The organism is Bradyrhizobium sp. CCBAU 11361 (genome assembly GCF_028128935.1).
GTDB classification, from domain to species: domain Bacteria; phylum Pseudomonadota; class Alphaproteobacteria; order Rhizobiales; family Xanthobacteraceae; genus Bradyrhizobium; species Bradyrhizobium niftali.
Map to the genome: position 1 here is coordinate 1 of NZ_LBJZ01000162.1, position 53,735 is coordinate 53,735.

Sequence of the window (53,735 nt, forward strand, 5' to 3'; positions counted from 1 at the left end):
TCCGCAAAACTTCCTCGGCTTCGTCCAGCTCGCTTGCCTGCTGATCCTGTTTCGACAATTTTGAGATAGGTTCTAGAACTATCGAGCGACACGTACCACTCGGCGTAGCGTGTGTTCTTCACCCATGCGCCGGTTGAGGTCTGGAGCGCCGTCGTTCCAACATAAGGTCCACGGTCGCCCAGCGCGCGCTTGGCATCGTCGACGGCTCGACGCGCGGCGGATTCCGCATTCGGATCCGACGACGGCCTCGCGTCTCGATCGCTCCGGATCTCGTTCCGCTGAATTGGCGGAGCCCGGTCCTACCCTTCCTTCAACGCCGACTTGACCTCACGCACCGGCCAGCTTTCGCCCCCGCGATCACGCGGACCTTTGCGTCTCCGCCGACCAGCATATGAGAACTCAGATCATCGTCGGCCGGCATGACGACGATTTCCGTCTCGGGCTTCGAGTTCAGCGCCAGATCGAGATCGCCGGGGAAATTCGCCAGCGCGAGCCATCCTCAAGCTCGACGAGGTGGCTCTCGGAGTGCGATCTGATCTTCATGGCGCGGCCCAGAGGTGCCCCGCGCTACTTCTGCCCCGATGGAGCCTGGGCGTTCGAATTATTCGGGTTTTGCTTATTGGCTTCGTGATGTCCGACCGCGCATCCCGCCGCAGCGCCAAGTTTGCCATGGCCCGCCATGTGGCCAGCGACGCCGCCAACGATGGCGCCCTTGATACATCCTTTGGCTTCCGCCGGTGAAGCCAGCGCGAGCACGGACAGGCAGGTGATGGCCAAGATTGTTCTCATGATCGTTCTCCGATTTGGCGACGTTCGGAGAATCAAGTCGCATGGGGGATCGTCGTTCCGCTCGGGCAGCCGATGGTCGCTGGTTGCACGGTTCGCAGCACCGGAACCTCCCATTCGTGCCTCGCTGGGGAAATTCCTGAATCCCGAGATCCGGTTTTCCTCAGGGCGGCGGACTCGGAAGTCGCCACGCGCGCGCGGCAAAAGGCCGGCACAGAGTCTGGGGCTTGGACGGTGGCGCTGCGATCCTCTCCGAGCCGAAGCGGCCCCGTGCGTGCTCCCGAGAAAAAGGGAACCTTAACCCACCGGTCGCAACGTCATCTCAACGCCGACGGGCGAACCACAGTCCCAACACGAAGGCCGTCAGCCCGGACGCTTTCGTCATCGCTGCGGTTTCGCTGGCGTCCATGCCGTCCTCCTACGTCTGACAAAGCAAGCGTCTTGGGACCCACCGGTTCCTGGTCGACTTGCGTTATCCCCGGCGCTTGGTTTCTTTACGGTCGCTTCCACTGCCTGCTTGCCCGGCCCTCGCAAGAGGAGGGGGGTGCGAGCAATCGACCGCGAATAAGAACTGTCGATTGCGGCTCTCGGACGTTGACGGAACGTGCGGCGGTCGAGGCAAGAGACTGGACCGGCCCGCTGCCGCGAGCGTCGGCTGTCATCGTTGTTGAGGAATTTTGAGCGCTCCGCGACTCCGATCGCTTAACGTGCCTAGCCTAGGCAGATAGCCGCACGACATTGGCCGCCACGATCTTGCGATAGTTGTCAATCACGTGACCCGAATGCCCGCCTTGAATGAGAATGTTGCGGGCTTCCGCCATCGCGTTGACCTTTTCGTTCACCATCAGGAACATCTCTTCAGATGTGCCTTTCCCGGCCGCGATAAGCTTCAGGCGCATGTCGATGACCTGCATGGCGTCCATCATCAGCGTCAGGGCGGGATACCAGAAAAGCATTTTAGAACTCCGGGCCCAGATGTTGAGCCGATTGGCCATATGTCCCTAACCAAGCATACGGCAAACCGGCTGTTCCTAAGTCAGGCCTGGCACTCCGGGACGGCATTCTTGGGCGCGAGCTCCGAGCGGCCATCCAGGCACGTGGCCATCATCAGGAACGACACGTGCCCGCTCTCCATTATCGGATGGAGGGAAACGTGGTGTCATCATCGAAAGCCGACCGATTCACGAGCAAGGCGGAGGAATGTCGTCACCTGGCGGCACGGGCCGGAAGCGAAGTGGACAAGAACGCCTGGCTTCGGCTCGCTGAGGAGTGGGAAAGGCTTGCCGAGCATGCGTCTGAGGGACGAGGTATCTTCGACAGGTACGAATAGCTCAGGAATGGTCTGTCAGACATGGAGCACCTTGGTCGCCTATCGTACACTGCTCGGGCTATCGACGATGGGAGGCATCATGTCGCGGCGCTCATCATGAGCGCCGTAGCCGTGCCAGGGAGTGGTGGGCGAGGTCGGGCCAAAGCAGCGCCCGCGCTGCGGATCGGTACGGCCGGGTGGAGCATCGATAAACGCTATGCCGACGGACTTCCAGCACCAGGAAGTAATCTCGAACGCTATGCGCGACGTCTAAACGCCGTCGAGATCAATTCCTCGTTCCGAAGAAGGCACAAACCAAGCACATACGAGCGCTGGGCGAGTTCGCTGCCTGAAGAGTTCAGGTTCTCTGTGAAGCTCCCGGAAGAAATCACTCACGATCGGGGCCTGGTCGGCTGCGATGAAATCCTGAAAATCTTTGCGGCTGAAACTGCGGGCTTGGGATCGAAACTCGGGACGTGGCTCATTCAGCTGCCGCCGAAGCTCGCATTCGACGCGAAGACATTCGACAGCTTCTTCGACTTGGTCAATGGATGCAGCGATGCCATGGTCGCGATCGAGCCGCGGAATGCCACTTGGTTCACTGAGGAAGTCGAAAGCAGATTGATTGAACGACGCATCGCGCGGGTGGCAGCGGATCCCGCTAGGGTGCCGGGCTCCGGAGAGCCTGGTGGTTGGCGCGGTCTGGCCTATTTCCGTTGGCATGGGTCCCCCCGCATGTACTATTCCGACTACGACCGCCAGGCCCTTTTCTCACTGGGGCGGCGTCTCGAAAGCGCTCGCCTTTGGGGAGCCGAGACGTGGTGCATCTTCGACAATACGGCGGCTGGGGCCGCATTGGGAAATGCTCTGGAGCTATCGTAGCTGTGGCGATGTTTCAGAGCCCGGGACCACGCAACCCGTTCCAGAACGACCAAAGAGCCAAATGAATCAACCGACGGGCAAGGAACAGGCTGTTTCGTAGGGACTTTCCCATGTCGGAGCTGCCGCGGCTTTCGCGAGCGCCTAGGGAGGTCGCATGAACAAGCTGGTCAGCTCCGTAGGCAGACGAGACATCGCAGATGGCGGCCTTGTTCGCGTTCGCGGAGCTCGAGAGCATAACCTCAAGGACGTCTCGGTCGAGATTCCTCGCAATGCGCTCGTGGTGTTTACCGGCGTCTCCGGATCCGGAAAGTCGTCCTTGGCTTTCGGGACGCTGTATGCAGAGGCCCAGCGTCGCTACCTCGAGTCAGTCTCCCCGTATGCCCGACGGCTTTTTCACCAGATGGCAGTGCCCGAGGTGGATTCAGTAGAGGGGTTACCACCCGCGGTGGCATTGCAGCAGCAGCGCGGCTCGCCGACCACGAGGTCGTCCGTCGGCAGTGTGACCACGTTGTCCAATCTGCTGCGTATGCTCTACTCGCGCGCCGGCGACTATCCGCGCAAGCAGCCCTTGCTTTATGCGGAGTCGTTCTCGCCGAACACGCCCGAGGGCGCCTGTCCCACCTGCCATGGCATCGGCCGGATCCATGAGGTCAGCGAACGCACGCTTGTGCCCGACGACTCCCTCACCATCCGGGAACGGGCCGTGGCGGCATGGCCGACCGCCTGGCAGGGCCAGAACCTCCGGGACATCCTGGTGACCCTTGGCTACGACGTGGACCGGCCATGGCGCGAGCTTCCGAAGCGGGATCGTGACTGGATCTTGTTCACTGATGAACAGCCGACCGTGCCGGTCTACGCCGGATACACCGCAGCCGAGACGAAGCGGGCTCTGAAGCGCAAGGAGGAGCCGAGCTACCAAGGCACCTTCACGGGAGCCCGAAAATATGTCCTGCAGACCTTCGCCACGACGCAGAGCGCAATGATGAAGCGACGGGTATCGCGGTTTCTTTCGAGCTCGGACTGCCCTGTCTGCAAGGGTAAGCGGTTGAAGCCGGAGGCTCTGTCGGTCACCTTCGCCGGGATGGACATTGCTGACATCTCGCGATTGCCGCTCAAAGGCTTTAACGAACTTCTGCGATCGCATGCGCTCAGTGGGGGCGCCGCCTCCGGCGACCATCCCGAAAAGGTTTTGGTGGTCCGGCGGATCGTCGAGGACATGCTCGCGCGCCTTGACGTATTGCTCGATCTCGGGCTCGGTTATCTGACGTCGGAACGTAGCACACCGACGCTGTCCCCGGGCGAATTGCAAAGGCTGCGCCTGGCGACGCAGGTTCGATCAAATCTGTTCGGTGTCGTGTACGTACTGGACGAGCCTTCGGCTGGTCTGCATCCGGCGGATACCGAGGCGCTGCTGCGCGCGTTGGACCGTCTCAAGGCTGCCGGCAATTCGCTGTTCGTCGTCGAACACGAGCTTGACGTTGTCAGGCGAGCGGACTGGATTGTCGACGTCGGGCCGGGCGCCGGAGAGCACGGCGGCCAGATCCTGTACAGCGGACCGCTGTCGGGCCTCGCCGACGTGAAGGCGTCGCGAACGCGATTATATTTGTTTGGTGAGGCCGAGAAGCGCATCAGAAAAACGCGTTCAGCAGCCAATTGGTTGAAATTGCGGGGAGTGGCCCGTAACAATCTTGATAGCGTCGACGTGGACATTCCCCTTGGCGTGTTCACATGCGTCACTGGAATATCAGGATCGGGAAAATCCAGTCTCATAAGCCAGTTCCTGGTGGACACGATCAGCGACGGCCTGGGCCAGCGCGTGGACGTCATCGACGATGACGACGGTCTCGAAGCCCCGATTGAGACCCTGGGTGGGGAGATCACCGAAGGGTTCGACCAGATCAAGCGTCTCGTCGTTGTCGATCAGAAGCCGATCGGGCGCACGCCCCGGTCGAACCTTGCAACCTACACAGGCCTGCTGGACCACGTCCGCAAGCTCTTTGCATCCACGAAGCAGGCGCGCCTCAGGCACTACGATGCCGGCAGGTTTTCGTTCAACGTCGCGAAAGGGCGATGCGAAACCTGCCAAGGTGAGGGCTTCGTCTGTGTCGAGTTGCTCTTCCTTCCCAGCGTTTATGCGCCTTGCCCGACCTGCAAGGGCGCTCGCTACAACGCCAAGACGCTGGAGATCAAGATTCGCGGCAATTCGATCGCCGACGTGCTTAGAATGACCGTCGACGGAGCGTTTGAGTTCTTCTCCGCCGACGAGTCGTTGCGGCGATCGCTGGGTGTCCTCAGCGAGGTCGGCTTGGGCTATATCCGGCTTGGCCAGTCTGCCACGGAGCTGTCGGGAGGGGAGGCGCAGCGTGTCAAGCTTGCCACCGAACTACAGCGGGCTCAGCGAGGGGGTACGATCTATGTTCTGGACGAGCCGACGACAGGGCTGCATCCGTCGGACGTGGCGAAGCTGATGAAGCAACTTGGCGGGCTCGTTGAGGCTGGAAACACCGTCGTCGTCGTCGAACACGACATGTCTGTCGCCGCGGCCAGTGACTGGATCATCGACATCGGCCCGGGGGCCGGCGACGAGGGCGGCAAGATTGTTGCGGTAGGTACGCCGGAGCAGGTTGCAGCCGAACCTCGAAGTCGAACGGCGCGGTATCTCGCTGATTGCATCGGCGGCTCGCTCGATCGCTCTTGAAAGGGTGTGGGTTCGGGCTTAGAGGTCTTACCTGCCTGCGGCTTCATTTGGTGGAAGAGAAAGCGTGGGCGTGTCCAGCGAACTCCCGCAAGAGCCAATGTGAGCGCGGTATATTGGGCTATCGCCGTGGACCGCGCGGCTTCGAGGTGCTGCTGGTTCACCCTGGCGGTCCATTCTGGCGCAACATGGACGAGGGCGCTTGGTCGATACCGAAAGGAGAGATCGACGGTTCGGCCGAAGAGAGGGCCCATCGCGAATTTGCCGAAGAGCTCGGCCCCGCAACCACGATCGGCTCGCTAGAAGGTCTGGGAGGGGTCCAGCAGCGCGGGGCAAGCGCGTAATCGCCTTTTACGGTGAGGTAGACTTCGATGCGACAACGCTATCGAGCAACACCTCGAGATCGAGTGGCCGCTCAGGAGCGGTCGGCGCCAGTCCTTTCCGGAGATGGACCGCGCTGAATGGCCCGATCTGGAAACTGCGAGGTCGAGGATTCTGTCCGGCCAGGCTGAACTCATTGATAGGCTCGCCGCAGCGTCATGGCGCTCTACTAACTATAGTGTCCGTTGCAGTCCGTTCGACTGGCGACGCCGAGGGCTTCAAGACCATCGCGACCATCCTGGCGCACGCGGCGCGGGTTGGGCCAAGCGCGGCGGCGCTCATCCTAATCTCGGCCACCGGCAGGAAGCTCAAGGATTCTTCTCAACAGCGTCGGATTCTCAAGGACCGCGCGCATTTCCAGCTTGTCGAACCAAGCGAGGACATCGTCCAAACTTTCACATCGCGCGACCTTGGCGGTTGCGGTTGCAAGGGGCACGTCGACGGGCCCAAACCGGCGAGAGCTTGCAGGTGATTGCGAGCCCAAATGCTCGGCCAGCAATTCCGGATCCCGGCTAAGCTGGCGTAGAGCCCCGGCCATTTCGGTGGGCTCAGCTGCGGCGAGCTCGTTCGCGCGGAGCACAACGGCAGGCGGCTCGTTGATCTCCGGCGTGGCAAATACTCCTGGCGCGCTCAATTGCAATGAAGTCATAATGCCCAAAGGGATCGAAAGCAGGAGCCCCAGCACGACCGGCGACATCCAGAGAAGCAGAGGCAAAGAGACGGAATAAGCGCAGACCGATAGGACGAGACCGCAGAGTGTCGGCCCGGCGAGCTTTCGATAGACTTCGCCGCGGGCGAGCTGTCCATCGCCTCGGCGCTGCACTTGCCAACCTGCGTCTCGGCCAGCGAGAATTTCCATGACGGCCTTGGTCTGGAGGATCATCATGCAGGGAGCAAGCAATGCCGCTACGAACGTCTCGCACACGACTCCCGCCAGGGCGCGAAAGCTTCCTGCAAATCCGCGCCGCTCGTCACGATTGCTGATCAGAACCAGATAGGCCAGCAGCTTCGGCAGGATCAGAAGCCCCATGGTCGCGGCAAAGACCCAGGCCGCGAGCACCGGGTCCTGTTGCGGCCAGGTGGGAAACAGACTGAAGCCCTTCGGAAAGTATTCCGGCCGGATGAAGTGTGCCTGCAGTGAAATGAGCAGACCGAGCAACAGGAACAGAAGCCAGAGCGGCGCGGTCACGTAGGAGCCGATGCCGGTGAGCAGATGCAGCCTCGAGACCCAGTGCAGCCCGCGCGCGGGCAGCACCGCGAGATGTTGAAGGTTACCCTGACACCAGCGGCGGTCTCTCCCCGCAAAGTCGAGCAGCGACGGCGGGACTTCTTCGAAGCTGCCGCGAACGGCCGGGGCCATATAGATCGCCCAGCCGGCGCGACGCATCAACGCGGCCTCGACAAAATCATGGCTGAGGATGTGTCCTCCGAAAGGTTTGCGACCGCGGAGTTCGGGCAGTCCGGCCTCCGCGGCGAAGGCCTTGAGCCGGATGATGGCGTTGTGGCCCCAATAGTTGCCGTCGCCATCGTGCCACCAGGCATTGCCCGCCGTGATGAGGGGGCCATACACACGCCCAGCAAATTGCTGCAGCCTGCTGAACAGGGTACGCGCGTTGACGATGACGGGCTGCGTCTGGATCAGCGCGCAAGAGGGGGTGCGTTCCATTGCGTGCACGAGGCGAACGATCGTATCACCCTCCATCAGGCTGTCCGCATCGAGGACGATCATGTGATCATAGGCCGCGCCAAACCTGGTGACCCAGTCGGCGATGTTGCCGGACTTCCGCGCGGTATTGTCGGAGCGGTGCCGGTAGTACAGCTGATCTCCACCGCAGGCGCGGCGTAGCTCGATGAAGGCCATCTCTTCGCTGATCCAGATGTCCGGGTCGGTCGTATCGCTCAGCAAGAACCAGTCGAATTGTTCGCCATATCCGGTCGCGTCGATGGATTCGTACATCGCGCGCAGCCGCGCCATGACATGATGCGGATCCTCGTTATAGGTCGGCAACAGCATCGCGGTGCGCGAGGTGACGTGAGGCAGCGGGCCTGTCGTGTCGATCGGCAGATTGGGCTGCCGGCGCGTCAGCAGCACGAAAAATCCGGCGAGGGCGGACATGAACGAGAATGCGACCCAGGCGAGCAGCACGAGGAACAGACCAAGCAGCAGCGCCTCGAGAAATGTCACACCGCCGACTTTCACCACGTCGTACATGCCGTAGCCGCCCGCAAGCGTCAGCAAGGCCGTCCCGACGAAGATGAAGAGACGGCGAACGATCAAAGTGGCCCCGCGATGGACCGACGATTGCCTGACTTCAGCCGCGCGGCCCAGCCGACACGGCAGCATCGAGAGCTGGCTTTCTTGCGGCAAGAACGGGCGGGTGGGGGCGCTTCGCAGCGGCGCCTGCGACTGCTTCAGGGCGTCCATCGATAGATCCATACTTCCGAGACCGGCGCATCATTCTGCGCCAGGAAGGCACGTAGCTCGATGGACGCCTGCCCCTTGACCGAACATTGGAAGCTCAGACGCCATCCGCCGGTCACGGGATTTGGTTGCGTGACGATGTTGCTGATGTCGGCTTTTTCAGCGGTCACCACCCCTTTGATGGCTTTGGGATCAACGCCTTTGAGGTGGTCGCCCATCAGTTCCAGGACGAACAGCTTGCTGTCGTCTCCCCGGCTGCCGATTCCCGTTCTGGTAAATCGTGCGAGCGCGTCGGCTTTCGGCGCGTCCGTGCCCCAGTGCAATCGATAGGTAAAGATGTGTTCGCTCTTTGCCGTCAGGGGCTGCTTCGGCTGCCAGAGTGCGGCGATATTGTCGTGGACTTCCTCCTTGGTCGGAATCTCGAACAGCTTGACCGCCCCTTCGCCCCAATCGCCGATCGGTTCGAACCAGAGGCTCGGGCGCGTTTCGAAACTGGATTCCAGATCCTGATAAGCGAGATAATTCCTTTCCCGCTGCATGAGGCCGAAGCCGCCCGGATTGACGTCGGCAAAGCTGCTGACCTGCAGATCGTGCGGATTGTTGAGCGGTCGCCAGAGTTGTTCACCTCTGCCGTTGAAGATCGAAAGTCCATCCGAATCGTGGACGGCGGGGCGGAAATCGTCGAAATCCTTTCGATCGTTCGGACCGAAGAAGAACATGCTGGTCATCGGCGCGAGCCCGGCGTGCTCGAGGTCGACCCGCGGATAGAGCGCCATCTCGACGTCGAAAACCGTGGTTTGGCCAGGCCGAATGGTGAAACGGTAGCTTGCGGCCGCGCTCTTGCTGTCGAGCAGCGCGTGGACCACCATCGAGGAGGCATTCGGCGCCGGCTTCTCCAGCCAGAAGGCCTTGAACACCGGGAACTCTTCGCCTTTGCTTTCGCCGGTATCGATCGCGAGCCCCCGCGCCGACAGACCATAGGTCTGTCCTTTCGCAACGGCCCGGAAGTAGCTTGCGCCGAGGAATACGCAAAGTTCGTCGTAATAATCCGGTTTGTTGATCGGGGCGTGCACGCGGAAGCCGGCGAATCCAAGGTCCTTATCCGGCCATTGTCCGAGGCCCTCGCCGAAGGAAAAGTCATCGCGCCGGTACGAGACCGGTGTGACGCTCCTGTCCACCACCTGAAAGATGTCGACCCTGTTCTTGTAAAAGAAGCCGCGGTGGAAAAATTGAACTTCGAATGGCAGCTTTTCTGCGCGCCACAGCGCCTTTTCGGGCGCGAAGCGAATAGACCGGTATTGGTCGTAGTCGAGATTTTTCAGTGCATCCGGCAGCTTCTCGTCCGGAGCCGCGAATGGCTTGGTCGCAAGCGCACGAGCAAGCTCGCGCACATAGGACGGGCTGAACGTGAGGGCGGTTCCGGACTGAGCGTCCGCTGCCCGCGGCAGTACAGCTGCAGCTGAAACAGCTACTGATCCACGAAGAAGTTGTCGGCGATTCACGTTTGCTCCTCCGGTTTCGAAGCGAGGGAGCAACTGCCGCTGTTCCCTGGAGTTCCGTGCGGAAGACCACGATTTGGCCGGCAGAATGGCTGAAATGGGGAATGCTGCGCAATTGCCGTCCTTATCAGCCGAAGAGCGCGCGCAGCCCCGACACGACAGCTGCGGAGGCCGCAAACACACAGCAAGCAACGTCCAACCCGAACGTGCGGTCTCGTTGGCTATCTGACGCACAAGCGTGTGTATCCGCCTCAGCATTCCTCGCCTGCAAGTCGCACGAAATAGGCTATGCCAACGCCCCGTCAACTCCTCGGCCCGGGCATCGAAACATCGTTCGACGCCAACTCGGATTGATCACGAAAGTTTCTACTTTTCCCGATTGACCGAAACGCCTGACGGCGACAGCTGCGACGTTTTGAAGACGCATCCAAAAATGTCTTCGGCGAGCCATTGGCCGGTCTAGGTTCGCCGCCCCGCCCCGGCTGAGCGCGATCCTGATGCAGTTTGCGGTCGTCCCGGTTCGACTTCGGGATGCGGGGCCGGGCATGCCTGCATGATCGAGCTTTGCTTCGGACTACCATCCGCCGAATAATTCGTGACGATCCATCGCCACCCTTGGTTCAGCCGGCTTTCGGAACGCACGATGCAGACGGGAAGCGCGGCGCTCGGCGACGCGACCCATTGGGGTCGTCGCAGGTTTCACGGCCTGACTATCTCGCGGCATCATCGCGAGTGCGTGCCGCGGATCTTCACGCTGCTCGACCTCGGCCGGACCGGAAGCCGTCGCCACGAGCGCGCTCGCCGTGTCGAAGACGATCTTTTCAGGGAGGTTTCGCGCTGAGCGGATCCGGATGATGCTTCGGTCTACGTCGATCGCGGACGAGCGCCCGGCGGGCGCGGGCAGATATCGGTCGGCTGCCAAGAGCAGACCGAAAAGCACGCTGCCGACGAAAACGAAATATCTGACGACCGGCATGACCCCCCGCTGATCGAGCCCGACTTCGAACTCCACGTCACAACGGGAAATTTCGGCAATCGTTCCTTCCATGCGGTGCCCTCGCGGGCAAAGTCCGTTTGACAATCCGGGAAACAGTGGCAATTTTCGCTCAGACCAGTAGCGATGCCGATGCTCGCCGAAGCAGCGCCGCGACAGCCCGTGCGCGGGAAGCCTATACGATGATCAACCCGGCGGCGAAGGATGACGATGTGCGCCACGCGGCACTAACGCGGTCCGGCTAAGAGCGATCGGCCGGGACGGCCGGAGCGCTGAGGCTTTGGCGGTGGAAGGTGTGAAGTTACTAAGCGCCTCGATGTAGGATAAAACGAGAGGAGCCGCCCGAGCGGCAGCCCCTCCGTCGAGGTCTCGTTTATTACCAGCCGCGGGTGCCGAAGCTGAAGCCGATGCTCGGCCCGCTGGAGTAGCCGTAGCCGCGGTCGTAGTAGCCCGGTCCACCGTAGTAGCCGTAGCTGCGGCGCGCGACGTAGGCGTCGTCGTCGTAGTAGCGCTGGACGTAGCGGGGACCGCGCGTCCGGAAGCAACGGCCGTATTCGTCGCAGACCAGGCGGACCTGTTCTACGTTTGCCTTCTCCACGGTGGCCAGCCCGCCGGGGTTGAGCGGCGCGGCCGAAGCAGCAGTCGCGAGCGATGCCACGGCGGCGGCTGCGAACAGAATGGTCTTCATCGTTCTCTCCTCCTATCGGTTGTCGTTAGTCGATTTCTTCGATGACGCGCCGCTCCTGCGGCTCGACGATATAGGTGCGGTTATCGCGGTGGATGTAGCGGTACTCGCGCAGCGTCGGGGCATCGCGATAGACCTCTTCCGGGAAGGCTTCGATCTCGACGCTGTCGGGCACGCGTTCGCCTCTGCGGATCTCAGTCCGCACCGTGCTTCCCGTCGTCGTCGTCCGCCGTTCGGCCGGCGCCGCCCGCACGTGCTTGCGTACGGTCTCACGATCGCGGTCGCTGAAGGTCACCTTGCGCTGCTCGCGTGGTGCCGGCGCGGCCGCCGTCGATCGTCCCGAGTAGGGCATGGTGGCGACGATCTGATAGCTCGAGGGATCGACGATCACGATCTCGTCGCGGACCAGGACGAAGTTGTAGCCCCTGTACTGCGGAACGATTTCGATGACGTCGGCGGGAAGTGGCTGAAGGCGCACGTCGCGCGGAATGGCCGTACCCACCGACACCGAGAAATTGACGTTGGTGAGAGGCTGCACGTTCAGGTGCGACACGGATTCGCTGACGCGGGTCCGCTGCGTGTCGTTGAGTTGGATCGAAACATTGGTCCGATCCGACCCGGTTCGCCCGGCCGCATTCTGCTGGGTGTCCTGCCGCTGCGCGGAGGGGTTCGACGAATTGCCCGGGGCCGGCGTCTGTTGGGCCTGGTTTGTGCCTGTGGACGGCGCCGGATTGGTCGACTGCTGCTGGTTGGCCGTCGGCTGGCCGGACTGGGTCTGGCTGGCCGTAGCCGGCTGCTGAGCGCCCGTCGACGTGTTGGTGCTGACGCCGTTCGTGCCCGTCGAGTTCTGATTGGTGCGGCTGCTGTCGGTGGCGGTGTTTTGCTGCGCCTGAGTAGTCGTCGACGCGGACGGGGTCTGGGTCGAGGCGGACGGAGGCGAGGCCTGCGACTGCGTCGACGTCGTGGTCGAGGGATTGGATGTCGGTGGTGTCGACGTGGATTTTTCGGTCTGCTGCGCCGAGGGGCTCGCGCTCGGGACGTCCTTCGAATTGTTCTGCGCGAAAGCTGCGGTCGAAATCAGAATGGCTGCGGTCGTGGTCATCAACTGGCGTTTGATCATGGTGTGTCTCCAACAAAAAAAGCGCACACCAACCGCACGTCCGGACAATCGTTCCTGAGATCGGGAAAAAGTGGCATTTATCAGGAGGGAACCCTTGGAGCTGTCGGCCGCGGTTGCGGGCGACGTCCCTACTGAGGCGGGATCTCGCCATTCCGGCTCGCTTCCTGCTGCTGAGAAGCCTTGCGATGATGTCGCCTCTCCCGCCCCTCCGCGCGGCGCTCCACTCGCAGTTTCCGGCGCTCCTCGCGCAACTCCCGCCTTGTCTTCGGACGTTCCTCCGTCTGCGCTTCCGATTGAGCCTGCGGCGGAAGCTGCGTCTGCTGCGCCTTCTCCTGAGAGAGGTCGACCGCGAGGACCGGCGTTGGAGCGACGGGCTCGGATGTTGCGGGAAGAGCGACGCGCACTGCGGGCGTGGGCGCGGTCGCCTGATGTTCGATGCGGGCCGGTCGTACCTGCTTCGATGCCGAACTTGCGAACAGCGCGCCGCCTCCGAAACCAACGGCGATGATGGCGATGGCCGTTGCCGCGCCGGCAAGAAAGAATCGCAGCTTGGCTGACATGGGCCCCTCCAGGTTTCGTCCAAGCGAACGCGCAAAGTCGAACAAGGTTGCGGCCCGGATCGGCTGGAAACGGGGCGAGATTGATCGGCTTATTGCGCCGAAGACGTTCGCTTCGCGGCCGCTGCGCGGCGCAACCTCGATGTGTAGCACTGCTTTGACGGTTGCTGACCTCGGGACGTTCTCGACGTGATTTGCCGACACGACTTCACTGTAGGTCGCAAGGGGGGCGGGTAGACCGCGGTGGTCGCCAGCGGCGACGAGCTCGCGAGACGGTCCGCGACCGAGCAGCGACTGTCTCTTCTTGTCCGGGAACTCGAGCATCGGATCAAGAACAGCCTCGCTACCGTTCAGGCGCTGGCGCAAGACCCGCACGGAAGCCGAAGCCGGGATGAAGACCATCAAGGTCTGCTCCTCCAACTAACCACAGCAATTGAAGGAGACGAACATGCCCGTCCTCATTCTGTGGGCCGTGCCGGCCGTCCTTTTCGTCGGCGGCGGCATCTACCTCATCGGTCACATGCACTGATCGCAGCCGTGACGGTGGAGAGGCTCGCCGAAATCGGCGACCTCTCCTCCGTAGCCTGCGTCCTAGACGTCTCGGCAGCTACGCTGCCCTGGAGCCAAGGCCGCCAAGGGGCATGCAGCGCGTCCTGCTGATCCGTCCGACATCGTCGAACCAGAATTTTGTCCGCACGCTGGTGCCGTCGTAATTCCCGTAGTCCAGGATGACGCAATCACCCTCGGGAAGCACCTCGTGGAGCTCGAAGGCCGAGGGCGTCGCGGCCTGCAGCTTGCCGGGCCAATAGCGAAGCAGGCCGCTTCGGCCAACGAAACGTCCGCCGTCGCAGCAATCGAGCGTCGCCCGATCGGCGTAGAGTTCCAAAAGATCCGCCAGGCGTCGCTGGCGGCATGGCATCAAGCCAATCGATTACGATCCCGATGGAATCGAACTCACCCGAACCAGACATGTTCCACCTCGCGCACTTGTCCCCGGTGGCGCGGTTTGCTTAGGCCGGGCGCGTTGAACGCTGCATGAACCGCCGGTTCTGCTCCCCTTTAGGATCTTTCGATCTGCTGGCTCGAGACGGAAGATAGCAACGCTCGTTCGTGCGTCCGTTATCGCGCGAAAGCTCGACTCCGCCACGACGGTCGCTCCCGGAAGGAAGAAATTCGGAGCTTGCAAGACGGTGTCGCTTCGATCTGGCGCCGTCCTTTTATCGGTCGATTTCGAACCATGTACGCCCACGCGACGTTCCTGTCGTACAAATCGAGGAAACTCAGGTGAAGAGTAAGGAAAATCGATCATGCGGGTGCTGATCGTCGACGACCATCCTGTGGTCGTATCGGGGTGCCGCGCCCTGTTCGCATCCGACCCCTCCGTCGAGATCGACGAGGCCTCGGATGCGAAGGCGGGCCATCGCGCTTACCTTCACAAGCACCCCGACGTGACCGTTGTGGACGTCAGGCTCCCCGACCTGACGGGTTTCGAACTGACGCGCCGGATCCGCAAGGACGACCCGGCCGCACGGATTGTTATGCTTAGCGTGAGCGACGATCCGGCCTTCGTGGCGCGCGCCGTCGAAATGGGCATCCAAGGATACGTGTCAAAGAGCGATGATCCCAGGATCCTGGCAAAGGCGATCCGGAAGGTCGCGGCGGGTGAGCGCTTCGTCTCGCCACGCCTCGCCGAAGCGACGACCTTCGCGGGCGCGGCGATCAAGGCCAGCCCCTTGACCCAGATGAGCGCACGCGAGCTCGAAATATTGCGGCTGTTGGGGCGGGGCGACCGGATATCGGAAGTCGCAGCCGAACTCGGGATCTCCTACAAGACGGTCGCAAACATCACCTCGGCGCTCAAGACCAAGCTGGGCGCCAAGAGCCACTCGGACCTCGTCCGGATTGCGGTCGAGATCGACCTGAGCTGACGAAGCCGCGACTCAACTCGTCCCTTCACGAAGCCGTCGGAACGACGAGGCGATCCATGCGCGCACAGCGAGGACCGTCGCCCAAAGCGTCGCGAACCACGGAATGGTCAGCAGCTTCGGCTTGACTATGACGAAGAGCCGTTCGACCAGAACGAGGCTGAGCAGATAGCACGCCGCGATCATGACCGTGCCCGCGATCCAGTGACTTTCGCCGGCAACCGCGACTGCGACCAGTTTCAATGGCTCTACCCGTCGCCGTCGGCACCGCCAACAAAAGCAGCGATTGGTAGGGTCCGAGATTTTCGATCCGTTGTCTGAGGCTCATCAGCAGCTCCCGGCCTACTTCAACGGCGCAACGAACGGCGACGTTCCATCGTCGGAACATTTGCCACTTTATCCCGTTGGATCGGATCATTATGGATCGAGGAGTTCGGGTATGAAGAAAGGTCTCGCAATCGGATGTCTGCTGGCTGCAACGATGGCAACCAGTGCAGTCGCCGCGACCGCTGTGCTGACCGCGGCGCCGACCGAAAGTTGGACGGTGACGAACTACTACAAGCAGGCCGTTTACGACCCTAAGGAGAGCAAAATCGGCGATATCGACGACGTCCTGGTCGACAAGGCGGGCAAGATCACCGGACTGGTGATTGGGGTTGGCGGATTTCTCGGCGCCGGCGAGAAGGATGTCATCGTGCCGTTCACCGCGGTCAAGACCGCCAAAAAGAACGACAAGTGGTGGCTGACCCTCGACGAAACCAAGGACGGCCTGAAGGGCGCCCCTGGTTTCAAGTACGATCGAGCCAGCACGACCTGGGTGCCGGAAAAGAAATAGTCAGTTGGTTCGTCACAGAGAGCGAGCCGGACTTTGAGGCTCGCTCTCCGATCTGGAGGGGTGCCTCGACGCATTGGCGCACTCTGCAACCCTCCGCTTCCACGCCATCTACCGACCCAGGTAATCCGATTCCGGCGAGGCGCTTTCCGCTTCTCGGCGCAACCAGTGATGTAGGGAAACGTGGGACGAGCAAATCCGAGCGTGAGTCGAAAGAAGCCGGACGAATCCGGATCGGTGGATTCCAAGGAGAAGGCCCGGGCGAAACCGGGGCATAAGCCGTTGCCGCTTGGATCGGACGCACGCAAGAATGCGCGCGTCGTGTTCGCTCTGGCGATCGTCGCACTCTCCCTTTGGACCCGGCGGGCTTCCTCTCCGCGTTGATATGGGCAACCATACTGGCCATTGCTCTGTGGCCCCTGTACGTAGCATTCGCAAATCGCGTGATGTCGGGCCCGTCCGGCTGGAGCGCGTTCGCATTCACCTGCTTCGTTGCCGTCATCCTGTTCACGCCGATGGCTCTTGCGATCTATCAGGTCGCACAGCAGAGCGGGGAGATCGCGGCTTGGCTAAAGAAGGCCCGCGAGAGCGGCATCGAGGTGCCGGATTGGATCGCCCGCCTGCCGATTGCGGCGGAGATCGCGCAGCAGTGGTGGCGCGCCAACCTTTCGGATCCGCAGGCGGCGACCGGCTGGTTGAAAGCGATCAGCGCCGATAACGCGTCGGATCTCTTCAATAGTTTGGGAGGCCAGTTGCTGCATCGCATGTTCATGCTGCTCTTTTCCCTGGTCGCGCTCTTCGTCCTGCTCAGCAACGGCCGATCCGTCGCGAGCCGATTCCTGGAAACGAGCGAAAGAATCCTTGGCCATCCCGGCGAAGGCGTGGTCGAGAAAATTGTCGATTCCATCCGCGGCACGGTGAACGGCACCGTCGTGGTCGCGGTCGGCGAAGGGCTGTTGATTGGCGTCGTTATCTCGTTGCGGGCGTGCCGAACGCCGTCATGTTCACCATATTCACCACCGCTTTCGCGATGCTCCCTTTCGGTGCCTGGGCGGCATTTTCTGCGGCGGCGCTGACCTTGATATCGAACGGAAACGAGGCCGCGGCGGCGGGCGTCTTCTGCTGGGGAGCGGTGATCATGCTCGCCGGTGATCATTTTGTATGGCCCGTGCTGGTAGGTGGTTCGGCTCGCTTGCCCTTTCTGTTCGCTTTCGTCGGCATCTTCGGCGGCCTGGCAGCCTTCGGACTCATCGGCCTATTCCTCGGGCCGGTCGTCATGGCGGCCCTGTTGACGGTGTGGCGTGAATGGGTCTTCCGACCCGTCGCGGCGACACAGTTCGACTAGTCGGAGCAGCGGTATCTCTGCGTGGCGACGGCATACGGCCGCGGCCCACGTCCGGCGCCAGCTTGGTAAGATTGCTTATGGGTTCTGAAGGCGAGGGGAATCGCTGCCGGGCAAAAGCCTATTCTCGGGCCGCCGACAGTCTAGCGGCCCTCGTCCTCCCCTCTTGACGTGCTCATCGCCGAAGGCCGGCTCGCCATCGGCGCGCGAAGAGGGATTCTTTCGCAGTCGAATCCCGGCCCTTCGTGACCTCGTTGTCGCGCGTACGGAACATTCCGGTCGGACGCTGGTTCGCCCAAGTTCCCAGCGGCGAACCTGGAGCTCCCAAGCAGCGTTTTGTTCGCGTAGGTTCTGCTGATGTCACCGTCCGATTACTCAGTCAGGAATGCTCACGATCGACGCCAACGAAGGCTATTGATCGTTCTGGCTTTGGGATTTGTTGTTTTCGGTGCCGCAGCGGCCGCCCTCTTCTACGTCTTGCAGCCCGAGACCCTCCGGATCGCCGTCGGACCCTCAGGCAGCGACGATCATCAGGTGGTCCAAGCGATGGCCGAGGCTTTCGAAGAGGAAAGCAGGATGGTCAAGCTTTCGCCCATCACGACGGAAGGAGCGGCCGAATCCTTGGCTTTGCTGGGCGTCGGCAAAGCCGACCTGGCAATCGGTCGCGGCGACCTTGGCATGCCTGCCGACGCGCAGACACTGGCCGTCCTGCGGAAGAACTACGTCGTACTTTGGTCGCCCTCCGGGAGACCGGGCAAAAACTCCAAAAAGGCCACCGGCAGAATCGGAGAAATCGCCGATCTGGCGGGTCGCAAAGTCGGCATTATAGGACGGACCGGAGCTAACCTTGCACTCCTGCGGACGATTCTGGTGGGCTCCGGAGTCGAGCCGGACAAGGTAGCGACGGTCCAATTCGGGACCGAAGATATCGAAAAACTTGCGCAAGACGCCACCCTCGACGCCTATCTCGCCGTCGGCCCGCTCGACAGCAAGATCACTGCCGCCGCGATCGCGGCGACTTCGCGATCGCGCGGAGCTCCGAAGTTCCTTCCGGTCGAAGCATCCGAGGCGATCGCTCTGAAGAACGCCCGCTACGAAGCCGAGGAAATTCCGGGCAGTGTCTTCAACGCGAAACCGGCCTGGCCCGAGGACAAGGTCGACACCATCAGCGTCAACCATCTCATCCTTGCCAGAAAAGAACTTTCAGAAGCAAAGGCGGCGGCCTTCTACCGGCAACTTTTCGCTGTTCGCGACTCGATCGCGCAACGTGCCGCCGGCGCCGCGCACATCACGAAGCCCGAGACGGAGAAGGAGGCGGAGCCCTCCGTGCATCGGGGCGCCGCGGCGGTCAAACGGGACCGAGCGGACCTTTCTGGACAAGTACAGCGACTACTTCTGGTTTGCCTTGCTTCTTCTTTCCGGGATCGGTTCGGCCGCCGCCTGGCTGCGTCGCTATCTGAATCGGGACGACCGGGACGACACCACCAGCCATCGCAACCGGATTCTCGCCGTGGTCTCGGAGCTTCGCAATGCCGGGTCGGAACAGGACATTCTAACATCGCAACAGGAAGTCGACGCGATTATCGGTGAAACCCTGAAGTGCTACGATGATGGAGCGATCGAACAAGATGACCTGACCGCATTCGGACTGGTTCTTGAACTGTTCGATCATGCCGTCGCCGAACGGCGAACGACGCTGCAGAGCGACCCCGCCGATCAGGCAAAATCTCCGGGTCCAACCCTTGCCTCTCGCCGGTAGGCGCCCCCGGCAGGACTCCTCGCGGAACGTCTTGGCTTCGTGCGCCTTGCCTTCTCAGGTCGGAGGATCAAATGGCGCGCTTCTGGACTATACCAATCTTCGGTATCGCTACCGTCTATTTCACCGTCGATGCGCTGTTCTCGGCCGTCACGGGACCGATCGCCGCTTGGCTCAGCAAAAAGAGGCTGCTGGAACGGGTTCGGCGTTGGGTAACGTCGTTGGGGCCCTATCAGTCCTTCGCCCTATTTGCGGTGCCCGTCGTCATATTGGAGCCAGCCAAGCCCCTCAGTGCCTATCTGCTCGGTACGGGCCATTTTCTCCCGGGAGCGATCGTCTTCATTGCCGCGGAAGTCCTGAAGTTGACCGTCGTCGAAAGACTTTTTCATCTGAACAAGAAGAAACTACTGTCGATCCCTCTCTTCGCTTGGGGGTACGGATATTGGCGACGAATGATGGATTATCTGGAGTCCTCCGCGGCATGGCGGACGTCTCGCCGAATGCTCTCTGAAGCTCTGGAGCTGATCGGGAATCTGAAGTCGAGACTGCAATCCCAATTCCGTTCTGCCGGGGCGAGGCGGCTCAAGTAGGCGGCGCCTCACCGCGACGAGCGGGGCTCGGTCGTCGGTTTGGGAGCAGTCGCTCAAGAAGCACCGGGCGGCCTTCCGCGAGCGTCGTCGTATGATCGGCTGCCCACTGGTTGATGAGCCGCCGGTCGCGCGGCGAGGAGGAAGGATCACCCATCCCGATCCTCCGCCCTCCACCTTGTTTCCGAGATGCCGCTGATCGAGTTCGGATCGAACGGCAACGGCCTGCTTTCGTAAAGAAACAGGCGGCTCCTTCGGTCGATCTTTGGCTTAACCCTTCGTGCTGGCAGTCTTGTCGAGGGCCGCGCGCAGACCCTCGGCAAGCTTCACGGCGTCGTCGTTCGCCCAGAAATGCATGAAGAACAACCTCGGCTGCTCATCGAGCATGTGACTGTGCAGCGCGGTCACCTCGATGCCGTGCGCCCGCAGCGCCAAAATGACCGGGTTGACCTCGTCGCCGGTCAACACGAAGTCGCCCGTGATGGCGGCCCTCCCGCCGCCGGTGGGCTGGAAATTGATGCCGATCGCCACACCCATAGGACCGACGGGAGTCAATGGCATGCCCTCTTGCGTGATCGGGTCCCGCCGCTTCACGTTGAACTGGTAGACGCCGCCGTTTGCCTGGCCTTTGACGCCGATGATCTGGTCGAGCTTCGCCGTGTCGAGATCGACGGCCGGCGGCGGGCTCGCCGGCGCCCCGACGGTCAACGGCGTCTTGCTCTCGGCCAACGCATCGTGGATCGCCGAGGACAGCTTGACGGGGTCGCCGTGGCCGGCGACGTGCATGTAGAACGTCGCCGGACTCGCCCGCAGCAGATGGTTGTGCACGGCGGTAATCTCGAGGCCGTTCGCGATCATCTTCGCCATCACCGGATTGATCTCGGTCTCGAGCAGAACAAGGTCGCCCATGACCATCGCGCCGCCGTGTCCGGGCTTAAACGCGACCCAGCCGCCCAGTGCCAGCGACGGCTTGATCGTCACGCCGTCCAAGCTCACCGATAGGTCGCTGCGCGGGAAGCCGTAGCGATGTACGTCGTCGGAGACCGCTGCCTTCCTGCCGAGGGTCTCGTCGACCTTTTGCCAATCGATAGCTTGCGCGCGTGCCATGTAGACGAAGGGCAGGTAGGCGAGAGCGATGCCGATCACGGCCAGGGGCCAGACTGTGCGTTTCATCGTGCTCCTCCACGTCAGTAACGTTCTTTGATCTGGCCGCTGCTGTCGATGATGAGCGTCACCGGCTTGCCGTCCTTCACTGCCTTGGCGGTGGTTCCTTCGGCCGTGGACTTGACGTCTTTCACCTGCGAGTAGCCGGCAGCCTGGATCTTGGCGACCAGCTCTTCTTGGGTCAACGGCGCCAGGGCGTGGGCGGGGGAGAGCCCTGCCGCAAGCGCAACGAAGAGCGCTGCCCGATGAATCGTCGATTTTCGCATGTCTCATCTCCCGGTTGTCCCCGCCCCAGAAGTCGTCCTGCCTCCGGCCTCACCTGACCTTGTTGATCGGCCAGTTGTGAGCCTCCTTGGTCCCGTCGCGGCACCATCGGTAGAACGCGTCGTAGAGCAGGAAACCGACGTTCAACTGCTCGAGGTCGTCGTCGAACATTCGCACCTTCGAGGATCTCGGCAGCGACCTTGCCGCACCGCAGCCAGGCCGGGGCGCCTTCGCTGAGCTTCTTGCCCTTGTGGCAGACCACGACGACGGACTTGGCCCATTAGGCGGGACGCCCAATCCTAGACGTCGAGATGCGAGCGCCGCACGGTGCCAGGAATCAGGCGCGGGTCGGCCGAAAAGCCCTCGTCGATGCGCACATCGACCGCCGTGCCTATCAATCGACAGTTTGTCGGGTGAAATGGAGGTGTACGATGCTGACATGCTGCGCCCTTGGTAGATCAGGACGCGATTCTTGGGCATGGCGCCTCTCGGGGAGATCGCACATCCCCGTAGCGCGAATAGAAGCCCGGATGGAGCGGCTGTCAACCTGGGTATGGCGAAGGATTCCAAGAAATCATCAGACGGACGTCACGGAGATTTCATCCGAAGTTAGGAACTAAGCCGACGCTTTGGCGCCACGTTGAGCTTCAATGGAACCGCCGACTGAGCTTCTTGATGATTTTCCGGAGATCGCTCGCATACTCTTCGATGATCTTGACGGCTTCCTCCAGACGCGAAGGCTTAGGCTCCGGAACTTCCCTGCCTCGTTATGGTCGGTCGGTATCTTTCAAAGCCCCCACGTTCGACGGGGGCGACAAGCGTTGTTGAGCCAGTCAAGGTTCCTCATTGGAATGGCTTCGAGTCCCGATGGACCGGGGGCCTGGTATGAGGTTGGTAGCTCTATTGCTACGATCTTGAAACGTCCGAAGGAGTTCACGTAGACTGCCCCGGGCGGGATCAAGCAGACTCCCGGCGAGACTTCGGTCCAAGTTCTGCGCAGCACGCAACACGTGGAGCTTGCGCATGGATACCGAACGACAACCCTCTCCTCGACGTACAGTCGCCATCCTTTCGCGAGGAGACGCCGTCGCACGTCGAGATGCCACCTCGAAAAACGGCCGCTTCGTCGACGTCTTCGAAGCACTTGCCGCCGTCGGCGTCGAAGGGCGCCCCGCGATCTACGACGAAAGCCTCGCTGACGCCGTCCGCGAACAACTTCTCGCAGTGGACGGCGTGCTCGTCTGGGTCAACCCGGTTCAAGACGGCCGAAATCGCGCCGGTCTCGATGCGCTGCTGCGCGACGTCGCCGCGCAGGGCGTGTGGGTGAGCGCTCATCCAGACGTCATTCTCAAGATGGGCACCAAGGAGGTTCTTTATCGCACCCGCTCGATGGGTTGGGGATCAGACACGGCGCTGTATCAAGCCGTTGCGGCGATGCGCGCCGAGCTGCCGATCCGGCTCGCTGCCGGTCCGCGCGTGATCAAACGCAACCGGGGCAACGGCGGCCAAGGCGTCTGGAAGGTCGAGAAGCTGCCGACATCCTCTATGATCAAGGTCCTGGACGCGACTAAGGACACGCCCGAGGAACTGACGCTGGATGACTTTCTCCGTCGCTGCGTGGAGTATTTCGAGAACGGCAGCGTGACCGACCAGGCGTTCCAGCCTCGCCTGAACGAGGGCGTGGTCCGCTGCTACATGGCCGGCGATCGCTGCGCGGGCTTCGGCCACCACAAAGTCAAAGCTTTGGTCGACTCGCCGGCCGCGCGTTCCGAGGCTGGCCCACGGCTCTATTCGTCCAACGCGGACCCGCGCTTCCAGCGGCTGCGTCGGTTGATGGAGGACGAGTGGACGCCCCAGCTAATCTCGTTGCTGGATATTGGGCGAGACGACCTGCCCATGATCTGGGACGCAGATTTTATGCTTGGCCCCGTCCAGGCTGATGGGAGCGACAGCTACGTGCTCGGTGAGATCAACGTTAGCTCGGTGCATCCTTACCCAAGCGAGGCGCCGGCGGAGATCGCGAGGCGAGTTGCCGACCGGTTGCGGCGCAAGCTTTGACGCCATGCTGACGGTCAACGGGCTCAAGCGCCTGCACATCTCCGTGTCATTCGACTTGCAGGACGGCGAATGCGTCGCCCTGCAAGGGCCTTCCGGGGTCGGGAAGACCTTGTTGCTTCGCTCCATCGCGGATCTCGATCCCAACGAGGGAACGGTCAAGCTGGACGGAACGCTGAGGGAAGCGATGCCCGCCCCCGCCTGGCGAAAGCGAGTGACCTACCTCGCCGCCGAGCCCGGCTGGTGGTCCGACATCGTGCAGGAACACTTCGCGGTCTGGGACGATGCTCTACCTCTGGTCACACGCTTGGGGCTACCGGACAACTGCGGACCTTGGCCGATTCAAAGACTTTCGACCGGCGAGAGACAGCGATTGGGGCTTGTGCGGGCGCTCATGCTGCGATCGCGCGTGCTTCTGCTGGACGAGCCAACCTCGGCGCTCGACTCCGCATCCGCCACGGCCGTGGAATCCTTGATAGCCGAACGCATTGCGGATGGAACGAGCGTCGTTTGGAGCACCCACGACAACGCTCAAGCCCGCCGCATCGGGTCAAGGATTTTTGCGATGAGGCCCGACGGCGGCATCGAGGAAAGCCAGCCGTGACCTACATCCAGCTTTCGTATGGCGATCTGGTCCTACCCGCGCTCCTTGTCGTCATGGACGGCGTCTTCTCGCTTGTTCTCCGCCTCAAGCTTGAGAAGCAACTGGCCATTGCGACCGTGCGCATGGTGGTCCAGCTCGTCCTCGTCGGATACGTGCTGACCTTCCTGTTTGCCGCAGTGTCGCCGCTCTGGACCGCTCTCGCCGCCCTGATCATGGTCCTCTTCGCCTCGCGGGAGATCGTCGCGCGGCAGAAGCGGCGCCTTCCGGGCGTTTGGAAGTACGGTCTGGGCACCGGATGCACGCTGCTCGCCGCCGGTACCGTCACAATGTTCGCGCTCCTGACGGAGCTACGCCCCGATCCCTGGTATCATCCGCGCTATGCGCTACCTTTGCTGGGCATGATGCTGGGCAACACCATGACCGGAATAAGCCTGGGCCTAGACGTGCTCACGAACAGCCTGGTGCGCGAACGAGCCGCGGTAGAAGCTTGTCTTGCGCTGGGCGGTACTCGACACCAAGCCCTGCTGCCTGTAGTACGGGACGCGTTGAGAAGCGGATTCATGCCGATCATGAACAGCATGGCGGCGATCGGCGTTGTTTCTTTGCCAGGGATGATGACCGGTCAAATCCTCGCGGGCGTCGAACCAGTAGACGCTGTTAAATATCAGCTCTTAATCATGTTCTTGATCGCCGGTGGAACAGGATTGGGAACCCTGGCTGCAGTGATGGGGGGCGCTCGCCTGCTCACCGATCACCGACATCGATTACGCCTCGATCGAATTCCCGCTGAAAAGTCCGCTTAAAAGCGCCGGTCATTCTCCCTGCCTATTGCGCTTCGCCGTAGGTGATTTGATCGAACAGCGTCACGCTATCGGCTTTAGTCCACAGTCCGATCCTGCCGGCACCGGCGAAGGTTGAATCCTCGACCTCGAACAGTTGTTTGCCATTGAAGGAGACGCGGAAGCGCGAGCCGCTGAAGTCGATACGCAGGCTGTGCCAGGTGTCGGCCGGAACCTTGACATTGGTTCCGTATCCTCCCTTGCGGCCGACGATGTCGAGCGGGCTTCGGACGCCGTTGACGGTCTTGTAGAGAACGACGTTGTCCTCGAGGGCATTGGCCCGGGTCACGTAGTAGTTGTTCGCGTCCTTTGCCCGCCAGACGATACCGGCGGCGCGGTCCTGCGATCCCGCGACGGCCTTGAATTTGATCTCGACAAAGCCGTCCTTGATGCTGCTGTCGTTCTTCAGCAGCAGCGGGTACGTCGCCCGGCCGGATTGCTTGAGCACCTTCGATCTAGACGGCGCCGTCTCGTCGCTTTCGACCGTCCATTTTGGGTCGCCCGATCCCGTGAGGGTCGAGGTCCAGCCCTCGGGGGCGGCGCCAGTCTGCGTGCTCTCGAAGCCGATCACATGATTCGACATTCACTCACTCCAACGAAGAAAAGCATGGTTGCGATGATGGCGCTGCAGCGTTGAAGGTGAGGCATTGGGCTGGTCCCCGCGCTATCGGGCCGACCGGGTCACTCGAAGAGTTTCACGGGGCCCTTGATTGCCTTCCAAGCGTAATGTCCGCCCGCCATATAGCGGGCATCAAATCCCGCCTTGCGTAGTGCCGAAGCCGTCTGACACCCGATGTGGAAGCCGTAGACGCAGAACGTGACGACGGGTTCGGTCTTCGACAGGGTACCAATCCAGTCGTCGAGCCGTTCGGGATCGCGCCATACGGCTCCGTCCATGATGTCCTGGGCTTTCGCGGTGTAGTGCTTCGGGCGCGTATCGATGATCTGAACCGGCGTCCCCGACTTCATCATCTCCCGGACTTCCTCAACGGAGATCGCTGGCACGTCGCCAAACTCCTTTTGCTCGAGCGGGCGCGGAGGCGCGACCTTGATGGCATCCTCATAACGCTGCTTCACGGCGGACCAATCGATGTTGCGCATGAAGGCCGCGATGTAGGCGCCGGCGTTCGCGCCGAATTCCAGGTGGAAAGCGTGCTCGTACATATCGAGGGCGAGGATCGGGACGCCGCCAGCGATGCTTTGACTGCGTTCCGACGCGATCTGATTGATGAGCCGTCCGTCGCGCGGAACGTAGGTCAGCAGCACCCAGCCCGAGCCGCCGGCCAGTGCGGACGCGATGCCGACGAACTCCTGGCGCCAGCGATCCACCGATCCGAAATCCTTTGCGATGGCGCTTGCGAGGTCGTCCGGCACCACGCGTCCGTCGCCGCCGAGGCTCGCAAAATACAATTCGTGCAGAAGCGTCGAGTTGAGCGCGACAATCTCGTCGCGCTTCAGCCGGGCGAGGGTCGGGTTGGGGGCGTCGCCGAGATCGAGGAGCTCGATCTCCTCAGAAATGATGTTCAAGCGATTGAGGGCCCCGCCGTAGTTGTTTTCGTAGTGGCTTTCAATGAGGCGAGCGGAGATCCCGTTCAACGTCCAGGGACGACAGTGAAGCGGTGCCAGTTGGTAGCGCATCGTAAACTCCTTTGGTCGTCTGGGTTTCCAGCTAATGGAGGGATGAGACTTGGAGGCTTTCGAACAGGGTCGTGCTGTCGGCCTGGGTCCAAAGGCCGACCTTGCCGGGGTGGGCCCGGAAACCTTCTGTCGGTCGCGACAAAAAGCTCCTTGCCGTCGAAAAATACCGTGAAGCGGTCCTCGCTCGCCGCGATACCAAGTGTATGCCGCGCCTCGCCCGACACCCCGATGTCCATGCTTCCGAGCACCTCGCGCCGTCCGGCGGCGATGCGGTACAGGGTGACGCTATTCTCGATCGCGTCAGCGCGTACGGCGTAGTGGTCGTCAGGCGATCTGAACCGAACGACCAGACCGGCCGCGGGGTCGTTCTTGCCGTTGGTCAGGAAGCGCGTCGACACGTAGACGTCACGTCCGGAGAAGTGCCGGTAAAAGGCGAACGCTAGGCGGCTTTCGCTTGGCTCGGATGCGGTCCGCGCCAATCCTCGACCGGCGTCGTCATCAATGATCGACCATTTCGGCGGACCCCCGTCGCCTGAGGCGCCAAAATCAAAATCGGCAAGCCGTTCTGACGTATCGAATGTGACCGTATCGGCCGAAGGATGCGATGCCGTCGGTCCACACGCAAACAAGAGCATGCAGATCGGGAGCAGGCAGGGGAAATAGCGCGTCCTCACGGCTTTGCGCTCCCTACGGGAAGCGTTACCGGTTCGGAATGTTGTTCGAAATCGGCAAGCTCCATTGCGCGCAGCGCGATCAGGAACCCGTCGCGTACTTCTGTCTTATTGCGGTAGTAGGCGGCTGAGCACTCGGCAGATTTCGTCAACGCCGTTTGCGGCGGATCGTCATCTGCAGACGTCCGCTCAGAAGCAGACGGCAGAAGAAAGTCATTGGTAGGAATGGGAGGCCAGTTTTCGTCCATGTGTGCAATTCCTCGACAAGTCGAGCGATGCACAGTTCTTGGACCGGAGCCTCAAGGGGAGACTGCATTTCCCCTAGGCACTTCATAATTCAGCGAGGTGAGAAATGCAATATGCGGCGATCGGCTCCGTGATCGCCTGCGGTCGGCTCGGGGATGAGCGCGAACCTCTTGAATATCCTTTCGCGGATTCGTCATGGGAAACCGTTATTCGGCGGCGGCCCAGCCGCGCCAACGCCGGCCTCGCCGGAGGCGCTCTCAGCGGCCCATCAGGGGCTGCCATCACGATAGTGACTGGCAGCGGCAGTCTGAAGCCTTCGACGGTAACGGAGACTGTCGTCATCCACGCCTGACGGGAGCTATCGCGGGCGGGATCATCGCGTTGGCCGTCGGCTTCCTTGCAGAAGCGTTCTCGAAGGCCCTCCGAGGGGTTGAGTGTGACCACGTAACCTCTAAAAAGTGTTCTAAGACGGCGACTTCGAACGCCTCGAAATCGACCGAGATTGAAGGCCGAATCGGCCGACCAGGTGGTACACAGCGGTGGTCACAAAACTCGGCCGGGCGTTATAGAAATCCTTATTTTTCGGCGGTTTTCGCGAATTCGGGGCATCGGGGAAGAGAGTCCCACTTTCTCCGCCAAGGTCCTCTCCCTGATGGCAACTATTTGCTTTGAACGCATGACCCGGGACGGCAGCGTGCGGAATGTTATACGGCTCCGAGCTCAAGCGCGGACGAGTGCGCTCAGTCCTCAAGTGGGTTTGAGTTTGTCGGTCAATGATGATCCACAGATCAGACCCGCTCGTTTACGCGGCGATCAGCCTCGGCAATGGCTGCATCGACATCTTTGATCCGAAACCGGATGCCTGGCGTCAAATGGATCCTGATCGGGTGGCCGGTGCGCGTGTAACCTCCTCCCGGGAAGACCTCGTAGGTGTTTCCGTAGACTCCGAGCCCGTGACTGTCAATCGGCGTTCAAATTTGGCTCTGACGCAATCTTGGTGCAGCTCCTTTCATTCTGCGCCGACTAACCGGGCTTGGAGCAGATCGATCTTCCCGCGGCCATACATTTGGCGCCTGACGAGCTTGAGGCGCGTAATCTGTCCTTCGGTTTGTCCGTTCGACCAGGGCGACGTGATTGCGGCTCGGACTGCCGCTTGGTCTCTCCCGACGCCGCTCGCGAACGAGGCGACGAGACTGGCGCGGGCACGCTCGATCCAAGGAGCGAGGCCCGCCTCGGTCTTACGCCGGATCATCAGGTGGAATTCGGCGATGATCTCGCGTGCCTCGACCAGAGTTGGCACGCCAGCTTCGATCGCCGCGACCGTGACGGTCTCCGCTTTGGTGAGCAGGTCCCGTCCGATTGTCATGAGGCGAGCGATCGTTCTGGCCGACGGAATCCTCTGAAGGTTTTGTGTGTCGGTCCTTTCCGCTCGTCGTCTGCGGGTTGCCCACTCGCTGATGACACGGAGCGAGCCTCGGAAGCCACGCCCTTTCAAACGGCGCCAAAGTTCAGCCCCGTTGCGGCAGCCAGACGCCCACTGCTCGTCCAGCCATGGCAAGTGCACATCCAACGAACTTTGCCGGGTTCGGAACACGTCGTGACGTTCGCCGCGGACCACCTGTCGCACCAGCTTCCTGCTGTGGCCGGTCTGACGCACGATCTGCTTGATAGGTATGCCATTCTTCGACAGAGCCAGGATGGCCGCGTTGGTCTCCTCGCGGCGCAGATAGCCCTCATACTGGAGGCGCTCAGCGGCGGTGAGTAGCTTGGGATCGATCGTGGTCGCACCGATGACGGTGCGTATCTGGCGCATCGATTTGCGGACCGCATCGAGGAAGGCCCGACTGGCGTTCTCCATCAGATGCCAACGGTCGGCGACCTGTACTGCGTGCGGCAGGGCCTTGGCCGCGGCTTCGCCATATCCGCCGCCGCGGTCACGGGCGACGATTGCGATCGTGGGATGAGCAGCGAGCCAGGCTTGGGCCGTCGCCGGCTCACGATCCGGCAACAAAGTGACGACCCTGCGCCTTTCCAGGTTGCAGACGATGCTGGCGTATCGGTGATTGCGCCGCCAGGCCCAGTCATCAATGCCGATGACCCTGAGCGGGTCAGCTGGGGGACGGCTACGGTGCCGAACCACCCGAAGAAGGGTATCTTTGCTCACCGGCAGCATCAGCCGCTTTGCGAAGACTGCTGCCGGTCTACCCCCAAGCGCCAAGCCAAGGTGGTGAACGATGGACTCCAGCCTCGCGGTGCGGCGCGCCGAAGGCGCCAGTACGCCTTCGCCGAAGCGCTCAGTGAAGATCCGACGCCCGCACAGAACCGCGTCGCAGCGAAAACGGCGGGCGATTACCAGGAGCTGGACGATCCGACCCGAGAGCGGCAGATCGGTCACGCGGCGCCGGTAGCGGCTATGGACACGCCGCGAAACCGTTCCGCACGATGGACACAGGCCGACGCTGCCGGACGCCCGAACCACAACGATCGCCTTATTACCCTCGTAGTAAGCACTCTCTACAACAAACCCACGCGGCACCAAACTGGAGCGGTGGAGTGCCTGCTGCATGGCGCTGATTCTCCTCCAATCAAAGCGCCAGACATCCTCCAAACTGCATCAAAAGTGAGTCAGAGCCAATTTTGGACGCCGATCCCCCGGCTTAGGGGGTCAATATTGCAGGCCGAATGACAAACAGGCTTGCTTGTCGGCGCTGCAGGCGATCGAAGACCAATCGCAGGAGCAGGAGGTTTGTCTGCGTCTCGCCGAATCCGTGACTAGCTTCCTCGAGCGCCTCCGCTCGTCCGTCGGCGCGCTCGATATAATCGAACGCCAACGCGTGCTGCGCCTTCTCGTGAAGGAAGTCCTCGTTGGCGACGACAAGATCGTCATCCGCCACTCCATCCCCCTCCCACCCACCCCTCCCGGTGGAAAGGCGCCGGGCGCCGCCAATAGCTCCGTGACCGCTCCCCCACCGCAAAGTTATCTTTTGCGTTCAGGGAGCCATCAGCCCGCTCCTTGCCAACATCTTCCTGCACTACATCCTTGATCTCTGGACCCATCAGTGGCGTCGTCGCCGCGCACGCGGTCGCATCGTGATCGTGCGCTATGCGGACGACTTCGTTATGGGCTTCGAGAGCAAGGCAGATGCGCAGGAAATGCTCTTGGCCCTCAAGGCGCGGTTGACCAGCTTCGGCCTGATGCTCCATGAGGACAAGACGCGGTTGATCGAGTTTGGCCGGTTCGCGGCCCTCTCGCGTCAGCGGCGGGGCGAGCGACGGCCCGAGACCTTCGCCTTCCTCGGCTTCACCCACTACTGCGGGCGGACCCGAGATGGCCGGTTCATCGTGAAGCACAAGACGGAAGGGAAACGCCTGACGCGCAAGCTGACGGCGTTGCGCCAGGAGGCCTGGCGGCTCATGCACGTGCCACTGGCCGCGCAGCACGAGCGGTTCGCCGCTGTGTTGCGTGGACACTATGGCTACTATGGCAGGCCGCACAATTATCCAGCGCTCAACGGCTTCTACCGCGAAGTGCGTCGGACCTGGCCGCGTTGTCTGAGACGGCGGAGCCAGAAAAGTCGGCGCATGGGCTGGCCGGAGTTCGAGACCCTGACGGCACGCTTCCGCCTGCCGACTCCACGCATCACTCGCACATGGGCGCAGGCGCGGATATGACGCGGGTTACCCTCGGGAAGAGCCGGGTGCGGGAAATCCGCCCGCCCGGATCTGTGAGGGCGAAAGCCAAATGGCTGAGCTACTCGACCACTGCTCCGGGATTGCATCTGTAGGAGCCGGCCCCGAGCAAGACGTTGTTGCCAAGCGCGCGCAAGCTGGAAAATGCAGCGATCACCCGGCTGGTCTTCGAAAGAGAGGCCTGTCCGTGGGCTGCGCCCATCGATCGCCAACGATCAACTCGGAACCTGGGCCTGAGCCATTACCCCGGTCGATCGAGAACCTCTTGCTTCTCATTCTGCTAGCCAACCTGTCCCTGGGCCCGACCAACTTCGCGGCTATAAAGGCCGCCTCCGTCCGATTACGGGCACAAAGCGCGCGCAGAAGCGCCGCTGTATGGATCTTGCTGGTTCCTTCCGCGATGCTTAGCTCCCGCGCAATCTCTTTGTTCGACATTCCTTGGGCCAGCAGCGGAAGAATTTCGTTCTGCCGGCGTGTCAATCGCAGAGCCTCCAAATTGAAGTTGACCGTCTGAGGGGGCTCTGGTCGGCCTACATCATCATCGGCCAACCACCGCGGAACATAGATGCGTCCAGACAGCAAATCGCCGACCGCGGACAGCAATTCCTCATCCGACTGAAGCTTGGGCAAGAATCCATGAAAGCCAGCCGAAAGACATTTCAGCACGTCGGCGCGGCTGCTCGAAGCCGACATCACTGCAATACGAGTAGCGGGCCTCAAGTCGACGACGTCCGAGAGAACCGCGAGCGAACGTTGATGGAGACAACCTAGATCGATCAGGATCAAATCGATGCCTGTCTCCAGCTCAAAATTCTCGAGCTGTGACGTGTCTATGACGCGGGACTTCTTAAACCTGGCCTCAACTACTTCTCGGAGACCACTACGATAAACACTGTGCTGATCAACTATTAAAATAACTGGCACTGCTCAATCTCCGAGCAATCCCGTACTCTTACCGGGACTCTCACATCGCTGGCAGCTTGAACTGATGAAACGACAAAACAACCTCACCCATTGAGACTTCTGCTCTCGGTGTCCCCTCCCTCTGGCTACACGCTGCCACCCTAATCAGGGTTGCTGCATTGCAAAAATATTATGATTAGTTGTGGGAAAGTCAACTGGTTATAGCAATGCGTTTCCCAACGCTGCCGCGCCGGCAGGCCTCGACTTGGCTCCATCGGCGTCGGCAGACAGCTTTACGCCAGTAGACGCACTAGCTTCGCCGGAACTGGAACAACGTCTAAGCGATCCGATTGAAGTTTGTTACGGCTTCGCTGGGATATGCGCGCGCTTCGTCGAACTCTGCCGTGAGATGGGTCTCCTCACGACGGCGAGCGTCGCCATCGATGGCAGCAAGTTCAAAGCCGTGAACAACCGGGACAGGAACTTCACACGGGCGAAGGTGGAGCGGCGGCGCGCCCAGCTGGAGGAGAGCGTCGCGCGCTATCTGAGCCAACTTGACGCGGCCGACCGGCAGGAGCCGGCGGAGGTGCTGGCAGCCAAGGTGACGAGGTTGACCGAGAAGCTGACGAAGCTGAAGGAAGAAATGGGCAAGCTTGCTGCCTACGAGAAGCAGATGCTTGCTTCGCCCGATCAGCAAATCTCCCTGACTGATCCCGACAGCCGTTCGATGGCCACGAGCGGCCGCGGCTCCGGGGTCGTCGGCTACAACGTGCAGGTCGCCGTCGACACCGAACATCATTTGATCGTGACGCACGAGGTGACGAACAGCGGTTCCGATCGGGCACAACTCGCCAATATGGCCAAGCAGGCGAAGGCTGTTCTAAAGACCGAAACGCTCGAAGCTGTCGCCGATCGCGGCTACTTCAACAGCCCGGAGATCCTCGCGTGCCACGAGGCCGGCATCACGGTAACGCTGCCTAAGCCGCAGACGTCGGGCGCCAAATCCGAGGGGCGCTTCGGTAAGCAGGACTTTGCGTATTTGCCAGGGGAGGACCTCTATCGCTGTCCGGCTGGGGAGCGATTGCCGTATCGCTACACAAACGAAGAAGACGGCAAGATGCTGCGGCGTTACTGGACCACAGCCTGTCAAAATTGTTCACTCAAATCGCAATGCACGACCGGGCCAGAGCGGCGGATTACGCGATGGGAGCATGAGCATCTGCTCGAGGCTGTGCAGCAGCGCCTTGATGCAAACCCACAGGCAATGCGCCAGCGTCGTGAGACCGTCGAGCATCCGTTCGGCACCATCAAGGCCCGCATGGGAGCGACACACTTCCTCACCAAAACCCTCCCAAAAGTAGCCGCCGAGATGGCTCTCTCGGTCCTGGCCTATAATCTGACGCGGGTCATGAACATCGTCGGGAGCAAGCAATTGATGGCTGCGATCGGCGCCTGAGACAGGGCGCGGTCCCTAGCTCCGGACCGACGCCCATTGGAGCCGTTTTTACACGGCCAAGACCCAAGGCAAACATGGCCGCGGCTCATCTCAGGGCTATCGCAGAGGCCTTTGTCGGCCTTCTGAAAGTTACGCGTAGAGGCTCGAGCTCTCACAGAGATACCCCGATTCCTTAACCACCGGTGAGCGCATCAGCATGTCTTTAATGAGCACGGCACTGTCCGATCTCGGCGCACCGGCGATTAGTTTCACCAACAGTCAAGCCGGAGGGATGACCGACGACTCGCACTCTTCCGCGCGCATTTTGGATGTACGGCCAATTCGCGTGCGCGAGGAGCTCGATCGCGGACGCATCGTGGTGTTTGCCGGCTTTCAGGACGTGAAAACGCGCATGACTTCCGATTCGGAGTCGCTCGACACGTTGCTGCGCACGCTGGAGAAGAGCAAAGACGCCAACAGCGTGACGCCTTGAGTTCGGTGAGCCTCACTTGCTTTGGCGGCGCTTCTTCAGACTTGCCATTTAAGGCGATTCAGGTTCTGCAACATCACGGGATTGTCGCCGACAGATGCGTTTTGTCACCACATTCTGTGAATTTGATCATTCCTGCGGAGAACCGCGAGGCCGCGATCAAGCCTTTGCATTCGCTGATCTAGTTGACCGTTTTGCCCTAAAATATAACGGCACTCCGCGTGAGAAACTCGGCGTGAGGCTGTCGCCCGAGCGGTCACATCGGCGCGGAGCGGAGGGCTCGATCTTCGTACAAGTCACATCTTGACAGCGTTCGCTCCATAGTGTTGGCAATACAGACTGGTCGCCACGCGTTCTACACCGGCCGGCTCTCGTCCATTCGCGAAGGCGACCCCCGACCGGTTTCGCCACAACATCAGAATGTCCCGCTGTTCCGGGCCGAAGAAACGACGAAAGTCCAATAGTTCGCAATCGGCACGATAGGGCGCGTCATCGCCACGAGTCATATAGGCGTCGAACAGCTGAACCCGCACGCCGTCGTAGTCGCTGGAATGAGTTCGTTCGATGTATCCGCGCAGATCTCCGGTAACACGCTCATCCGGATCGAAGCAAAACGTCCAGTCGAACTGCAGATGTTCGCGCGCCGTCTGCAGCAAAAGTCCGCGATGTCGACGCTCGGCAATCCGGCGCGCGTCGATGTCCGCTTCCCACGACCGATTTGTCACAATCAGAGCGACTTTTGGGTGCCCGCCAAGAATCTCCAGCGTTCGATCCGTACTCGCGTCATCATAGGCGACTATCGCATCCACGTGCTTGCCGACGTAGTCCAGTGCATCTCGGAGAATAAGTGCCTCATTGCGAACGCGGGTGATTCCGATCAAAAAGTGCCGATGACAGACGAGGCCTCTGTTGCAAACAATGATTTGCTCACGGTCCCGGAGCTGCCAACTGCTCGTGCCCGACATGGTCACCACCTGACTGCGACATAGAATTGGCACCAATGATGGTGGACGGGCGCAGTAACTGCAAGGGTCAAGAATTGTAGGGCTGATGTTGCCAGCGGTACGCCGCTAACGCGATATTGGGGACAACCAATCCTGCGGCCCGTTTGGGAGGCGCCCGAAATGGAACGTCGTCTGTTGGCCGATGCTGTTGAAAAGTAGCATCGCTGAGTATCCATTCTTCACTCGCGAGAGACATTGGTGCTGCTTTGGATGAATCTACAAGCATCGCGGCGAAACGGAATCAACCTCACACCGGAGAGGCCTGGGAGAGCAGACTAAGCCTGTCCAGTTCCAGAATTAACCCGCAGCACGGACATCAATGTTAATGTGAGGCTTTGATTGCGGCGGCGCATTGGAGCGTTAGGTTTGCGGACCGGACATTGCCCGTCCGGGTCCACCCCGGCGAGCCTTCGCGCCATCATACTCGGCGCGTCGGTTTCGTTCGCTGGCTACGCGCGAGTATCATTTTGAAGAGGCCGTCGAAACACGAGACTCTCGATCTCGGCGAGATGCGGCGGCAGATCACGGCCCTGCGATCCCGGCACTCGGAAAATCTACGCATCACCTATCTGTTGAACAGGCTGCTGATCAAGATTGCATATCTCAGTGAACCGGAGAGCGCAGCTCACGCGGAGGAGCTGCGCGAAGCGTTCGCCAGAACGATGGCGGATATCGAGAAACGCGTCACGAACAACGTCCGCAAGCCGTCCGGTAAGACTAACAAGTAGATCACATTGCGCAAGACGATCGCCGGGTTGAGGCTTACCTGTAGCCGCGGAGATGCCCATGTATCGCGCAAAGGCCGCCTTCGCGGCTACGGGCTGCCGCCGTCGCAAGCGGCGGCCCCGCCCATGAGAGGCCTAGTAAGCGCACCGCACTACTCGTGACAGGGATGGCGGTCTCGGAGAAAACTGGTGGGCAGCCTTGCATCTTCGATGTCGTTCTTCTTGATATCTTCAACATCTGGGCGGCGTTCTGCTGTCCTGAGAAGCCAGTCGTTAGTTCCGCGAAATCATTCTCAAACATACGCTTGCTGTTGTGGTGAGCGTCAGGCGCCGAAGGCCTATGCGAACGTCCGATTGACCGGCCCGCGTACTCGTTTGGAACGGCGACGCGGCGAGAAAGCTCGGGCAAGACTCTCAAAATCCCCCGGGGGTAAGGGACGTCCGAACAAATAGCCCTGGTAGTTGAGCTGTCCATGTTGCGCCAGGAAAGCATATTGCTCTTCCGTTTCGACGCCCTCGGCGATGACTGAAAGGCCAAGGCTCTTGCTAAGGGCAATGATCATCTGGGCTATGGCAGCGTCATTAGGGTCGACTAAGATGTCCTTGACGAAGCTGCGATCGATCTTGAGCTGATCAAGTGGCAAACGCTTGAGATATGAGAGCGACGAATACCCGGTTCCGAAGTCATCGAGGCTGAATCCGATGCCAATTGTCTTCAATTTGTCCATCTTGGCGATCAGATCATCGACGTTGCTGACCAATGTGCTTTCGGTGAGTTCGATTTTGAGACGATGGGGATTAGCGCCGGTTTGCTCGACGATCGCGCGGACCTCTTCGACAAAAGTCTTTTGACGCATCTGCAGGGCGCTGACATTGATGGCGATGGTTAGGCGTTCGGTCGCTGGATCGGTCGACCAGCGAGCCAGCTGATGGCAGGCGGTTTTCAGCATCAAGGCGCCGAGCGGGAGGATGAGACCGGTGCTTTCCGCCACCGGGATGAATTCGCTAGGAGAAATCATGCCTTTCTGCGCATGCGGCCAGCGCGCCAGCGCTTCTGCGCCCAGCAGCCTTCCTTGATGATCTACTTGCGGCTGGTAATGCAGTAAAAGCCTTCCTTTCTTAAGATCTTCTCGTAGGTCGCTCTCGAGCGCCGCGCGGGCTGTAATCATGGTCTGCATCGCCGGGTCAAAGAACCGGAGGCCATTTCGGCCCGCGGTTTTTGCATCGTACATCGCGAGATCGGCCCTTTTCAGCAATTCGTCAACATTGCGGTCCTCAGGCGAAAACAAGGTCACGCCAACGCTGGGTGTACAGGGATATTCATACGTATCGAGTTGAAAGGCATCGGTGAAGGCTGCGAGAATCTGTTCGCCTATGGCTTCGGCCTGCAAGGCAGCGGCCTTTGCTTTCTGTGTCCCGAGATTGGCGAGGAGAACCACAAATTCATCGCCGCCAAAGCGGGCAACGGTATCATCAGCCCTGACACAATGGGATATGCGCTGAGCCGCACTTTTCAGCAGCATATCGCCCATGTGGTGGCCTAGTGAGTCGTTCAGCGTCTTGAAATTGTCGAGATCGATGAAGAGCAGAGCGCCGTAGCACTTGCTGCGAATATTGGCGTTGAGAGCCTGACGCACGCGGTCGATCAGCAGGACACGGTTCGGCAGCCCTGTCAGCTGGTCAAAATAAGCAAGTTCCTGGATCTTTTCCTCGGCGTGCTTGAGTTTAGAAATATCATAATACGAACCGATGTAATTGGTGACTTCGCCCGTCTCGTCTTTCACCGCGGATATGGTCAGCCAGCGCGCGCAATTTTCTCCGCTCTTGGTCCTCAGACTCATATCCCCTTGCCAGCCGCCAGTAAGTTGTACGGAATTCCACATACCGCGGTAGAATTCGGTATCACGCCTTTGGGACCGGAACAGCCTCGCTGTTTGTCCCACCAATTCTTCCACCGCATAGCCGGTCAAGCTAACGAAGGCGCGGTTGGCACTGAGGATTACGCCTTTGGCGTCGGTGACGATCATGCCTTCCTGAGCATTGAAGGCGGCGGCGGCTATGCGCAGTTCAGAATTCGACTTGTCCAGCGCCTCGCTCTGCCGGTGCAGATCGGCCTCGATGGCTTCGCGACGTCTGATCTCTTGCGAGAGAGCCAGATTATTTTCGGCCAGCTCCGCTCGGTGGCGATTGGACTCGACGAACTTGATTTGTAGCCGCGCCGCATTTTGACGCATTCGCTCGAAGCCGATCGCCAGCATGAATAATACGATAGCGAAGAGCCCGAGGTAAAAAACGGAGGCGGATGAAAGCGTGCGGCCGTAAAGTTCATCCTCGCCGGCCAGCCGTAGGAGGGAAAGTCGCGTGCCGGCTACTGGCGAGCGAAGTGCGAGATATCCCTTCAGTTCGGGAGCGCTGAGATTTGACAGAGCGTGTATGCGGCCGGACGGAAGCGCGGCCAGCGAGGGGCCTTGGGTGGCAACGGTCGAGTGCTCCCGCTCGATCGGGAGCAGCACCTCGCCGTCGTCTCCCAGGAGGAATTCGCGCGGCTGTCCGAGGTCGTTGGTAGCCACTAGTGAGGAAAGTAGATTGAGGCTGCTTACGGTCTCGACCTTTCCCCTTATCTTGCCCTTTTGAAGTACCGGTGCGCTGGCCACAATCAGCCGGCGCTTGTCATCGATCTGAATGCTTGGTTCGGCCAGGTTATTACGCGCCGGAGAAGATGCCGCCGCGCTGGACGAGCCGACATCAACCTGCGCGACGCCGTTGCGATCAAAGAAACCCAATCGCAAATAAGTGGCTTGGCCCTGATATTTCTCCTGATCCAGTGTCGCCTGAAAGCGGCCCTCGATTGCGGCTAAATTGGCGAAGAGGCCATATTTGACGGACATTCCGAGATCGAGATTGCTGAAATAATTAGATATGTCCTCGCTGCCGGCGAGCCGCGCGGCGGCTTGCCGGCGCTCAGTCAAAAAATCGTTGATCTCGGTGGCGCGGGCTTCGCCGATCGACACCAGACGCGCATCCGCGTTTTGCCGCAATTCCACTTGGGACGTATAGAGATTGCCAATCAGAAAAAACATCGACAGCAGAAAGGCCGCTGCTGCTATCAAGAGCCAACGCGGAGCCAACGATCGACTGAAGCTGATCAGCGAAGATACCATCAATGCGTTTTCGCGAAATATTCCGGGAAGAATCGACGGATGCCGGGATAATATTTGTCCACCAGCCGGTCATAGAAGCCGGAGGCCTTGATCTCGCTCAAATATGCGTTGAATTCATTGCGCAACGCTGGCGCGTCCTTCGGAAAGGCGGTTGCCAGCATCTGCCTGTCGGAGATCGGCCCCAGAATCTTAATTTTGCCCGCCCATTTGCGCAAATCGAGAATGGCGTCCGGTACGTCAAGCAGCGTCAGTTCGGCTTCCTTGTTGAGCATAGCCGGAACCATCTCATTGAGGTTGGCGCTCTTGTTGTAAGTCTTCAAGTCAATCCCGACGTTGACCAAACCATAATTGGACGGATCCAGGCAGGTGCGCTCCATCACGAGCACGCTCTTGGATCCGATGGCCTTCCGGGTATTGAGGATATCGGCCGCGAGATCGGCGCCGTCCTCGATCGGCTGAAGATCAGAGTCGGCTGGTGCCACCAACAGAACCTGGGACGGAAGAGTCGGCTCGGAATATAGCAGGATCGCCTCACGCCACGGTAGAACAGTGAAGCCGCTCGATATCACGTCGCCTTTAATCGGATAGTCACCTGCCAGGGTAACTTCGCCGTTTTTGCGAACCACGTCCTTGCCGAGCAAGTCGCGGATCACCGAATAAAAATCCGAGTAGACAAGCTTGTAGGATACGCCAATTCGTTTGGCGAAACCCTGCATCAGCTCGACGTCTAGACCATCACCTGCGCCGGTCACAAAATTGGCGTAGCGGATGCCGATATGGCGAATTTCGCCACGCTGCTTGATCTCTGCAAGATCAGCTGCCCAGCTTGAGGTCATGAAAAGGAAGGCCATGGCGCCGCTCAGCGACCCAAGGACGAAGCGTTTCGGGAACATGGAAGGCGCACTTTATTTGTAGGTCCGTAGAAGCGCCTGCAATCTACACGTGCGAACTTAAGAAAGGATGGCGGAATACAATAATGTCGAATTCAATTTTCGGAAAAATCCAGTTTATGAGTAAAGGATTGATTACAGACCAGGTGCTGAGTGCAGCGAAAGATTATTTGATCCGGGCGAGCCTTTCAATTTCTTGAGGTCGTTCAGTATCGAGCGCCAGGGACCTATCGCACTCAACAGCGTGCTTAGGCTTAATAAGATCAAGTATCCGGAAAACTGCTGCCACTGCAGCGTTTCGCCGGACAATAGGTGGTGCCCTTGCTGTCCAATTTGCGCATAAAACAGGACCAGCGGCGCGCCGCCCAACAGGCTGGTCGTCAAGTACTGAAGAGGTGAGACGTCAAAGATCGCGGCAATAAAATTCACCAGTGGTGCGGGCGCGAGCGGCGAGAGGCGCAGTCCGAGCAAGGTCAACCAAACCCTGACAGCCGATTGTTGATTTGAAGGAGCTCTCGGACGTTGAATTTGCTTCCGGTAAAATAGAAACGCGCTCAAACCACCAAAGGCGCTGCCGAGCAGCACCGTGGCGCCTCCGACCAATCCATCCATGTAAAAGCCGCCCGCCAGGCAAATCATTGGCATGGAGGGAAAGGCCAAAAATGCAAGAACGGTGGATGTAACCAAGAACAAGAACGCGGTGGCGAGTGGATGCGCGTGGGCCATAGTTTCGAGTCCCGGAAACACCAGCCAAACGGCCTCTCTCGACATAGGTGATGCAAAATATCCCAGCGTCAGAAACATGACGGCTGCCATATAGATGATCAATGGTTGGTGACCACGCATCGGCTATCCCAAACTGGATAGAAGAGACGGCATGTAGTCAAAGCTGTTATAGGTATTCCAGAAAAGAACCTTCTTATTCTTCAGCGCCCCCGCTTTAGACATGGTGAGCAACGATCGCCAAGCTTTCAAAGTAAAAACTGGATCAAGGCTGAGTCCCGCTTCCTTCAACTTGTTCGCCCACGCCACGTCGGTGCCGTCGACCAAGCCGTAGCCTGGCTGCCAGCTGGCGGAATCCGGCACGAATATCTCGTCTTGCATCACGCGAAGAACATCGGGAGAGATGCCTGGAAAGCGGATTTTTTGGAGCCACTCGACCGTGCTGCGAGCGAGTTTGGCAACATTCCCCTCCACAAACGGCAAGGAGGGTTGCCGGTTGACAAGCCAACGCGTCAGATAGGATTTGTCCTGATCGGCCACTCCCACGACCTTGGTCTTCCATCCCATTAAATGGACGCCGAGGAGAAGGCCCAAAACCGTCGAGCCGCTGCCCATGGGGACGAACATCACATCAGGCGGTGCGCTCCAGGCCTGCGCGGCGTCAAGGAACTGCGCCAACTCGGCAACCGCGTTCATATGTCCCAACACGCTCACTTCGTTCGAGCCGCCTGGCGGAACGAGAATGTCCGTATCCGGATGCAGCCAGCTTCTCGCATATTCCTGGGAAGCCGCGCCCGCCAGTTCGACGTCGTTCTTGGCTATCGCAACGTGTTCAACGAGCCCCTGCAAAATCGTCAGTCGCGCCATGTCCGTGGCAGATCCTGGGACCTCGAAAAGCACCAAGTCCAGGGCACAATTCAACGGCTGACCGTCGCCCGTCAAATCGACGACACGATTGGCCAGGGCAAACTGCAGGGCATGATTGCTGGAGATCGCGCCAATTGTCCCTAAGCGCTTGGCGCCGGACCACTTCAGATTCGGAAGCAGGAACTCGTATTTGCGCGCCTTGTTGCCAAAGACCGGATAACGTGCACTGCTCTCATTCATCACCAAAAGATCAGAGCAGTCTATGTGTCGCGTCACAGACGACGGCAGCTGCAACAGGTGATTAGTTTCCCGTATAAATACGGGCGTCCAAGGAATGATGGCGCGGGCGTCAGGCCGTCTCAGGAAAACCGAGTTGCCGGGTTCGCCCTGACGAATGTGGCCGGCAAAAGAAGCGCTGGAAAGCGTCTTGGCGATGAAAGGACCCCCTTTGGCATCGGGGTCCAGCAAGACAGGAAAGAGTCTGCCAAGCGCCAAGGATTGCGATTTCAAGGCAGTGGAGGAAGGAGCCAAGCCAGCAAGGTCGGCGGCCGGCGCAAGCGTCAGCATCGAGGGGCGGCGTTGATACGTGCCGACGGCGCTTAGCGCGGCACCTCCGCTTAACGCGATACCTCCCAGGAGGGCCGCTTGCATGAAGTTCCGGCGAGAGAGGTCCATTGCAACGATCTGAAAGACACTGGATGCTTAAATCGGTAACTTCAGGTTAATCCTTTTTTAACCGTATTCCAATCCGCACGGGCGCTCGGGGGAGAAATAACTCTAAGGTTGATTAATGGAGACGCATTGAAGGCGTGCTCAGGATTAGTTCTAGCCCAACCGAACTAGGGTGCGATCGAGGTCGTCATATTGCTGTTTTGGCACAACGACTTCGCGGTTCTGTGCGATCGGTCGCAGGACCTGCAAGCGGGCTCCACAGCAAACGCGGCCCTCCGTCTTCGAATCGGGCGCAACTTCAGACTATCGGACGGCCCGTCTGGCGCAATTTTGAAAAGGTGATGCACGCGGTCGCCCGAAAACTGTCTAGAGAGCCAGGCGATCTTGGTCTAGTTGCCCGTATTCTACGTCGGCGTAGAAGGGCCCCGAAGAGTTCTCAGGAACGGTGCCCAGCCGCGCGGCTAACGAGCTGCAGCGCCAGCTCGTAGCCCGGCGAATGTCGGCTGTCCGATCCGGTGGTGCGGTGCCATCGATGGATTTGGCGGCCCCACAAGCGAGGGTCCTCGGGGCGAGCGAGCCATAGACATGGGACTCCGGCCAGTTACCGGTGACGTTTAGGACATCCTCACTCATCCAGGGCTTTCGCGCAGGCGGCAGGTAGGGCTGAGGGCAGGCGATATGAACGTAAATAGTTTACGGGCTACTTTGATTTTCATGGTTTGTGTTCGCCAACCACAAAGTGCTGGGAAACACGCGCCATGATGCGCGAGGTACGTCGCCTTAGGGAGAGGTGGGAAATTGCCAAATTGGCAAAGATTTGGACAGCGTCATACCCGATGGCTCCGGGCCGTTGCGAGCCCACAGCAGGCCGAAGCATGGGGACGAGGGGACATGGGAATGTCCCCCCTCGGGTCGAGGCTGTCAGTGTTAGTGGGTAGTTATTTGGTTGTGATAGGTGCGGGCGTCGGGTAAGGGCTGCGCGAGGCAGTCCCCACACCCCATGTGCCGTTATATCTCCGGCGGTGGGCTACCGATCGTGCTCACCCCATACCGTGTGCACAACAGCTCGATCTTGTATCTGTCGACTGTGGGGACAACGTAGACCCCGCGGCTCTTGTACGTCCCTATATTGAGGCGCTTTCGGAGCCATCGGTTCGTGATCGACCTCTCATACTCGAATCCGTAGCCTTCGATAAATACTGAGACGATCTCTGACACAGGCACTACTGACCGTTGGTCATGAGTTCGGCGAGGATCTCCAAGACCTGGGCTTCAACAGCAATCCTCGATCCGCGATGAGGCTGAGTTGGGTCTCTAGCCATGGACCGCAATTCGGTCCGCAGATGATCATCCGAGACCACGCTAGCCCGATCTATTCACGAGAGCACGGTCGTTCTTGACGTCTGACGGGGGCTGGCGGCTGGCGTGGGTGACCGTCCGGCCTTTTCTCACCGGCTTCTACATCAAGCTGTTCGATGGAGGAGTGGGGCGGGTGAGCGGGCGCGGCCCGGTCGGTTACGGACCGAGCGGGAGCAGCGCGCCGGGCAAGCAGCGGATCAGGTCGGCTTCGGGACATGCCGCGGCGAACGCAAGGCGAATGCGGCTCGTGGTCTCGACCACACGGGCGGCGATTTTCAAGAGCCGAAGAAGCAGCGTCGCGAGCTCGGCAGCGGCCAATTCCCGGGCTTTGGGAATCGCCTCGCGCACGGTCAGCATCAGCCAATAAGCGGCCGTATGGAGCACGAGACGGACCTGGTTGGCGAGCGCCGAACGGCAGCTGGTGCGGTCGGAGGCGAGCTGCGTCTTATGCAGCTTGCTCAGATTCTCGGCTTGGCCGCGCGCGCAATACAGGCTGTCGTAGATCCACTCGGATGAACCGATATCGAGGCTGGTGACGACGAAGCGGATGTCGAGGCCGAGCATCGTCGCCTCGATACGGGCGACCGTGCGCCGTTCGCGATCCCAGGACTTTGCCTTGTGGCGCGTCTCGGTATAGCCACGCAGAACCGGCAGGTTCTCGATGGCGCGTCGCGTGCGGATGTCCGCATTGGTCACACGATGGTGTTGCCGAAGATGCTCAAGCCAGGACGCGACCATGAAGGTCTCGAGGAAGCGTCCTTTGTCGGCGGCATCCTCGAAGACGTCCCAAGCATACGCGCCATCCCGCCGGCGCTGTTGGCCCAAATGCCTGACGGCCACGAGGAACGCGTCACGCTTCTCGGCGGCGACACGATACTCGACCGTTACCAATACCGGACCGCGATCGCCAAGACCGGCGCCGGCCAATGCATAGAAGGCGCGAGGTCCACTCCGGCATCTGACAGAAGCTTCTAGTGCCAAGTCACCGCGATTCCGACTAGAGCGCCGGCCGCGGCGATGAAGTGCGCCGCCGGCAAACCGAGCGCCGAGGCAAGCTGCCCCCAAAGTGCGCTGCCGGCCGTCATCGCGCCGAAGAACACGGTGACGAACATGGCCAGGCCGCGGCCACGCACCCAATCCGGCAGGGACATCTGAACCGAGACGTTGAGGCTGGCGAGCACTGCGATCCATGAAATGCCCGCGACCGCGCAAGCCGCAATGCCGATCGGTGAATGACGGGCGATGCCCAGCAGGACCAGACTGAGCACCGTGCCGAGCGTGCCGGCCGCAACAAGCCGACGGATCCGAGAGCCGCCTTCATCGAGGGCAGCGTGAAGGCGCCGACGACGGCGCCGATGCCGATCGCTCCCAGCAAAATGCCGTAGAGTTCGGGGCCGCCCGCGATCTGATTGCGTGCGACCAGCGGGAGCAGCGCCCAGTAAGCGCTTGCGAAGAAGAAGAACGCTACCGCTCTCACGAGCGTTGCGCGCAAATTCGCATTGTATCGCGCATGCCGGAAACCGATGACCAGGGCGCCGGTCAGGCGCTCCGGCGGAAGCCCGCTCCCTTGCGACGATGGCGGCCGCCACCACAGCAGGGCCCCGATCACGGCGAAATTGCTCAACGCGTTGATCCAGAACGGCGCCGCGATGCCCAAACCGCCGATGACCAAGCCGCCCAGCGCAGGTCCGATCGCCCTGCTGATGTTGACACCGACGCCGTTGCTCGCCACCGCCGCGGCCAAGTCGTGCTTCGGGACAAGCTGAGGCACTAAGGACTGCCATGCCGGGGCGGTGGATGCTGCGCCGGCGCCGAGCAGGAACGTGAACAGCAACAGCAAGGGCGGGTGACGAGGTCGAGCCAGACCAGCATCGCGCTTGCTGCCGCGACGACGGTGAGGACGATCTTCGCTCCGATCAAGAAGCGGCGCTTGTCGACGGTATCCGCCAGAGCCCCGGCGGGGAGCGCGAACAGGAACATCGGAAGACTGCCAGCAACCTGGACCAAAGAGACCGTCAGCGGATCGGGATTGAGGCTCGTCATCAGCTATCCGTAATCCCATAACCATCTGCAACTAAAGAAGTTTTTAACATCAGTTGTGACCGATGCCAACAAAAATACCAACAAACTGACAAGCGCTGTTGGTCGCCAAAATAAATCGAGAGGCTCCTCGGCGGCGGACTCCACAATCGCCGCGCGACCGGAATCGAACCCAGCATTGCTTCGAATTCTCGACGGGATCGACCTAACATGATTATCGCGAAGTCAATGGCGGGTCTTTGTCACGTGCACGCGAAGCCGACGCCGAGAGCGCTGATCCTCGACGCGCTGCACGTCCAATGCCGATGGCGGCAATGTCCGACAACACCTGAACAAGACGCTGCGGATCGTGGACTGCAGGACTGCCCCCGGCGGTGATCACTGCGCGCGCGGCTCCAGTTCGACCGCCTCGACCCAGCTCAAGCGATGAGGGCGCGTTCGACGACGATGTAGTGGAAGCCTAACTGGCCCACGACACGGAGCACAAAAGCGCCGCAGCGCAAGGTGTTGGTGCGGGGCCACCCCGGCAAGGGCGACAACAAGAACATCCCCGTCATCTATAACCGTGCTGCCTATTGGGTCGAGCGCGTGCGTTTAATGCAGTATTAGTCTGATCGCCTCGATAAGCCTGCGCGACAGTGCGCCCGCCGTCTCGCTGAACAGATCGGCGGCCTAGCCCGCTCTCGTTTCGACCCTCCGCAGCGAAGCGTGATATTCATCCACGCTGTCGAGGTCGATCATGGTCTTGCCTCCCATTTTGTAGGCCCTGATCCTCTCGAGGGCGATCAGCTCATAAGCCTTAGTCTTTCCGAATTTGCCATACCGGCAACCGTCCTTGAATTCGACGATTCGGCGCCGGTTGCTGTTATCATTGTCAACCATGAGTCCCTGCATGTGCTTCGATGATCTCCCCATAATCGGCTCAAGCCTTGCTGAGTGAGATGAGCATTTTCCTAGTGCGACTCTTTTGCCGATGCGGGCTTACAGAAAGGCGCCGCTTTGCGGTAGTTGACGAGTTCCCGCTGACTTTGTTCAACGCCTTCTGCGCGTAACCCTTTTGCCCAGGATGCGTGATCTATATCGCCTTCGGTGCCAAACAAAAGGCTTCTGATGCCGCGGCTAACTCCTGCGCGCGGTAGCGTACAAATCGGACGGATCGGAAGCGTCGTTGGCAAGCTGGTAGCCTGCCGTCCCGTGCTCGCTTGGCCCTGTTCGGCAACCTCAGAAGCGCCGGTGGAAGCGAAACTTCAAATCCTTAGAGACAGACGTTCCAATTAGTTCCTGTGCGACATTGCAACAGCTACAGCGAAATTTGCCGTCGTCCTCTTAAGGCTGAAGCAGGAGTTCGATCCCGCTAGGGAGCGTCCAAAATTTTAGTGACATAGATCTGTTTCGGCGAAGCCGTCGAATAGCCGGATATCCGTTCTCGCCATTGCGGCGAGCTTACCGAACATCGTTGGCGACAACTGTCGCGTCGAAGAACGCTATTGCCAAAGTGCTCTTTTCACTGAGGCAAAACTCCGCGGGACACATCATGTCGGCAAACAAATCATCTTTATTTGAGGATGGATATTGACTGGAAGGTCACGATGATGGCTCGATCACGGGCTTTCATGGAGTTTTCATGCACGCCCCATCGCCACGCAAGAGCACAGCAGACAGCGAGCCGTCGCCACGCTCCAGCCCCTCAAATGAACGTCCTTGGACCGCAGTAGAAAAGCATAAGCTGCGAGGCATGGTCGATCGAGGACTGCCGACGAGCAAGATTGCCCGCAATCTCAAACGACCACATGCCTCCGTTGTGGCGATGGCAACGAGCTTGAGGCTGCCGTCCGAAAACTGAGTCCATCCCGGCACATTGCCCAACCCGCCGGGGCCGAACGGATTGGCTCCGTCTGCCCATAGGGCACCGAAGAATATCTTTCTCACAAAGCGGACTGCGCAAACTATCCGAGATGCGGCACCAGGAGTTTTCGAGTCGCGTCCGCGAATTCGGCGACGACATGGCGATAGGCTGACGCTTCCTGAGTGGTCGCGGCGCGCGGCGGATAGCTCGCGCCTGCCGTCTGCAGCCGTTGCAGGCAGAATCGGTCCAACACCTGCACAAACCAGACCCAGCGATGGTCGCCGCCTGGGTCTTACCCTTCGCTTCGAATGCAAGGCTTCTGACGCCTACCGGGACGACATAGACTGTATGCGCCGTTTTGCGGCAGACAGACAATGACCCACTCGATGGGATCGAGGGGATAGCCATGCTTCACTTCCCGAGATGATTAGCGGAACAATCAAAGCTCGCTCTGACATCAAACCTGGATGGGCACGAAGTGGTTGATCGCCAATACGTTCCCAGGACCCGAAACTACGTCGACGGCGCGTACCCCATTCTTCAGAAGCGCGAGCTGTTCTGGACGGAATACACCGGCTCGCTGCTCCGCGACCACTTTGTTTAGTCGCTACGCGAAACAGGCGCCGGAAGTCGCGTCGACCCAGCCGCCGCAGAGATCTAGCCAAGGGACCGGGCCAGCCGCTCGGCGGCCCCGGTGGGTTGCTTCGCCCGCACGCGCGGGATCACCTCGAGCGCAAATCGGCGCATCTCGGCCTCGAACGGCTGGAATTGCAGCATGAAGAGCTCAATGCCGGCTGCATGGAAGGCCTCGATGCGCGCTGCTACCTCGTCATAGCTCCCGACCAGTCCCGCTGCCGTGCCGCCATTGCTGCCGACGCGCGGCGTCTTCTGCATCGTCTGCATCATCACGACCTTGGGGTCGGTATTCTGCTTCTGGATGGCCCTCATCGGTGCATCCTTTGCAGCCAGGCTAAGCAGCCGCTCATAGGCCGCCTGCGCCTGCTCCCGGGTTTCGCGCGCGACGACGAAGGCCGACAGACCGAAACGAAGCGGCGCCGCACCCCGCGGACGCGCGGCGACATTGGCGATCAGGCCGGCCACATCCTCCAGGGGCTGACCATTGATGAACCAGACGTCACCATGGCCAGCGACCAGGTCGCGCGCTGGCTCGGATTCTCCGCCGACATAGATGGCAGGGCGCTTGCGGTACAGGCTGGTCGGGCGCAGCGCATAGTTGGAGACGTTGAAGTGATCGCCTCTGTAGTTGAGGCGTTCACCCTCCATCAGGCGCGAGACTACCGAGATCCATTCCGTGCCATAAGCATACCGAGCGTCATGATCTGGAAAGCCAATCCCCGCCTTCTCCAATTCCGGGCGGTTCCAGGCATTGACGAGGTTGATCGCAAAGCGGCCGCGGCTGATGTTCTCGATGCCGAGTGCGAGCTTCGCCAGCACGACGGGATGATAGAGATAGGGCTTGATCGCGGCGATGATCTCGATTCGAGTGGTCAGCGCCGCAATTGCCGCCGCGGCGCTCCAGGCCTCAAGTTGATCGAGATCTTCCTGATGTGGATTGATCGTATGTTGCGCGATCAGCGTAGAGTCATAACCGAGCTCTTCGGCTGCGAGCACCAGATCCCGATTACGCTCCCATGACGCATCATAGGGCTCTTCCGGGTCATGGTGCGTAGCTCGCGGCCCATGCACCAGCGCCCAGATGCCGAAACGAATGGGTGCAATCGCCATCATGCTCTCCCGCAACTTTCTCTCGCTATGCCATCGCATCGGTACGCGTTCTCGCCGCGGGCTGACGAAAGATCAAGCACATCCACCTCAAAAGATTTTCTTTGTCGCGCACCGGTGCCGTGACGGCAGCAGATCACTCCTGAGCGAACGACAATTGAAATAGTGCTCTATTTCTGTCGAGCCCATTTCGTGGGACATTTTCCGCGGATGGCAAGTTGTTGGAATCGCACCTCCTGCATCAGATGCAGTGCGTGGAACGGGGTCTCACGTCTTGAGCAATATCGAACTGAGCCAAATCGACCACACGGTGATCGGTGCGGATGACGCGCCGTCATCGCAGGGCAGCGTTCAATCGCCGGCGCGAGGAAGCAAGCTTGGTGCTCGCGGCCTTCAGCTCCTGTCCTGGATCGCGCCCGTGCTACTCGTCATTGTCTGGGAGGCGCTTGCACAGGCGGGATGGCTTTCGCCACAGGTTCTGCCCGCGCCGAGCAAGGTCATCCGAACAGCATTCAGGCTTGCGACCACCGGGAGCCTGTTGAACGACCTCGGCGTCAGCCTGCTGCGTGCCGCAGCCGGCTTTGCGGTCGGTGCTGCGGTTGGCGCCACGCTGGGCGTTCTTGTCGGCTTCTCGCGAATCGCGGAGGCCGCGATCGACCGCAGCGTGCAGATGATCAGGGCCGTCCCTTTCCTCGCCGCGCTCCCCCTCGTCATCGTCTGGCTGGGCGTCGGCGAAGCGGAAAAGATCTTCCTTGTCGCGCTCGGCGTCACGTTCCCGATCTACATCAACACCGTGCTCGGCATCCGCCAGGTCGATCCCAAGTTGCTCGAACTTGGTCGGGTCCAGGGCCTGAGCTCGATCCAGCTGATCAGACGCATCATCCTTCCCGGCGCGTTGCCCTCGATCCTGACCGGCGTCCGCTATGCCCTGGCCACGGCCTGGCTCGCGCTGGTGGTGGCTGAAACCATCGGTGCCCAATCGGGGATCGGCTTCCTCGCGATGGATGCGCGCGAATTTCTGCGCACAGATGTGATCGTCCTGACGATCGTGATCTACGCGCTGATCGGCGTCGCGGCCGACGCCATTGCCCGCTTTCTCGAACGTCGCCTCCTCGCCTGGCATCCGAACTACGGAGCGGAGCGATGAACGTGCACGTCGCTCCGCAGTCTTCTACGCCATTCGAATCCGGACCGGCTGTCGTTGTCAGCAACCTCGTCCGCAGCTACGGCAGCCGCGTCGTGATCGAGAAATTGAACCTGCGCATCGATCGTGGGGAGTTCGTCGCCCTGCTCGGCGAGAGCGGGTGCGGCAAGACAACGCTGTTACGGGCGCTGGCTGGGCTCGATCCCATCCAGCGTGGTCGTATCGTGGCACCCCGCCGGCCGGCCGTGGTGTTTCAGGAGCATCGGCTCCTGCCGTGGGACAATCTTTGGCACAACGTGGCGCTTGGCTTGCAGGTTCCGGATCCTCGCGAGCGCGCCGCCGAAGCGCTTACCGAGGTCGGCCTCGGTGACAGGCTCGAAGACTGGCCCCGCCATCTCTCCGGCGGGCAAGCCCAGCGCGTCGCCCTCGCCCGCGCGCTGGTGCAGCAGCCCGAGCTTCTGCTGCTTGACGAGCCGTTTGCCGCGCTCGATGCGCTGACCCGTATCCGCATGCACCAGTTGGTCCGCGAACTGGTGGCCAATCATCAGCCGGGCGTCCTGCTCGTCACCCACGATGTCGACGAAGCGATCACCCTCGCCGATCGGATCCTCGTGATGCGCAACGGCGCGATCGCTTTCGAGCATCGCGCCGTGCGTGACGGCTCGACACCTATCTCGCGCGCCGATCTCCTCGGCGAGCTTGGCGTGGTCCCCCATTCTCACAGCTAGTCATCCGGAAGGCCGACATGTCCGACTTTTCATCCGCCAAACCATCCCGGCGCAGCTTCCTCGGCTCCGCAGCTTTTGGCATTGGCGCGCTCGCTGGCATGAATATCAGCGAATTCGCCCAAGCCGCACCTGGCCGGACCACCGACACAGTTCGCCTGACCTGGGGCTTGAGCGGCCTCAACCTGATCGCCAAGGAGCGTGGCGAGTTCGAGAAAGTGCTGGCCAAGGACGGCATCAAGGTCGAATGGCTCGGCCCCTTCCCGAACCATGCGCCGACCCTGCAGGCGGTCACGGGCGGAAGCGCCGACTTCAGCTTCGGCGGCAGCACGACCCCGGCGCTCGCCGCGATCATTGCAGGCTCGCCGCTGGTGTTCACACAGTTCGTGGTCTACGAGCCCCGCACCACGGCGATCATTGCCAAGGACGGCTCCGGCATCGACAAGGTCGAAGACCTCGTCGGCAAGTCAGTTGCGGTCAACCGCTCCGGCCTTGGAGAATTCCTGCTGGTCGCCGCGCTGGAGAAGCACAAGGTTGACCGTTCCGCGGTGAAGTTCGTCTATCTCAATCCGCCTGATGCCGCGCCGGCACTTGCCTCCGGCAAGGTCGACGCCTGGTCGATGTGGAGCCCCGGCGTCGATATCGCGCGGCTTGAATACAAGGCGCACGACATCTTCCTGGAAGGCCGCGATCTCGAATTCCAGATCGACTACACGTCCTACCTGACCACTCGCAAATTCGCGACGGACAATCCCGCGCTGGTGCGGGCCGTGAACGATGCGTTCCGCGCCGAAGGGAAATGGGCCTCGGAGAACGCCAAGGACGCCGAGTACATCGCGCAGAAGACCGGCAAGTACAGCGATGAGCTCCGCGACCAGTTCATCGCGCTGAAGCGCCAGTATCGCTATTTCGCGGTCAATGACGAGCAGTTCGTCAGCGAGCTGCAAAAGGCCGCCGACTGGCTCGTCGCCCGCAAGGTTCTGCCCGAGCCGGTCAGGGTGGCCAATCATCTCGCCCAGCTTTGAGAGCCCTCCAGCCGGTCAAGGCAATGAACAAGACCTATCGACGCTCTCCCTGACGCCGTCGGAGCCGCTCAAGGCCGGCTCTCCGGAACTCAAGGCTCTACTCAACCAGATCGCCAAGGGGGCCAGTGACCGCGTGGCGCGGGCAGAGTTGTTCTTGGACTTCCTTACTTCTGAGCAGCGCGGATCGCCCGCCGCTCGTTCAAAATCAACTGGAGTGTTTGGGCAATCGGCTTGCGTTGCCGATAACATTCTCGGAAAATGAAGACGCCGCTCAACCCGATAAGGGGAGCGGCGCTTAGCTTAGTACGCGTGACAGGCGAAATGCTCCCTTCGGATCGCGTGTTTGTAGTGAGACTTTCACGCTTAATGATTTTCGGTCCATCGACCCAACGCGCAATGGCCACCGGAAATAGTAGAGGCCGTGGCGCGACACGGCCAGATAGGAGCAAATGCCTCACCAAAGTGTCCCACCCGCGGACATCCCGGAGCCAAGGCTTTGATCTTCTTCTCTTCTTCTTCTTTCGAGAAATGGTGGGCCCGGCAGGACTCGAACCTGCAACCAGACCGTTATGAGCGGCCGGCTCTAACCATTGAGCTACAGGCCCCGCTGCGGGCGACCGCTGAAAGGTGGTCGGCAACGGTGCGCGGCTCGTCTACAGGATGGCCGGCAATCCGGCAATGCCAAATTGGTCCGATTGAGCCGCGCCTTCGGGAGCCCTTCCGAGCCGCCGATCGACGGGGCACCAATCTATCAGGAGCGCCCGGATACAAGGACTCTGTGCGACGAAGACGGTCACGTCAGCTTGGGTGAGACGTTGCAGCAGCAAGTAGTACGAACCTGGCTCGATCATCCATCGATCGCAATTAGCGCATTTGCCGTCTTGGCTATGCAATCTCCTCGATCCAGGGCTGGTGCAGCTCTACGAACGCCGAACCCAGATTTTTGACGACGAAGATCGAATGAAAGTGACGATGGAATTTCTTGAGAAAGAGAATCGCTCGCGGAAAGACCTTGTGGTCCAACTTTCCCATCATTTTCCTCGACCAAGCACTCCTTCGAATGGTGGATTTGCTCGGTTAGGCTGCGATGCTCGGCTTGGCAAGAACGGTGATGATCCAGCGTGTGGGGTTGCTGGGGGACTTAACTTCCATGACCGACCGGACCAACCCTGTGACGAGCGAGCCCCCTATCCTCAAGGTTGTTTTTTGCCCGCGATGTTGGTCATAGCGGCAGCGCCTTGCCACCTTTGGATTAGTCGTCTCGACTGTTTGCATGCGGGTATCACCTCATAGTCACTCAACAGAACTCGACGCCGATCAGGAGACCTTTTTGCCATGAAACCTTGCAACGCCTACCCTGGTCCGCGCGAAAGAGTTTAAGTTGAAACACGGGCCTGACGAACGTTAGATCCTCGACCCTGATTGTCGCGCCGCCTTTGGAGATGTCCAACACCGAACATCTCCTCGTCGCGAAAGCCCCGTCGATTGCCATCCACGCTTCTTGATTGGTCCTTCTGCGGGGAGAACGTGGTTTTCTTCCGAATATTGTCATTAGCCCAAACTCCATGCTTGGGAACGGGCAAGGGAAGGGATAGTTGCAGGTCCAAACAATTCGACCTTGTTGGTCGAGGCTGCCGAAACTGCGCGTTCTAAAATTCGCATCCCATGCTACAGCGCATAAAATGCCAGAGAGCGTATCGGAACCTGTCGTGCTCCCGGAACGATTGCCATTACTCGGGGTTCACGCAGCGCCGCATTCAGGGGCAAGGAGATATTCCTGAAGAAGCTGCTGCTGCCCGGCTGCCGCGCTGATCTCGACGGGCGCAATGGCCCAGTCCACGGTCGCCACGACCACGGGCGCCGGCGATGCCGCCGTGCAGATCGAGCCGGAATACCGCACCAAGACCCGTACTTACGTGACCGAGCACAAGATCCGCCCGGTCGAGATGCGCGAGAAGATCGTCGTCGGCCAGCCAGTGCCGCGCAACGTCGCACTCGAGGCGGTCCCTGCCGACTGGAGTCCCTCGCTCACGAAATATC

General features: G+C 60.6%; 43 protein-coding genes, 1 tRNA gene and 8 pseudogenes. 20 read left to right on the forward strand and 32 right to left on the reverse strand.

What is annotated here, in order from left to right; translation table 11 throughout:
- Positions 1–567 precede the first annotated feature (567 nt).
- Positions 568–789: a hypothetical protein gene (locus tag XI08_RS15560; RefSeq protein WP_080677640.1), complete on the reverse strand. Its 222-nt coding sequence runs from the start codon at positions 787–789 to the stop codon at positions 568–570.
- 713 nt (positions 790–1,502) lie between these two features.
- Positions 1,503–1,742 (reverse strand): hypothetical protein, encoded by a 240-nt coding sequence (locus tag XI08_RS15565; protein WP_164935701.1) that lies wholly within the window; start codon positions 1,740–1,742, stop codon positions 1,503–1,505.
- A 470-nt stretch (positions 1,743–2,212) separates the two neighbouring features.
- On the opposite strand from XI08_RS15565, the gene XI08_RS15570 reads away from it, so the two are divergent.
- The 3 genes from XI08_RS15570 (at position 2,213) to XI08_RS46305 (ending at position 6,016) form a co-directional block, all read left to right on the forward strand.
- Positions 2,213–2,977, forward strand: a complete 765-nt coding sequence (locus XI08_RS15570; protein WP_271575057.1) for a DUF72 domain-containing protein — start codon at positions 2,213–2,215, stop codon at positions 2,975–2,977.
- 154 nt (positions 2,978–3,131) lie between these two features.
- Positions 3,132–5,675, forward strand: a complete 2,544-nt coding sequence (uvrA, locus tag XI08_RS15575; protein WP_271575058.1) for an excinuclease ABC subunit UvrA — start codon at positions 3,132–3,134, stop codon at positions 5,673–5,675.
- A 185-nt stretch (positions 5,676–5,860) separates the two neighbouring features.
- Positions 5,861–6,016 (forward strand): hypothetical protein, encoded by a 156-nt coding sequence (locus XI08_RS46305; protein ID WP_442869827.1) that lies wholly within the window; start codon positions 5,861–5,863, stop codon positions 6,014–6,016.
- A 320-nt stretch (positions 6,017–6,336) separates the two neighbouring features.
- Here the strand turns inward: XI08_RS46305 and mdoH are convergent, their stop codons facing one another.
- The 6 genes from mdoH to XI08_RS15610 form a co-directional block, all read right to left on the reverse strand.
- Complete coding sequence (gene mdoH, locus XI08_RS15585) at positions 6,337–8,478, reverse strand: glucans biosynthesis glucosyltransferase MdoH (protein ID WP_271575059.1); 2,142 nt, start codon at positions 8,476–8,478, stop codon at positions 6,337–6,339.
- Positions 8,466–9,977, reverse strand: a complete 1,512-nt coding sequence (locus tag XI08_RS15590; RefSeq protein ID WP_028150858.1) for a glucan biosynthesis protein G — start codon at positions 9,975–9,977, stop codon at positions 8,466–8,468. The genes mdoH and XI08_RS15590 overlap by 13 nt, the downstream gene beginning before the upstream one ends.
- 571 nt (positions 9,978–10,548) lie before the next feature.
- Positions 10,549–11,022 (reverse strand): hypothetical protein, encoded by a 474-nt coding sequence (locus tag XI08_RS15595; RefSeq protein ID WP_211387266.1) that lies wholly within the window; start codon positions 11,020–11,022, stop codon positions 10,549–10,551.
- A 322-nt stretch (positions 11,023–11,344) separates the two neighbouring features.
- Entirely contained in the window at positions 11,345–11,656 is a 312-nt protein-coding gene (locus tag XI08_RS15600) for a hypothetical protein (RefSeq protein WP_271575060.1), read from the reverse strand.
- 25 nt (positions 11,657–11,681) lie between these two features.
- On the reverse strand, positions 11,682–12,773 hold the full coding sequence (locus XI08_RS15605; protein WP_271575061.1) for a DUF1236 domain-containing protein: 1,092 nt from the start codon (positions 12,771–12,773) through the stop codon (positions 11,682–11,684).
- A gap of 128 nt (positions 12,774–12,901) precedes the next feature.
- Positions 12,902–13,735 (reverse strand): hypothetical protein, encoded by an 834-nt coding sequence (locus XI08_RS15610; protein WP_271575088.1) that lies wholly within the window; start codon positions 13,733–13,735, stop codon positions 12,902–12,904.
- Between XI08_RS15610 and XI08_RS15615 the strand changes: the two genes are divergently transcribed.
- The gene (locus XI08_RS15615; RefSeq protein WP_271575086.1) at positions 13,658–13,990 is read left to right on the forward strand and encodes a hypothetical protein; all 333 of its coding nucleotides are present in this window, start codon (positions 13,658–13,660) and stop codon (positions 13,988–13,990) included. The genes XI08_RS15610 and XI08_RS15615 overlap by 78 nt on opposite strands.
- Here the strand turns inward: XI08_RS15615 and XI08_RS15620 are convergent.
- On the reverse strand, positions 13,938–14,249 hold the full coding sequence (locus tag XI08_RS15620) for a nuclear transport factor 2 family protein (RefSeq protein ID WP_442869826.1): 312 nt from the start codon (positions 14,247–14,249) through the stop codon (positions 13,938–13,940). The two genes, XI08_RS15615 and XI08_RS15620, sit on opposite strands and share 53 nt — an antisense overlap.
- Before the next feature lie 388 nt (positions 14,250–14,637).
- Here XI08_RS15620 and XI08_RS15625 point away from each other — a divergent pair, with 388 nt between their 5' ends.
- Positions 14,638–15,258, forward strand: coding sequence for a response regulator transcription factor (locus XI08_RS15625; protein ID WP_271575062.1), 621 nt, complete (start codon positions 14,638–14,640; stop codon positions 15,256–15,258).
- Positions 15,259–15,270: 12 nt separating this feature from the next.
- Here the strand turns inward: XI08_RS15625 and XI08_RS15630 are convergent, their stop codons facing one another.
- A complete protein-coding gene (locus tag XI08_RS15630) occupies positions 15,271–15,498 on the reverse strand; it encodes a hypothetical protein (RefSeq protein WP_271575063.1) in 228 nt (75 codons plus the stop codon).
- A 196-nt stretch (positions 15,499–15,694) separates the two neighbouring features.
- Between XI08_RS15630 and XI08_RS15635 the strand changes: the two genes are divergently transcribed.
- The 4 genes and pseudogenes from XI08_RS15635 to XI08_RS15650 all read left to right on the forward strand — a co-directional run bounded on the left by XI08_RS15635 (position 15,695) and on the right by XI08_RS15650 (position 19,775).
- A complete protein-coding gene (locus tag XI08_RS15635) occupies positions 15,695–16,090 on the forward strand; it encodes a PRC-barrel domain-containing protein (protein WP_028150850.1) in 396 nt (131 codons plus the stop codon).
- A gap of 377 nt (positions 16,091–16,467) precedes the next feature.
- Positions 16,468–17,432 (forward strand): annotated as a pseudogene (locus tag XI08_RS15640) (AI-2E family transporter).
- 354 nt (positions 17,433–17,786) lie between these two features.
- Positions 17,787–19,188 (forward strand): annotated as a pseudogene (locus XI08_RS15645) (TAXI family TRAP transporter solute-binding subunit).
- A gap of 71 nt (positions 19,189–19,259) precedes the next feature.
- Positions 19,260–19,775 carry a hypothetical protein gene (locus XI08_RS15650; protein WP_271575064.1) on the forward strand — a complete coding sequence of 172 codons (516 nt, stop codon included), beginning with the start codon at positions 19,260–19,262 and terminating at the stop codon, positions 19,773–19,775.
- Positions 19,776–19,830: 55 nt separating this feature from the next.
- On the opposite strand, the pseudogene XI08_RS15655 reads toward XI08_RS15650, so the two are convergent.
- From XI08_RS15655 to XI08_RS46310, 4 genes and pseudogenes are all read right to left on the reverse strand, one after another.
- Positions 19,831–19,952, reverse strand: a pseudogene (locus tag XI08_RS15655) (superoxide dismutase); the annotation flags it as partial.
- A 90-nt stretch (positions 19,953–20,042) separates the two neighbouring features.
- A complete protein-coding gene (locus XI08_RS15660) occupies positions 20,043–20,945 on the reverse strand; it encodes a DUF1259 domain-containing protein (protein ID WP_271575065.1) in 903 nt (300 codons plus the stop codon).
- A 14-nt stretch (positions 20,946–20,959) separates the two neighbouring features.
- Positions 20,960–21,202 carry a hypothetical protein gene (locus XI08_RS15665; RefSeq protein ID WP_271575066.1) on the reverse strand — a complete coding sequence of 81 codons (243 nt, stop codon included), beginning with the start codon at positions 21,200–21,202 and terminating at the stop codon, positions 20,960–20,962.
- A 49-nt stretch (positions 21,203–21,251) separates the two neighbouring features.
- Positions 21,252–21,458 (reverse strand): annotated as a pseudogene (locus XI08_RS46310) (sulfurtransferase); the annotation flags it as partial.
- Positions 21,459–22,223: 765 nt separating this feature from the next.
- On the opposite strand from XI08_RS46310, the gene XI08_RS15675 reads away from it, so the two are divergent.
- The 3 genes from XI08_RS15675 to XI08_RS15685 are packed head-to-tail and all read left to right on the forward strand — an operon-like array spanning position 22,224 to position 24,662.
- Positions 22,224–23,258 carry a Cj0069 family protein gene (locus XI08_RS15675; RefSeq protein ID WP_271575067.1) on the forward strand — a complete coding sequence of 345 codons (1,035 nt, stop codon included), beginning with the start codon at positions 22,224–22,226 and terminating at the stop codon, positions 23,256–23,258.
- Between the two features lie 4 nt (positions 23,259–23,262).
- Positions 23,263–23,859, forward strand: coding sequence for an ABC transporter ATP-binding protein (locus XI08_RS15680; RefSeq protein ID WP_028150843.1), 597 nt, complete (start codon positions 23,263–23,265; stop codon positions 23,857–23,859).
- Positions 23,856–24,662, forward strand: a complete 807-nt coding sequence (locus tag XI08_RS15685) for an ABC transporter permease (protein WP_271575068.1) — start codon at positions 23,856–23,858, stop codon at positions 24,660–24,662. Before XI08_RS15680 ends, XI08_RS15685 begins: the two co-directional genes overlap by 4 nt.
- A 22-nt stretch (positions 24,663–24,684) precedes the next feature.
- On the opposite strand, the gene XI08_RS15690 is transcribed toward XI08_RS15685, so the two are convergent.
- The 6 genes from XI08_RS15690 to XI08_RS15715 all read right to left on the reverse strand — a co-directional run bounded on the left by XI08_RS15690 (position 24,685) and on the right by XI08_RS15715 (position 30,147).
- Positions 24,685–25,269: a family 16 glycoside hydrolase gene (locus XI08_RS15690; protein WP_271575069.1), complete on the reverse strand. Its 585-nt coding sequence runs from the start codon at positions 25,267–25,269 to the stop codon at positions 24,685–24,687.
- Between the two features lie 110 nt (positions 25,270–25,379).
- Positions 25,380–26,336, reverse strand: coding sequence for a Fe-Mn family superoxide dismutase (locus tag XI08_RS15695; RefSeq protein ID WP_271575070.1), 957 nt, complete (start codon positions 26,334–26,336; stop codon positions 25,380–25,382).
- Entirely contained in the window at positions 26,291–27,010 is a 720-nt protein-coding gene (locus XI08_RS15700; protein WP_271575071.1) for a hypothetical protein, read from the reverse strand. Before XI08_RS15700 ends, XI08_RS15695 begins: the two co-directional genes overlap by 46 nt.
- Positions 27,007–27,255: a hypothetical protein gene (locus tag XI08_RS15705; protein ID WP_049831783.1), complete on the reverse strand. Its 249-nt coding sequence runs from the start codon at positions 27,253–27,255 to the stop codon at positions 27,007–27,009. The genes XI08_RS15700 and XI08_RS15705 overlap by 4 nt, the downstream gene beginning before the upstream one ends.
- Positions 27,256–28,262: 1,007 nt before the next feature.
- Positions 28,263–29,819: an ISL3 family transposase gene (locus XI08_RS15710; RefSeq protein ID WP_271575072.1), complete on the reverse strand. Its 1,557-nt coding sequence runs from the start codon at positions 29,817–29,819 to the stop codon at positions 28,263–28,265.
- A gap of 91 nt (positions 29,820–29,910) precedes the next feature.
- Complete coding sequence (locus tag XI08_RS15715) at positions 29,911–30,147, reverse strand: hypothetical protein (protein ID WP_271575073.1); 237 nt, start codon at positions 30,145–30,147, stop codon at positions 29,911–29,913.
- 142 nt (positions 30,148–30,289) lie between these two features.
- On the opposite strand from XI08_RS15715, the gene XI08_RS15720 reads away from it, so the two are divergent.
- A complete protein-coding gene (locus XI08_RS15720) occupies positions 30,290–30,925 on the forward strand; it encodes a reverse transcriptase domain-containing protein (RefSeq protein ID WP_271575087.1) in 636 nt (211 codons plus the stop codon).
- A 171-nt stretch (positions 30,926–31,096) separates the two neighbouring features.
- On the opposite strand, the gene XI08_RS15725 is transcribed toward XI08_RS15720, so the two are convergent.
- Entirely contained in the window at positions 31,097–31,867 is a 771-nt protein-coding gene (locus XI08_RS15725; RefSeq protein WP_271575074.1) for a LuxR C-terminal-related transcriptional regulator, read from the reverse strand.
- A 358-nt stretch (positions 31,868–32,225) separates the two neighbouring features.
- Here XI08_RS15725 and XI08_RS15730 point away from each other — a divergent pair.
- Positions 32,226–33,302 (forward strand): annotated as a pseudogene (locus tag XI08_RS15730) (IS1182 family transposase); the annotation flags it as partial.
- A gap of 205 nt (positions 33,303–33,507) precedes the next feature.
- A complete protein-coding gene (locus tag XI08_RS15735) occupies positions 33,508–33,774 on the forward strand; it encodes a hypothetical protein (protein WP_271575075.1) in 267 nt (88 codons plus the stop codon).
- Between the two features lie 293 nt (positions 33,775–34,067).
- Here the strand turns inward: XI08_RS15735 and XI08_RS15740 are convergent, their stop codons facing one another.
- A complete protein-coding gene (locus XI08_RS15740) occupies positions 34,068–34,736 on the reverse strand; it encodes a glycosyltransferase family 2 protein (RefSeq protein WP_271575076.1) in 669 nt (222 codons plus the stop codon).
- 548 nt (positions 34,737–35,284) lie between these two features.
- On the opposite strand from XI08_RS15740, the gene XI08_RS15745 reads away from it, so the two are divergent.
- A complete protein-coding gene (locus XI08_RS15745) occupies positions 35,285–35,503 on the forward strand; it encodes a hypothetical protein (protein WP_271575077.1) in 219 nt (72 codons plus the stop codon).
- Between the two features lie 335 nt (positions 35,504–35,838).
- Here XI08_RS15745 and XI08_RS15750 read toward each other — a convergent pair whose 3' ends face one another.
- The 9 genes and pseudogenes from XI08_RS15750 to XI08_RS15795 form a co-directional block, all read right to left on the reverse strand.
- Positions 35,839–38,661 carry a putative bifunctional diguanylate cyclase/phosphodiesterase gene (locus XI08_RS15750; protein WP_271575078.1) on the reverse strand — a complete coding sequence of 941 codons (2,823 nt, stop codon included), beginning with the start codon at positions 38,659–38,661 and terminating at the stop codon, positions 35,839–35,841.
- Entirely contained in the window at positions 38,661–39,554 is an 894-nt protein-coding gene (locus tag XI08_RS15755) for a transporter substrate-binding domain-containing protein (protein WP_271575079.1), read from the reverse strand. The genes XI08_RS15750 and XI08_RS15755 overlap by 1 nt, the downstream gene beginning before the upstream one ends.
- Positions 39,555–39,686: 132 nt before the next feature.
- Complete coding sequence (locus tag XI08_RS15760) at positions 39,687–40,397, reverse strand: TVP38/TMEM64 family protein (RefSeq protein ID WP_271575080.1); 711 nt, start codon at positions 40,395–40,397, stop codon at positions 39,687–39,689.
- A 3-nt stretch (positions 40,398–40,400) separates the two neighbouring features.
- Positions 40,401–41,816: a pyridoxal-phosphate dependent enzyme gene (locus XI08_RS15765; protein WP_271575081.1), complete on the reverse strand. Its 1,416-nt coding sequence runs from the start codon at positions 41,814–41,816 to the stop codon at positions 40,401–40,403.
- Positions 41,817–43,328: 1,512 nt separating this feature from the next.
- Positions 43,329–43,856: pseudogene (locus tag XI08_RS15770) on the reverse strand (transposase); the annotation flags it as partial.
- Positions 43,857–43,883: 27 nt separating this feature from the next.
- Positions 43,884–44,237 (reverse strand): annotated as a pseudogene (locus tag XI08_RS15775) (MFS transporter); the annotation flags it as partial.
- A pseudogene (locus XI08_RS15785) lies at positions 44,144–45,215 on the reverse strand (MFS transporter). The pseudogenes XI08_RS15775 and XI08_RS15785, both read right to left, overlap by 94 nt.
- Before the next feature lie 669 nt (positions 45,216–45,884).
- Positions 45,885–46,094 carry a hypothetical protein gene (locus tag XI08_RS15790; protein WP_271567540.1) on the reverse strand — a complete coding sequence of 70 codons (210 nt, stop codon included), beginning with the start codon at positions 46,092–46,094 and terminating at the stop codon, positions 45,885–45,887.
- A 1,621-nt stretch (positions 46,095–47,715) separates the two neighbouring features.
- On the reverse strand, positions 47,716–48,804 hold the full coding sequence (locus XI08_RS15795) for an LLM class flavin-dependent oxidoreductase (RefSeq protein ID WP_271567557.1): 1,089 nt from the start codon (positions 48,802–48,804) through the stop codon (positions 47,716–47,718).
- A 397-nt stretch (positions 48,805–49,201) separates the two neighbouring features.
- Between XI08_RS15795 and XI08_RS15800 the strand changes: the two genes are divergently transcribed.
- From XI08_RS15800 to XI08_RS15810, 3 genes are read left to right on the forward strand one after another with little or no spacing between them, the layout of a single operon-like run.
- Positions 49,202–49,948, forward strand: coding sequence for an ABC transporter permease subunit (locus XI08_RS15800; protein WP_271567556.1), 747 nt, complete (start codon positions 49,202–49,204; stop codon positions 49,946–49,948).
- Complete coding sequence (locus XI08_RS15805; protein ID WP_271575083.1) at positions 49,945–50,673, forward strand: ABC transporter ATP-binding protein; 729 nt, start codon at positions 49,945–49,947, stop codon at positions 50,671–50,673. Before XI08_RS15800 ends, XI08_RS15805 begins: the two co-directional genes overlap by 4 nt.
- Before the next feature lie 17 nt (positions 50,674–50,690).
- On the forward strand, positions 50,691–51,695 hold the full coding sequence (locus tag XI08_RS15810) for an NrtA/SsuA/CpmA family ABC transporter substrate-binding protein (RefSeq protein ID WP_271575084.1): 1,005 nt from the start codon (positions 50,691–50,693) through the stop codon (positions 51,693–51,695).
- A 529-nt stretch (positions 51,696–52,224) separates the two neighbouring features.
- On the opposite strand, the gene XI08_RS15815 is transcribed toward XI08_RS15810, so the two are convergent.
- Positions 52,225–52,300 (reverse strand) — tRNA-Ile (locus XI08_RS15815).
- Positions 52,301–53,521: 1,221 nt separating this feature from the next.
- On the opposite strand from XI08_RS15815, the gene XI08_RS15820 reads away from it, so the two are divergent.
- On the forward strand, positions 53,522–53,735 hold a 214-nt coding region (locus tag XI08_RS15820), incomplete at its 3' end, for a DUF1236 domain-containing protein (protein ID WP_271575085.1).

What these genes read in the sequence shown, in the direction of transcription:
- XI08_RS15810 (WP_271575084.1), top strand. Translation starts at nt 50,691, where the DNA reads ATGTCCGACTTTTCATCCGCCAAACCATCCCGGCGCAGCTTCCTCGGC.
- uvrA (WP_271575058.1), top strand. Translation starts at nt 3,132, where the DNA reads ATGAACAAGCTGGTCAGCTCCGTAGGCAGACGAGACATCGCAGATGGC.
- XI08_RS15680 (WP_028150843.1), top strand. Translation starts at nt 23,263, where the DNA reads ATGCTGACGGTCAACGGGCTCAAGCGCCTGCACATCTCCGTGTCATTC.
- XI08_RS15710 (WP_271575072.1), bottom strand. Translation starts at nt 29,819, where the DNA reads ATGCAGCAGGCACTCCACCGCTCCAGTTTGGTGCCGCGTGGGTTTGTT.
- XI08_RS15740 (WP_271575076.1), bottom strand. Translation starts at nt 34,736, where the DNA reads ATGTCGGGCACGAGCAGTTGGCAGCTCCGGGACCGTGAGCAAATCATT.
- XI08_RS15755 (WP_271575079.1), bottom strand. Translation starts at nt 39,554, where the DNA reads ATGTTCCCGAAACGCTTCGTCCTTGGGTCGCTGAGCGGCGCCATGGCC.
- XI08_RS15790 (WP_271567540.1), bottom strand. Translation starts at nt 46,094, where the DNA reads ATGGTTGACAATGATAACAGCAACCGGCGCCGAATCGTCGAATTCAAG.
- XI08_RS15745 (WP_271575077.1), top strand. Translation starts at nt 35,285, where the DNA reads ATGCGGCGGCAGATCACGGCCCTGCGATCCCGGCACTCGGAAAATCTA.
- XI08_RS15750 (WP_271575078.1), bottom strand. Translation starts at nt 38,661, where the DNA reads ATGGTATCTTCGCTGATCAGCTTCAGTCGATCGTTGGCTCCGCGTTGG.
- XI08_RS15650 (WP_271575064.1), top strand. Translation starts at nt 19,260, where the DNA reads ATGGCGCGCTTCTGGACTATACCAATCTTCGGTATCGCTACCGTCTAT.
- XI08_RS15625 (WP_271575062.1), top strand. Translation starts at nt 14,638, where the DNA reads ATGCGGGTGCTGATCGTCGACGACCATCCTGTGGTCGTATCGGGGTGC.
- XI08_RS15660 (WP_271575065.1), bottom strand. Translation starts at nt 20,945, where the DNA reads ATGAAACGCACAGTCTGGCCCCTGGCCGTGATCGGCATCGCTCTCGCC.
- XI08_RS15795 (WP_271567557.1), bottom strand. Translation starts at nt 48,804, where the DNA reads ATGGCGATTGCACCCATTCGTTTCGGCATCTGGGCGCTGGTGCATGGG.
- mdoH (WP_271575059.1), bottom strand. Translation starts at nt 8,478, where the DNA reads ATGGACGCCCTGAAGCAGTCGCAGGCGCCGCTGCGAAGCGCCCCCACC.
- XI08_RS15595 (WP_211387266.1), bottom strand. Translation starts at nt 11,022, where the DNA reads ATGGAAGGAACGATTGCCGAAATTTCCCGTTGTGACGTGGAGTTCGAA.
- XI08_RS15570 (WP_271575057.1), top strand. Translation starts at nt 2,213, where the DNA reads ATGAGCGCCGTAGCCGTGCCAGGGAGTGGTGGGCGAGGTCGGGCCAAA.
- XI08_RS15605 (WP_271575061.1), bottom strand. Translation starts at nt 12,773, where the DNA reads ATGATCAAACGCCAGTTGATGACCACGACCGCAGCCATTCTGATTTCG.
- XI08_RS15560 (WP_080677640.1), bottom strand. Translation starts at nt 789, where the DNA reads ATGAGAACAATCTTGGCCATCACCTGCCTGTCCGTGCTCGCGCTGGCT.
- XI08_RS15620 (WP_442869826.1), bottom strand. Translation starts at nt 14,249, where the DNA reads ATGCCATGCCGCCAGCGACGCCTGGCGGATCTTTTGGAACTCTACGCC.
- XI08_RS15735 (WP_271575075.1), top strand. Translation starts at nt 33,508, where the DNA reads ATGAGCACGGCACTGTCCGATCTCGGCGCACCGGCGATTAGTTTCACC.
- XI08_RS15665 (WP_271575066.1), bottom strand. Translation starts at nt 21,202, where the DNA reads ATGCGAAAATCGACGATTCATCGGGCAGCGCTCTTCGTTGCGCTTGCG.
- XI08_RS15705 (WP_049831783.1), bottom strand. Translation starts at nt 27,255, where the DNA reads ATGGACGAAAACTGGCCTCCCATTCCTACCAATGACTTTCTTCTGCCG.
- XI08_RS15695 (WP_271575070.1), bottom strand. Translation starts at nt 26,336, where the DNA reads ATGCGCTACCAACTGGCACCGCTTCACTGTCGTCCCTGGACGTTGAAC.
- XI08_RS15565 (WP_164935701.1), bottom strand. Translation starts at nt 1,742, where the DNA reads ATGCTTTTCTGGTATCCCGCCCTGACGCTGATGATGGACGCCATGCAG.
- XI08_RS15760 (WP_271575080.1), bottom strand. Translation starts at nt 40,397, where the DNA reads ATGCGTGGTCACCAACCATTGATCATCTATATGGCAGCCGTCATGTTT.
- XI08_RS15675 (WP_271575067.1), top strand. Translation starts at nt 22,224, where the DNA reads ATGGATACCGAACGACAACCCTCTCCTCGACGTACAGTCGCCATCCTT.
- XI08_RS46305 (WP_442869827.1), top strand. Translation starts at nt 5,861, where the DNA reads ATGGACGAGGGCGCTTGGTCGATACCGAAAGGAGAGATCGACGGTTCG.
- XI08_RS15765 (WP_271575081.1), bottom strand. Translation starts at nt 41,816, where the DNA reads ATGGACCTCTCTCGCCGGAACTTCATGCAAGCGGCCCTCCTGGGAGGT.
- XI08_RS15635 (WP_028150850.1), top strand. Translation starts at nt 15,695, where the DNA reads ATGAAGAAAGGTCTCGCAATCGGATGTCTGCTGGCTGCAACGATGGCA.
- XI08_RS15600 (WP_271575060.1), bottom strand. Translation starts at nt 11,656, where the DNA reads ATGAAGACCATTCTGTTCGCAGCCGCCGCCGTGGCATCGCTCGCGACT.
- XI08_RS15805 (WP_271575083.1), top strand. Translation starts at nt 49,945, where the DNA reads ATGAACGTGCACGTCGCTCCGCAGTCTTCTACGCCATTCGAATCCGGA.